This is a genomic window from Pseudomonas sp. BMS12, assembly GCF_001592875.1.
Taxonomy (GTDB): Bacteria; Pseudomonadota; Gammaproteobacteria; order Pseudomonadales; family Pseudomonadaceae; genus Aquipseudomonas.
Genome location: NZ_LSOF01000005.1, coordinates 497,239 through 553,003 on the forward strand (window position 1 = coordinate 497,239; position 55,765 = coordinate 553,003).

The following is a 55,765-nucleotide window of genomic DNA, read 5'->3' on the forward strand; positions in this document are numbered from 1 at the left end:
ACCTCAGAGGACGAAGAGAACGCTAATCAGCAGGCCGCCAGTGAAAACTTCTGGAACATCGCCCCGCCAGATGAAAGCAAAGACGAAGGGTTCAAACCTTGAGTCTTTCGGCCACTCAACAGGTGATTACAGGCTCATTAATGCCAGCGTGAGCTTATGGCACTATCAACACCAATTAAGCGAGACCACCATCCACGGACCAAGGCAGCCGGTCTCATCAGACTGCTTCAGGTAGATAGCTGAAAGACACTTACCGAGCTAACCCACTTCGGCACCCTTCGCCATATGCGGATCGATGCCTGGCCACTCTGATAGCGCTTTCGCCCCACGGATCGCTTTAGACGACCCGCGCCTGCGGAAACAGACGCTTGAAGTTGGCCGTAGTCTGCTCTGCCAGAGTCTCGAACGATTCGCCACGGACCATAGCCAGGAACTCGGCCACCTCGCGCACATACTGCGGCAGGTTGGGCTTGCCACGGTGCGGGATGGGCGCGAGATAAGGCGAATCGGTTTCCACCAGCAGTCGGTCGGCCGGCACCTTGCGCGCCACTTCGCGCAGGGCGTCGGCATTGCGGAAGGTGACGATGCCGGACAGCGAGATATAGAAACCGATATCCAGGGCCGCCTTGGCCATGTCCCAGTCTTCGGTGAAGCAGTGCAGCACCCCGGCCTGCGGCAGCGCCGCCTCACGCAGCAGTGCCAGGGTATCGGCACGCGCCTCACGGGTGTGCACGATCACCGGCTTGCCGGTGATCGTGGCCGCCTCCAGGTGCAGGCGGAAGGATTGCTGCTGCAACTCGGCCGCCTCGGGTTCGTAGTGGTAGTCCAGGCCGGTCTCGCCGATGGCTACTACATGGGGATGATTCAGTTCGCCGAGCAGCCAGTCCAGCGCCGGCGCCGTGCCCTGCTCCAGATCCAGCGGGTGCACCCCGACAGAGCAGTCGACATCGGTGTAGCGCTCGGCCAGCGCCTTGACCGCGCCGGCGTTATCGGCGCTGACGCCAATGCACAGGAAATGCTGCACGCCACGGGTTCGGGCAGCCTGCAGCGCCGCATCCAGGGAGCCGTCGTGGGCCGTCAGATCGAGGCGATCAAGGTGGCAGTGGGAATCAACCAGCATGGAATTTCTCTATCTCTGAAATGACGAAGCGCCCATTCCGGGCGCCTCTGCCTTGAAGCTTGTCCACGCGACTTACATGGTGTGGGTCGGGCGATCCGATTTGAGGGCGCCGGCCAGGTAGGTCTCGATCTTGTTGCGGGCGGTGTTGTCACCATCGTTGAACTGTACGCCGACACCCGCGGCGCGGTTGCCCTGGGCACCCTTGGGAGTGATCCAGACAACCTTGCCGGCGACCGGAATCTTCTCCGGCTCGTCCATCAGGTTGAGCAGCATGAACACCTCGTCGCCCAGCTTGTAGCTCTTGCTGGTGGGGATGAACAGACCGCCATTCCTGATGAAAGGCATATAGGCGGCGTACAGCACCGACTTGTCCTTGATGGTCAGGGACAGGATCCCGTTTCGCGGTCCGAGGTTAGGTGGCAAACTCATGCGGCTTTCCTGGCAATCATTCCAATCACCGATTCTAGCCCGGTCCGGGCAGGCTTGCCCACTGCACCAGCAGGGCTTCGAGAAGCAGTGCACCGTTGAGGTTGGCCTTGCCCAGGACTTTCTGCCGCTGCTGCAGCAACCAGTCCTGCATGGCCAGCAGTTTGGGCTGCGGCGTCTTGTCGGCCAGGTACTGCACGACCTTGCGCATATCGGCGAGGCCCAGCCCCTCCTCATCGCGGCTCAGTTGGTAGCGCAACATCAGCTGGGCCCAATCGCAGAACCAGTCGAACAGCATGGTCATCGGCAGTGCTTTCCAGGCCTCGGCCAGCTGGCTGGGGCTGGCCTGCTGCTTGAGCAGCTTCTTCACCCCCTCGACCACCAGAGCGCGCTGCTCCAGCACACCCTGACCATGCAGGCGGCGCGCGGCCAAGGGAGAACCGCCAGCCAGGGTCAGCAGCTCGCGACGCTGCTCCTCACCACACTCGGGCAGCGCCTGGGTCAACCAGGCCAGGCTGGCGGCCTCGCTCGGCAGCGGACAGGCCTGCTGCACGCAACGGCTCTTCACGGTCGGCAGCAAGCGGCTGGGTTGATGACTGACCAGCAGCAGCACGGTATTGCCTGCGGGCTCTTCCAGGCTTTTCAGCAGGGCGTTGGCGGCATTGATGTTCATCGCCTCCACCGGTTCCAGCAGCACGACCTTGCGTCCACCGAGCTGGGCGGTCTGTACGACGAAGCTGACCAACTCACGCACCTGATCGACGCGAATGGCCTTGCCTTCCTCCTCCGGCTCCAGCACAAAGGTGTCCGGATGAGTCCCTGCCGCCCGCAAATGGCAGCCCTTGCACTGTCCGCAAGCCCCTAGGGGCGTCGGGCTCTGGCAGAGCAAAAAAGCCATCAGGCGTTCGGCCAGATCGCGCTTGCCGATGCCGGCAGGGCCGTGCAGCAGGTAGGCATGAGCATGCTGGGGACGACTGGCGAACTGCTGCCAGAGCGACTCCTGCCAGGGATAGGCCTCAGCCACGGCAACGCTCCAGAATTTCCGGCAGTAGGCTATCGATCTCGCGCTGAACCTGCTCCAGCGTCTGTGCGGCGTCCAGCACGCGGTAGCGCTCCGGGGCTGCGTTGGCGCGCTGCAGGTAGGTCTGTCGAACCGCCTCGAAGAAGCCCTGCCCTTCCTGCTCGAAGCGATCCAGGCGCCCGCGGGCAGCGGCACGCGCCAGGCCGACTTGCACCGGCAGGTCGAACACCAGAGTAATATCGGGCCGCAGCGCCCCTTGAACGAAGCGTTCCAGCTCGGCGATGCGCGCCTCGCTCAGGCCACGACCGCCGCCCTGATAGGCATAGGTGGCATCGGTGAAACGATCACACAGGACCACAGCACCGCGCGCCAATGCCGGGCGGATGACTTCGGCCAGGTGCTGGGCACGCGCGGCGAATACCAGCAGCAGCTCGGTATCGCTACTCATCGCCTCGTCGCTGGGGGTGAGCAGCAACTCTCGAATACGCTCGGCCAGCGGCGTACCGCCCGGCTCGCGACTGAGCAGCACCTCGATACCACGCTCACGCAGACGCTCGGCGAGGTACTCGCGATTGGTGCTCTTGCCTGCCCCTTCCGGGCCTTCCAGGGTGATGAACAGACCGTTCACAGGGTTTCCTTATCTGGGCGCGGGACTGGAGCGATAGCCGGCGCGGCGCTTGAGCTGATACTCGCGCACCGCACGGTTGTGCTGCACCAGGGTTTCCGAGAATACATGGCTGCCGTCGCCACGGGCGACGAAGTACAGGCTGCGCCCCGCCACCGGGTGCAGGGCCGCGTGGATCGCCTCGCGACCGGCCAGGGCAATGGGGGTCGGCGGCATGCCGTCGATCACGTAGGTGTTGTACGGCGTCGGCATCTGCAAGTGAGACCGGGTCAGATTGCCCTTGTAGCGCTCGCCCAGGCCGAAGATCACGGTCGGGTCGGTCTGCAGGCGCATGCCAATGGCCAGGCGCCGGACAAAGACACCGGCAATCTGTCCGCGCTCCTCGGCCACGCCGGTTTCCTTCTCCACCATCGAGGCCATGATCAAGGCATCGTATGGCTTGCGGTACGGCAGGCCCGAGGCGCGTTTGTCCCACTCCTCGGCCAGAACCTGATCCAGACGCGTGCTGGCTTGTCTGAGCAGGTCAAGATCACTCATCCCTCGAACATAGCGATAGGTATCGGGGAAGAAGCGACCCTCCGGACTGACACCTGGCAGGCCCAGCTTCTCCATCAGCGCCTTGTCATTCAGCGCGGCGAGACTCTGCGTGAGAGCCTCCTGGCGCGCCAGCGCGGCGCGCACCTGGCGGAAATTCCAGCCCTCCACCAGGGTCAGGCTGTACTGCACGACTTCACCGCGCTGCCATAGACCGAGCAGATCGCGTGCGCGCTGCTCGGGCGTCAGCCGGTATTCACCGCTGTGTAGGGCCTGATGGGGCAGGTTGAAGCGCCAATAGAGGCGGAGCCAGAAAGCACCTTTCACTACGCCCTCGGCCTGCAGGCGATTGAGCAGGCCGCCCGGGGTATCACCAGGCACGACTTCCAGCAGGCGCTCGGCTTCCAGTTGCAAAGGTTGCTCGAGTGCGCGCTGCAGCTGCCAACCCGCCACTACCAGCGCCAACAGAATGGCCAGCAGGCCGGCAACCAGCAGCTGCATTAACTTGCGAATCACGAATCAGGAATCCAGAAGACTGCGGACAAGGCCCTGCAGTTTACGGGTGAGCGGGCCAACCGGCCAGACGCTTGCGGACAGTTGCCGCACCGGCCAGATGCCATAGAGGCTGTTGCACAGAAAGACTTCGTCGGCGGCGAGCAACTCGTCGTAGTCGATATCGCTCACCCGCTGCTCAATTCCCTGCGTCTCAGCCAGCGCCAGCACTTCGGCACGCATTACGCCAGCGACCCCGCAACGCGACAGATCCGGCGTCAGCAAAACACCTTCACGCACCAGAAACAGGTTGCTGAACACGCCTTCGATCACGCGCCCGGAAATATCGCGCAGCAAACCTTCGGCAAAGGCCGCATCCTGCCATTCGCCACGCGCCAGCACCTGTTCCAAGCGATTGAGATGCTTGAGCCCGGCCAGCAGCGGCTGCTCGGCCAGGCGCGTGGCGCAGGGAAACAGGCACACGCCTTGCTCGGCATTCACAGTGGGATAGCTCGGCGCCGGGCTGCCCAGCAGGATACGCCGTGCACTGGCCGGCTGCGGCGGCGCATAGCCGCGCAGGCCATCGCCACGGGTAACGATCAGCTTGGCCACGCCCTCGCCCAGCTCAGTACAGAAGGCCGACAGCTCGGCCTCCAGCGCAACCAGGTCGAGATTGATGGACAGCCGGCGCAACCCCTCACCCAGGCGAGCCAGATGACGCGGCAGCAGAACCGCGCGACCGCCGCGTACGGCGATGGTCTCGAACAGGCCATCGCCATAGGCCAGGCCGCGGTCGCTCAGTGGCAGCTCCGCGGCCGGGAGGCCGTCGACCCAGCTCAGCATCAGCCGTTGAAGCGACGGAACACCAGCGAACCGTTGGTGCCGCCGAAGCCGAAGGAGTTGGACAGCACCGCGTCGATCGCCAAAGGCTTGGCCTGATTCGCGACGAAGTCGAGGTCGCAACCCTCGTCCGGCTCATCCAGGTTGATGGTCGGCGGCGCCACCTGATCGCGCAGGGCCAGCACGCTGAAGATCGCCTCCACCGCACCCGCAGCACCCAGCAGGTGACCCGTCATGGACTTGGTCGAACTGACAGACAGCTTGTAAGCATGTTCGCCGAACACCGACTTCACGGCGCAGGCTTCGGCCTTGTCGCCCGCGGAAGTTGAGGTGCCGTGGGCGTTGATGTACTGCACCTGCTCGGCATTGAGGCCGGCATCCCGCAGGGCATTGGCCATGCAGCGGGCCGCGCCGGCACCGTCCTCGGGCGGCGACGTCATGTGATAGGCATCGCCACTCATGCCGAAACCGACCAGCTCGGCATAGATGGTCGCGCCCCGCGCCTTGGCGTGTTCCAGCTCCTCCAGCACCAATGCACCGGCACCGTCGGACAGCACGAAACCATCGCGATCCTTGTCCCACGGGCGGCTGGCCTTGGCCGGCTCATCATTGCGGGTGGACAGCGCACGGGCAGCACCGAAGCCGCCCATACCCAGGCCACAGGTCGCCATTTCGGCGCCACCGGCGACCATCACGTCCGCCTCGCCGTAGGCGATATTGCGCGCGGCCATGCCAATGCAATGGGTACCGGTGGTGCAGGCGGTAGCGATGGCGTAGTTCGGCCCCTGCAGACCCAGATGGATCGACAAGAAGCCGGAAATCATGTTGATGATCGAGCCAGGCACGAAGAACGGCGAAATACGCCGCGGCCCTTGCTCGAACAGGGATTTGCAGTTGGTCTCGATATTGGTCAGACCGCCGATACCGGAACCCATGGCCACACCAATGCGCTCGCGATTGGCGTCGGTAATCTCCAGACCGGAGTCACGCATCGCCTGGAAGCTGGCGGCCAAGCCGTACTGGATGAACAGATCGATCTTGCGGGCTTCTTTAGCCGACAGATAATCCTCGACATTGAACCCTTTCACCGACCCGCCGAAACGCGTGCCAAAGGCAGAAAGATCCATATGTTCGATCAGGCCGATACCACTACGGCCCGCCAGAATGCCCTGCCAGCTGCTGGCCACATCAGTACCCAGCGGCGACAGCATGCCCATACCGGTAACCACGACGCGTCTACGCGACACTGCACAACCCTCTTTCTTGTTGAACCAGGCCCAACAAAGAAAAACCGCACGCCTTTTCGGGCAGTGCGGCTTTTCCTGGGCCGAAAACCGGCGATTACTAGCGCTTAAGCGTGCGCGGTAACGTAATCGATGGCTTCCTGAACGGTGGTGATTTTCTCAGCCTGCTCGTCCGGGATCTCGGTCTCGAATTCCTCTTCCAGAGCCATTACCAGCTCAACGGTGTCAAGGGAGTCGGCACCGAGGTCTTCAACGAAGGAGGCGCTGTTGGTCACTTCGTCTTCTTTCACGCCCAGTTGCTCGGCGACGATTTTCTTGACGCGTTCTTCGATGGTGCTCATGTCTTGTTTTCACTCCTATGGAAAAAGATCCGTGCAGCTGGGCTGCAGTGTATAGAAAGGGTTTTCTAACTTTCAAGCTGAATGCCAGGCCCCTCGAACTGTTGCCTGCCGCCGGTTGCACTTTTGTAACGGACTTTAGACGGCTTTTATGACAGTTTCCTGCAGAGCCGAGTCACATTCAGCTCATATACATGCCGCCATTCACCGGCACCGTGGCGCCAGTAACGTAGGCAGCGCCCTCGGAAGCCAGGAAACCAACCACCTTGGCGATCTCCTCCGCCTGCCCCAGGCGCCCCAGCGGAATCTGGGTCAACAGCGCCTCGCGCTGCGCTTCCGGCAGTTCGCGGGTCATGTCGGTATCGATGAAACCGGGAGCGACCGAGTTGACGGTGATAGCACGAGAGCCGACTTCGCGCGCCAGAGCACGACTGAAACCCTCAAGCCCCGCCTTGGCTGCCGCATAGTTGACCTGCCCGGCATTACCCATGGCACCGACCACCGAACCGATGTTGACGATACGCCCGCAGCGAGCCTTGGTCATACCACGCAGCACTGCCTTGGACAGACGGAACAGACTGTTGAGGTTGGTGTTGATAACATCGAACCACTCCTCGTCCTTCATGCGCAGCATAAGATTGTCGCGGGTGATGCCGGCGTTGTTGACCAGAATGGTCACCGCGCCGAAGTCCTTCTGGATCTGCTCCAGCACAGCACTCACCGACTCATCGCTGGCCACGTCCAGCATCAGGCCGGCACCCTGGATACCCTCAGCTTTCAGGGTCTCGCCAATGCGGGCAGCACCCGCCTCGCTGGTAGCAGTGCCGATTACGACTGCGCCCTGACGACCCAGCTCGAACGCGATGGCCTGACCGATACCACGGCTAGCACCAGTAACCAGTGCGACCTTACCTTGTAGACTCATGATTCTCTCCTTGTGGCTCAGGCCAGCGCCGCGCGCACGGCAGCGAAGGCATCCGGGGTTTCCAGATTGTGAGTATTGATACCTTTGACGCAGCGCTTGTTGAGGCCTGCAAGCACTTTGCCCGGGCCGCACTCGACCAGCTCGGTGACACCCTGAGCCGCCAGGAAGACGACTGACTCAACCCAGCGTACGGGACTGTACAGTTGAGCCAGCAGATCCTGTTTGAGGCGATCCAGGTCCGCCGGAACGGCAGCACTGACGTTCTGCACCAGAGCAATCTGCGGGGCCTGCCAGGCCAGATCATTGATCGCCCCGGCAAATTTTTCCGCCGCTGGGCGCATCAACGCGCAATGCGACGGCACACTGACCGGCAGCGGCATGGCGCGCTTGGCACCACGCGCCTTGCAGGCCTCGATGGCACGCTCGACGGCCGCGGCGGCGCCAGCAATGACGACCTGACCTGGCGCGTTGAAATTGACAGCACTGACCACTTCACCATTGGCCACTTCAGCGCAGGCCGCCAGTACATCGGCATCTTCCAGGCCAAGAATCGCGGCCATACCACCCTGCCCTGCCGGCACAGCCTGCTGCATCAGCTGGCCGCGCAGCTCTACGAGCTTGATGGCATCGCGAAATTCGATAGCACCAGAAGCCACCAGCGCCGAATACTCGCCCAGGCTGTGGCCTGCAACAAACGCCGGACGCACGCCATCTTGAGCCAGCCACAGACGCCACAGGGCGATGGATGCAGCCAAAATGGCAGGCTGGGTCTTGTCGGTTTCATTGAGGCGCTCTTCCGGACCTGACTGAGTCAGCGCCCAGAGATCGTAACCAAGCGCGTCGGAAGCCTCACCAAAAGTGTCGCGTACCAGCGACTGCTGAGCACCGAGTTCGGCGAGCATGCCGAGCGATTGCGAACCTTGGCCAGGGAAAACGAAGGCGAGAGAGGCTGACATCAAACGTACCCTTTTATGATCGTGGGTCGAAGAGAACGGAACGACATGGCCGAACCGGCAATTGCAGATTGGATGAAGCACTCGCGGCAGCGGTCACACCCGCGGACGATTCAAGACCGACAACCCCCCTGAGTTCCAAGCGCAGAACGGCTGGACGAAGTAGTTGCCACTCAGAGAAGCAGGTCTTCCAGACGCCCGTACAAGCGCTGCGGAAGATTTTCACGCACCTCGATTACAGCCCGACGAATAGCGCTCTGGAAACCTTCAACACTGGCCCCACCATGGCTCTTCACCACAATACCCTGCAAGCCAAGAAAGCTGGCGCCATTATGCTGCGCCGGCGCCAGCTCACCCTGCAGGCGCTTGAGCAAGGGCATCGCCACCGCACCAGCCATGCGCGATACCAGACTTTCGTTGAACAGTGCCTCGATGCGCGCGGAAATCATCGATACCAGCCCCTCACTGGACTTGAGCAGGATGTTACCGACGAAACCGTCACACACCACCACATCCGCCTCACCGCGATACAGACCATCGCCCTCGACAAAACCAACGTAGTTGAGCCCTGCAGCCTGCTGCAGGAGGCTCGACGCCAATTTCACCTGCTGATTGCCCTTGATGCTTTCGGTGCCGACATTGAGCAATGCGATCCGCGGCTGATGAATGCCCTGCGCCTCGGCCACCACCGAGCCCATCACCGCAAACTGATAGAGCTGATCCGCACTGCAATCGACATTGGCGCCCAGATCGAGCAGATGACAGAAGCCCGTGGCCGTCGGCACTGCGGTGACCATCGCCGGCCGATCGATGCCGGGCAGAGGCTTGAGCACATAGAGGGACAGCGCCATCAGCGCACCGGTATTGCCCGCACTGACAGCCGCCTGAGCGCGACCACTGCGAACAAGTTCAAGCATGACGCGCATGGACGCATCTGGCTTGCCCCGCAAGGCATGCGTGGGGCGCTCATCCATACCGATCACTTCAGTGGCGTGCTCGACACGCAGGCGCGCGCGATCGACACCAGGGTGGCGAGAGATCAGTTCTTCAAGGACAGGAGCTTGGCCGACAAGGACCAGGTGTAACGAGGGGAATTCAACCAGACTGGCGACGCAGGCTGGAACAATGCAGTGGGGACCGAAGTCCCCACCCATTGCATCGATCGCGATCAGTGGAGCAGACAAGGATTACTCGTCGGCGCCCTTGTCGATCACTTTACGGCCACGGTAGAAACCTTCCGGGGACACGTGATGACGCAGGTGAACTTCACCGGTGCTCTTCTCGACGGACAGGGCATTAGCCTCGAGCGCGTCGTGGGAACGGCGCATGTCGCGGGCAGAGCGGGATTTTTTGTTCTGCTGAACAGCCATAACTCAATAACTCCTAAACGTTTGGGTCACGCTTTAACTGCGCCAAAACACTGAACGGGTTGGACCGCGGTACCTCGTCCTCGCTCGGCTCGGGCTCATTTGCACCGACCGGCTGCTGGCATTCCTCAGGGGCATGGGCCGGAACAATGGGCAGAGCGAGCAAAAGCTCATCTTCGACCAGCGCCATCAGATCCAGAGGATCCTCACCCACTTCCAGCACGTCATAGCCCTTGGGCAGCGACTGGGTATCCGCACCTTCCTTTACCACCGCGTAATGACACTCGCTGCGGATCGGCAGGGCGACCAGTTCCAGACAACGCTGGCAAACCATCTTGACCTCAACCTCGAGCTCGCTGTGAATAGTCACAGCACGACGCTCGCCACGTTCGAAGACCAGCTTCGCGTGAACCGAACCAGCCTTATCGGCCAGCGGGTCGCACAGACGCTCGAAACTGGCCAGCAGCATCTCCCCCTGGAGGGTGACACCGCGATCGGCGAGTTTACGCGGATCAACGTGAGGTGGAATCGGCCCATTCGACATAGGCGCGACATTCTAGGGATGCACCCTGCGACTGTCAAAGGAATTTCCACCCTGTCCGTCGGCAGCCGTGATCGTTAAAATCGCGCGCTCAGACAGGAGATTCCCATGCAACCTCTGGTGCTCGCCTCAAGCTCGCCTTACCGCCGCGAACTGCTGGCCCGCCTCCGGCACCCCTTCACCTGCGCAGCACCCGCCATCGACGAGACCCCACACGCCGGGGAAAGCGCCGAAGCCCTGGTCCGCCGCCTCGCCGAAGCCAAGGCCCGCGCACTGAGCAAGCAGCACCCGGCGCACCTGATCATAGGCTCGGATCAGGCAGCGATCCTCGGCAACCAGATTCTCGGCAAGCCCCACGACTTCAACCGCGCCCGCGACCAGCTATTGGCCGCAAGCGGCTCCAGCGTGACATTTATTACCGGCCTGGCCTTGCTCGACAGCAACAGCGGCCACTGCCAGGTGGACGCCATTCCCTTCACTGTGCACTTCCGCCAACTGAGTGAAGCGCAGGTCCGGCGCTACCTCGAAGCCGAGCAACCTTACGACTGTGCCGGCAGCTTCAAGGCCGAAGGCCTCGGCATCAGCCTGTTCCGTGCCACCGAAGGCGAAGACAATACCAGCCTGATCGGCCTACCCCTGATCCGCCTGGTGAGCATGCTCAGCAATGCCGGAGTCGCCATCCCCTGAGCACTCACGCCCTATAAATGAAAAAGCCCGGCACAAGACCGGGCTTTTTCATTCACAACAGATCAACGCAACGCAGGCCCCTGAAACCCCATCCACATGGCCAGACGCTCGGCCACGCTGGCCCCGAGCTTCTTGGTAAAGCGATCCAGAGGACTCTCCTCGCGGGTGTAATCGACGATCGTCTTGGCGCCAATCACCTCGCGCGCCACGTAGCTACTGCTGCCCAGCGCATCGACCAGCCCCAGCTGCAGCGCCTGCTCACCGGACCAGATCAATCCGGAAAACAACTCCGGATGACCATCCACCTTGAGCCGCTCGCCGCGCCCGCGCTTCACGCTATCGATGAACTGCTGGTGCGTGGTTTTCAGCACACCCTGCCAGAAGCGAGTCTCCTCCTCCTTGGGCGGCTGGAACGGATCGAGGAACGCCTTGTGCTCACCAGAGGTATAGACACGGCGATCCACGCCGACCTTCTCCATGACACCCACGAAACCGAAAGTCGCCGCCGTCACACCGATGGAACCTACCAGACTAGCCTTGTCGGCATAGATTTCGTCGGCCGCGCTGGCAATGTAGTAGGCGCCGGAAGCCCCCAGATCACTGATCACCGCATAGACCTTGGTGTCCGGATACTCGCCGCGCAGGCGCTTGATCTCGTCATAGATGTAGCCGGACTGCACCGGACTGCCGCCCGGACTGTTGATACGCAGGATGATGCCTTTGGTTTTCTCATCCTCGAATGCCGCGCGCAGACCACTGACGATATTGTCGGCACTGGCCTCCTCGTCCGCCATGATCATGCCGCGCACCTCGATCAGCGCCGTATGGCTTTCAGCCACGGAAGCCGACTTGCCCAGCTTCATCAGCGGACTGAACAGCGCAAGCGCACCAAACAGGTAAATGAACGCCAGCAACTTGAAGAAAATACCCCAGCGTCGCGCCCGACGCTGCTCGACCACGCCAGCCTGCAGGGTCTTCTCCAGCAACTTCCAGGCTTTATCATCGCCAGCCGACGCTTTCCATTCATCCGACATACGCACCCACCTCAACCGTTCCAACGGGAGCGCGCCCTTCCAGCCAGGCACGCAGTTCGCAAAATTCATTGATCGCCAAACGCGGCCGATGGGCAAGCAGACTCTCAAGCGGCTGCGCACCAAAGCCCACCGCAACCGAATCCACCGCCGCATTGCGCGCCATCAGCAGATCGAAGGAAGAATCGCCCACCATCAGCGCCCGCTCTGCCGGCACCGCACAGTGCGCCATGATCTCATGCAGCATACGCGGGTGCGGCTTGCTCGCCGTCTCGTCGGCACAACGAGTAACGTCGAAGAACTCGAGCCAGCCACGCCCCTCCAGCACTCGCTGCAAGCCGCGCCGAGTCTTGCCGGTAGCCACCGCCAACCTGTAACCCTGCTCGCGAAACGCGACCAACGACTCCTCGACACCCGGAAACAATGCCGACGGCTCACGCTCCAGCGCCAGATAGTGCTCACCATAGCCGTCACGAAGGCGTGCGATAAGCACCTCGTCGCTCAGGTCCGGGTAAAGCACCTGAATCGCTTCCGGCAACCCCAGACCAATGATGCCCTTGATCGCCTCATCGGTAAGCGGCGACAAACCGCAGGAGCCTGCAGCACGATGCATGGACTCGACGATCCGACCTATCGAGTCGACCAGCGTGCCGTCCCAATCGAAGATCAACAGCTGATAATCAGGCACCCATGCGCTCCAGAGTCTGCTCCCACATCGCATCGACGGGCGCCTGCAGCTCCAGGAACTGCCCATCAGGCAGCTCGATCTTCAGCGCGTACGCATGCAGGAATAGACGCTTACCCCCCAACTCACGCACCTCGCGACTGAATTCTTCATCGCCATACTTGCTGTCACCCGCGATGGAGTGCCCTGCATGCTTGGCATGCACGCGGATCTGGTGAGTACGCCCGGTGATGGGGCTGGCCTCGACCAAGGTGGCAAACTCACCGAAGCGGCGCAGCACGCGAAACTCGGTAAGCGCCTCCTTGCCCTCGGGGTTGACCTCGACCATCCGCTCGCCGGAGCGCAGATTGTTCTTCAGCAATGGCGCCGCCACCTTCTTCTTCGAGGTCGGCCAGCTACCACGCACCAGCGCCATGTAACGCTTGTCCACGCCATCGCCGCGCAGCGCCTCGTGCAGATGACGCAGCATGCTGCGCTTCTTGGCGATCATCAGCAGCCCCGAAGTATCGCGATCCAGACGATGCACCAACTCGATATCCTTGGCATCCGGACGCAGCTGGCGAAAAGCCTCGATCACGCCGTAATTGAGACCACTCCCCCCATGCACGGCGATACCGGCCGGCTTGTTCAGCACGATCAGCGCCTTGTCCTCATAGACAATAGCTGCCTCCAGGCGCTCCAGCAGGCTTGAGGCCAGCGGCGCAGGCTCGTCACGCTCGGCCAGACGCAGCGGCGGCACGCGCACGATGTCGCCAGCCTGCAGCTTGTATTCGGGCTTGATGCGCCCTTTATTCACCCGCACCTCGCCCTTGCGCAGAATGCGATAGATGAGGGTTTTCGGCACACCTTTGAGCTGGGTGCGGAGGAAGTTGTCGATGCGCTGGCCGGCAAGCTCAGGCGCGACCTCAAGCAGCTGAACGCCGGAGGTCGGGGAGGCAGGAGTAGTCATGGCGGCGATCATAACAATTTTTTATGGAATTGAAGCACTTAATCATTGCTGCTATAGTCGCGAACGCCGCCAAAAGCGGCCCGGTCAGCGGATGATCGACATCCATGCCATCCCTGCCGAGCGCAACCCATTCAGGACGTAAGGCCGTCCGACGGAACTCTCGCCGCACAGAGCGCGATGAATTCCGGAAACAAAGCCTTGAGCCAACGAGCCTGCCGCGAGATCGCCAACCAGGCTCGACAGACGCGCAGGCCTAGCCTGCGATAATGCAAACCCGCTGCAGATACTGCGAGCGGCACCCGATTTCAGCGATACGTGTAGGGTGGAGATGCACAACCGTCGAACTGCGTAGCTACAGGCATTACCAAGACGCTTCACATTCGTCCGCAGCGAACGGTTGATTCCTCCCCTGACTGAGTGCTTCTGTCACCACAGCAAACAGGAGCGTTGTCGCGGTACAGGCCCCACTGGCCAAACCGCTAGACACCAGAGTGATTTACGACCACTCCGGGCGCACCCTGACACCGACCGTGAGAGTCGTGTGTGCCAAACGCCGTTTCCGCAAGCCCCGGAAACCATTGGTACAACATGAAAAGAATGCTGATCAACGCAACTCAGCCCGAAGAGTTGCGTGTCGCCCTGGTAGACGGCCAGAAGCTCTATGACCTGGACATCGAGTCCGGCGCCCGCGAGCAGAAGAAGGCCAACATCTATAAAGGCCGCATCACCCGCGTCGAACCCAGCCTCGAAGCCGCCTTCGTCGACTTCGGCGCCGAGCGCCACGGCTTTCTGCCCCTGAAAGAAATCTCCCGCGAATACTTCAGCAAGTCGCCAGAAGGCGGCCGCGTCAACATCAAGGAAGTGCTCAAGGAAGGCCTGGAAGTCATCGTCCAGGTCGAGAAGGAAGAACGTGGCAACAAGGGCGCAGCCCTGACCACCTTCATCAGTCTCGCTGGTCGCTACCTGGTACTGATGCCGAACAACCCGCGTGCCGGTGGCATCTCCCGTCGCATCGAAGGCGAAGAGCGCAACGAACTGCGTGAAGCGCTGAACGGCCTCAATGCCCCGGGCGACATGGGCCTGATCGTGCGCACCGCCGGCCTCGGCCGCTCCAGTGAAGAACTGCAACTCGACCTGGATTACCTGGTACAGCTGTGGACCGCGATCAAGGATGCCTCCAAGGATCGCGCCGCGCCCTTCCTGATCTACCAGGAATCCAACGTCATCATCCGCGCCATTCGCGACTACCTGCGCCAGGACATCGGCGAAGTGCTGGTGGACAGCGTCGAAGCCCAGGAAGAAGCCCTGGCCTTCATCCAGCAGGTCATGCCGCAGTACGCCAGCAAGATCAAGCTGTACGAAGACAGCGTGCCGCTGTTCAACCGCTTCCAGATCGAAAGCCAGATCGAAACCGCCTTCCAGCGCGAAGTGAAGCTGCCGTCCGGCGGTTCCATCGTCATCGACCCGACCGAAGCCCTGGTGTCCATCGACATCAACTCGGCGCGCGCCACCAAAGGCGGCGACATCGAAGAAACCGCCCTGCAGACCAACCTGGAAGCGGCCGAGGAAATCGCCCGCCAGCTGCGCCTGCGCGACATCGGCGGCCTGATCGTCATCGACTTCATCGACATGACCCCGGCCAAGAACCAGCGCGCCGTGGAAGAAAAAGTCCGCGAAGCCCTGGAAGCCGACCGTGCCCGCGTTCAGGTCGGCCGCATCTCGCGCTTCGGCCTGCTGGAAATGTCCCGCCAGCGCCTGCGTCCGTCCCTCGGCGAGACCAGCGGCATCGTCTGCCCGCGCTGCAACGGCCAAGGCATCATCCGCGACGTCGAATCGCTGTCGCTGGCCATTCTGCGCCTGATCGAAGAAGAAGCCCTGAAGGACCGCACCGCCGAAGTCCGCGCCCAGGTGCCGATCCCGGTTGCCGCCTTCCTGCTCAACGAGAAGCGCAACAGCATCACCAAGATCGAGCTGCGCACCCGCGCTCGCATCATCATCCTGCCGAACGATCATCTGGAGACCCCGCACTTCGAAGTGCAGCGTCTGCGCGATGACAGCCCGGAAGTGATGACCGGCCAATCCAGCTATGAAATGGCCGCCACTGAAGTTGAAGATGCCCAGCCGGTCAGCGCCACCCGCACCCTGGTCCGCCAGGAAGCCGCACTGAAAACCACACCGCCGCGCCCGGCCGCACCGACTCCGGCTGCCCCGCTGGCGCCTGCCGCCCCCACGCCGCAACCGAGCCTGTTCAAGGGTCTGGTCAAGTCGCTGGTGAGCATCTTCGCCGGCAAGGAAGAAGAACAGCAGCAGCCGGTTGTCGAGGCCAAGCCTGCCGAGCGCAAGCCGCGCAATGATGAACGCCGTGGTGGCCGCCAGCAGAACCGCCGCGACGGTCGTGGCAACCGTGACCGCAGTGAGCGTGGCGAACGTGCCGAGCGCGAAGAGCGCAAACCTCGCGAGGAACGCCAGCCACGCGAAGCCCGCGAGCCGCGTGAAGAACGTCAACCGCGTGAAGCCCGTGAGCCGCGCGAAGAGCGCCAGCCGCGTGGCGAAGGCCAGGAAAACCGTCGCGAGCGCCAGCCGCGCGAAGGCCGCGAGCCGCGCGATGAGCGTCGCCGTGAACTGCGTGAACCGTTGGATGGTGCCACCACCGAAAGCCGTGAGCAGAACGCCGAGCGCAAACCGCGCGAAGAGCGCCAGCCGCGCCCGCCACGCGAGGAGCGCCAACCGCGCGCCGAGCTGAACGCCGAACCGGCCGAAGAAGCACTGGAAAACGTCGAACAGCAGGAAGATGGCCAGGAAACCAACGAAGGTGGCGATCGTCCACGTCGTCGCTCCCGTGGCCAGCGTCGTCGCAGCAACCGCCGCGAGCGCCTGCGCGATGCCGACGGCAACCCGATTGCCGAGGAAGGTGAAGAGGCCGCTGAAGAGGCGACCGAAGGCGCCACCACCACTTCGGCGGAAAGTGCTGCTGTCGCCGCTGTAGCCGCTCTGACTGCTGCCAGCGAAGAGCCTCAGGCCCAGCCAGAGCCGACCCCAGCTAGCCCTGCGCCCGAAGCTGAGACCGTGGAGGCAGCCGCCCCTGCCGAAGCTGTTGAACCCGCCGCCCCGGCCGTACAGGCCCCGGTAGAGCAAGCTCAGCAGGTGGAAGCGCCTGTGGTTGAAGCTGCAGTCGAGCAAGCGCCGGCAGCGCCCGTGGTCGTGGAAGAAGCCGCGCCAGCACCAGCTCCGGCCGCCGCCCCCGCAGTTGCAGCCACCAGCAGTGGCCGCGCGCCCAACGACCCACGCGAGGTGCGTCGCCGCAAGCAGGAAGCCGCACGCCTGGCCGCCGCAGCCGCGGCTCAGGCCGAGCAAGCAGCCGTAGCCGAGGTCGTCGAGCAGCCTGTCGTGCAGGAAGCCGCACCTGTTGAGGCAGCAGCCGAACCAACCCCTGCGCCTGAAGCCGAAGCAGTAGAAGCCGCAGCGACTAGCAGCGAGCCGGTGGCACAACCCGCCGCCGAGGCCGAGGCTGAACAGGCTTCGACTCCAGCCACCCAGCCGGTGGAAGAGGAAGAGGCCAAGCCGCAGGTCTGAGCCTGAGGCGACAAACCAAAAGGGGATGCTCAGGCATCCCCTTTTTCTTTGCCGCGGGAAACTTGAACTCCCCGCACGCCGCGCCTAGGTTTGTCCTGTCGGCCCGGCATGCGGGCCTCGAATGGAGCTCTCTGCATGAAGCATTTCCTTCTCGCCGCCTTTGCCCTGCTTGCCCTGGCCGGTTGCGCCACCGAGTACATCATCACCACCACCGACGGGCAGATGCTCACCACAGCCGACAAGCCCGAACTGGATGAAGACACCGGCATGATCGAGTTCGAAGACAGCGAGGGGCGCAAACAGCAGATTCCGCAGGCCAACGTGAAACAGATGCTGGAACGCTGAAAGCTGCAACCGCGAAGACCAAACCCCGCCAATGCGGGGTTTTGTTTTACTGGCACATCGCTTGCTTTACCGTCTGTAGCAGAACCCACTCCAACGGCGGAGCCGGTTCATAGACAATGGCGTCGTTTCCAGCTACCCGCTTAAGCGGTAGCCGGGGCGGCGCCTTTTTGTTCAACGGCGGAACAAGCACATGACCGACAGCAGCACCTCCAAACACGACGCCCTGGCCTGGGTCGCCGGCAGCGACGCACCAGAGAAGAGCGCACTCAACCTGGGCTTCATGGCCCTCACCGACTCCGCCTCACTGATAGTCGCCGCCACTCAGGGCTTCGCCCAGCCGTACGGCCTGAGCCTCAACCTGCAGCGGCAGACTTCCTGGGCAGGCCTGCGCGACCGCCTGCTGAGCGGCGAGCTGGACGCAGCGCAGACACTGTATGGCCAGGTCTACGGCATTCACCTGGGTATCGGCGGCCCCGCTACCGAGATGGCCATCCTCATGGGGCTGAACCAGAACGGCCAGGCCATCAACCTGTCGGAACCGCTCAAGCGAGTGGGCGTGACCACTGCCGAGGCACTCGCCGCACGCGTGCGCCAAGGCGGTGCAAAACTCACCTTCGCCCAGACCTTCCCCACCGGCACCCACGCCATGTGGCTGTATTACTGGCTGGCGGCCCAGGGCATTCACCCGCTGGAGGACGTCAACACCGTGGTGGTGCCACCGTCGCAGATGGTCACCCACCTGCGCGCCGGGCGCATCGATGGCTTCTGCGCCGGCGGCCCCTGGGGCGCCCTGGCGGTTGATGAGGAACAGGGCTTCACCCTGGCCACCAGCCAGATGATCTGGGCCGATCACCCGGAAAAGGTGCTGGGGGTCACTCGTGAGTTCGTCGAGCAATACCCCAATACCGCACGCGCCCTGACCATGGCCGTGCTGGAAGCCAGCCGCTTCATCGACGAAAGCGAGGAAAACCGCCGCAGCACTGCCCAGTTGATCAGCAGCAGCGAGTATGTCGATGCGCCGCTGTCGGCCATCCAGCCGCGCTTCCTCGGCCAGTACGAGGACGGCCTCGGCCACGCCTGGCTGGACGCCCATCCCCTGCGTTTCTTCGCCGGCGGCGAGGTGAACATGCCCTGGCTGTCGGACGGTATCTGGTTCATGACCCAGTTCCGCCGCTGGGGCCTGTTGCGCGATGACCCGGACTACCTCGCCGTCGCCCGCGACGTACACCAGCTGGAGCTCTATCGTCAGGCCGCAGAAGCCGTTGGTGTCGAGGTGCCGGAGCAACCGATGCGCCGCTCTACCCTGCTTGATGGCAGTGTCTGGGACGGCAGCGATCCGGCTGCCTATGCCAACAGCTTTGCCATCCACGCGCGCAGCGACCAAACCGCCATCGCCCTGTAACACACCGAGATCACAGCACGATGCTACGCATACTCCTGATCAACGATACCCCGAAGAAGGTCGGCCGCCTGAAGAGCGCGCTGATCGAAGCCGGTTTCGAGGTGATCGACGAATCCGGGCTGACCATCGACCTGCCCGAGCGAGTCGAGGCCATCCGCCCGGATGTGGTCCTGATCGATACCGAGTCCCCCGGCCGCGACGTGATGGAACAGGTGGTCCTGGTCAGCCGCGACCAGCCGCGCCCGATCGTCATGTTCACCGACGAACATGATCCACAGGTGATGCGCCAGGCCATCCAGTCCGGGGTCAGCGCCTACATTGTCGAGGGCATCCATGCCGAACGTCTGCAGCCGATCCTCGACGTGGCCATGGCCCGCTTCGAGAGCGACCAGGCTCTGCGCGCCCAGCTGCAGGCCCGTGACGCCCAGCTGGCCGAACGCAAACGCATCGAGCTGGCCAAGGGCCTGCTGATGAAGATGAAGAGCTGCAACGAAGAGGACGCCTACACCCTGATGCGCCGCCAGGCCATGAGCCGTCAGCAGAAACTGATCCAGGTCGCCGAGCAGATCATCGCCATGCACGACATGCTCGGTCCGTGAGCGCGGCGCACGGCCGGTGGTGCGCAACTGTACCGCCGGCCAACACAACTGTACCGGTCACTCTCGCACCACAACCAAGACTGTTCCGCTCACACACATCAGCGCCTGTATCTGCCGGCACCCTGCCGGCTCCGCTAGGGTAAAGCTCTCTTCCACCCTACCGAGCTCACTCCATGACCGCTGAACGTACGCTGCTGGCCGATGCCGACCGCCGCGCCCTCGCCTACCTGGATGGCAGCGCCAGCCGCCGGGTGTTCCCCGATGCCACCGCCATCGCCGCCCTGCAGGGTTTCCAACAGTCACTACCGGCCGGCGGACAGAACCCGGCCGAGGTGCTCAGGCAGCTGGACGAACTCGGCTCCCCCGCCACCGTCACCAGCAATGGGGCACGCTATTTCGGCTTTGTCATCGGCGCCACGCTACCCGCAGCCGCTGCTGCCGAGCGCCTGGTCCTGGCCTGGGACCAGTGCGCCTCCTCCTTCGACAACTCGCCCGTGGCCGACCACCTGGAGAATCTGGCCGGACGCTGGGTGTGCCAGGCACTCGGCCTGCCGGCGCAAAGCGCCGTCGGTTTCGGCACCAGCGCCACGGCCTGCACGTTGGCCTGCCTGTCTGCCGCCCGGCGCAGCCTGCTCGCCCGCCTCGGCTGGGATTTCGACAATGACGGGCTGATGGGCGCGCCGGAAATCCGCGTAGTGCTCTCGGAAACCGCGCATATCACGGTGAAGAAGGCCCTGCGCATACTCGGCTTCGGCATGAATCGGCTAATCTACGCCCCCGCTGATGAGCACGGCCGTATCGATCCGGCGCGTCTGCCGGCACTGGACAACCGCACCCTGCTGATCCTGCAGGCCGGCGAGGTCAATACCGGCGAGTTCGATCCCTTTGCCGAGCTGATGCCCACCGCACGCGCCGCCGGGGCCTGGGTGCATGTCGACGGCGCCTTCGGTCTGTGGGCCCGTGCCTCGTCCTCGGCGACGCTGGCCGCCGGCATCGAGCAAGCCGACAGCTGGACCACCGATGGACACAAGTGGCTCAACACCCCTTACGACAGCGCCATGGCCATCTGCCGCGATGCCGATGCCCTGGCCGCGGCGATGAACAGCGACGCGGCCTACGCCACGGCGAGCAAGGATGCACAGAAGAACCTGACCCTGGAATTCTCCCGGCGCGCGCGCGGTGTGGCGATTTGGGCCGCCCTGGCCAGCCTCGGGCAGGACGGTCTGCGCGAGATGATCGACCGCCATATCCGCCAGGCCGGCACGCTGGCCGACGCGCTGCGGGAGGGCGGCTATCAGGTGCTCAATCGCGTACGGCTCAACCAGGTATTGGTACGCGCCGACTCGGACGAGCAGACAGTGGCGATTCGCGAGGCCGCGCAGGCCAGCGGCGAGGTCTGGTTCGGCCCGACCATCTGGCAGGGTCGACCGGCCTTTCGCCTCAGCGTCTCGTCCTGGCGCACTTCGGATGCCGACATCCAGGCCCTGGCCGAACTGCTGTTGCGCCTGAAACGTCAGATCGCTGCGTGAGTTGCGCGCCGCGCGCTGTGCAGCGCCTCGCAACTGCTCCGCCCTTTCGCCGGCAAACTGCACTGGACAGGGCGACTCTGTCGCCCTTATCTTCGCCGCCAGGCCACATGCAGGTGGCCAGCGTCGCTCGGACGGTTCCGGGCGCTTACGTACTTCGAGGAAGCCATGGCTGATAACGCCAAGCGCCGCTTTGCGCGCATCGATCGTCTCCCCCCCTACGTTTTTAATATCACCGCCGAGCTGAAGATGGCCGCCCGCCGCCGTGGCGAGGACATCATCGACTTCAGCATGGGCAACCCGGACGGCGCCACCCCGCCGCATATCGTCGAGAAGCTGGTGCAGGTCGCCCAGCGCGACGACACCCACGGCTACTCCACTTCGCGCGGAATTCCGCGCCTGCGCCGTGCCATCTCGCGCTGGTACAAGGAGCGCTATGAGGTGGAGATCGACCCGGAAACCGAGGCCATTGTGACCATCGGCTCCAAGGAGGGCCTGGCCCACCTGATGCTGGCCACCCTGGACCACGGCGATACCGTGCTGGTGCCCAACCCCAGCTATCCGATCCATATCTACGGTGCGGTAATCGCCGGCGCCCAGGTGCGCTCGGTGCCGCTGGTCCCCGGTGTGGACTTCTTCGCCGAACTGGAGCGGGCCATTCGCGAGTCGATCCCCAAGCCGAAGATGATGATCCTCGGTTTCCCCTCCAACCCCACCGCGCAGTGCGTGGAACTGGATTTCTTCGAGCGTGTGGTGACTCTGGCCAAGCAGTACGACGTGCTGGTGGTACACGACCTGGCCTACGCCGATATCGTCTACGACGGCTGGAAAGCGCCGTCGATCATGCAGGTGGAAGGCGCCAAGGACATTGCCGTGGAGTTCTTCACCCTGTCCAAGAGCTACAACATGGCCGGCTGGCGCATCGGCTTCATGGTCGGCAACCCGGAGCTGGTCAGCGCCCTGGGACGGATCAAGAGCTACCACGACTACGGTACCTTCACCCCGCTACAAGTGGCGGCCATCGCCGCCCTGGAAGGCGACCAGCAGTGCGTGCGTGATATCGCCGAGCAGTACCGCCAGCGCCGCAACATGCTGGTCAAGGGCCTGCACGAGGCTGGCTGGATGGTCGAGAAGCCCAAGGCCTCGATGTACATCTGGGCCAAGATCCCCGAGCCTTACGCTCACCTGGGCTCGCTGGAGTTCGCCAAGAAGCTGCTGCTGGAGGCCAAGGTCTGCGTCTCGCCGGGCCTGGGTTTCGGTGACTACGGCGACGATCACGTGCGCTTCGCACTGATCGAGAACCAGGACCGCACCCGCCAGGCGATCCGTGGCATCAAGGCCATGTTCCGCGCCGACGGCCTGCTCAAGGAACCACCCGCCAAAACCCGCAAGACACCGGCCCAGTAATACCCAGAGGCCCCGACGGGAAACCGCCGGGGCCTCTTGCCATCAACCCGAATAGTCCAGCGCCGTCCACAACCGCCCCTGGCCGACCAGGCAGCCGGGGCGCTGCAAGGCTTCGCCGGGCACCGCCTGCAAACGTGCCCCCAGCCCCTGAGAGTCATCCTGGCGCTGGCTCAGCCATTGCACCCGCCCGCAATTGGGTGTCTCGATCAGATAGCTGGCCACCACGCCCGACTGCTGTTCTGGCAGGCGGATGATGTCCACCACCCAACCCGCCTCTTCCCGGCGCTCGCCGTTCGCCACCAGGACTGTCCAGGCCCGCCCTTCGTCGATTACCAGATAGGCACCGTTGGCCCGGGGTTGTTCGGTGTTGGACTGGGCACAACCGGCGAGCAGGGCCAGCAGCACAATTGTCATCAGCTTCTGTTGCATTGTCGGGAGCTCCTCTGGATGACGGCAGCTCCTAGCAGCAGGGTCTGCGCGCATGAATTCAGGATGTGGAGCGATCCTATCATCGAATACTGTTTATCTGTACAGTGTTTTTTATTAGGCTATCGCCCGACTTACCGATGCCCGCCAAAGCGGGCAGAGCCATCGCGACACAGGAGTCTTTGCCATGCTGGATATCGTGCAGCTGAAACACACGGTCAACCGGATGAGTCCGGAACGGGTGCGCAGCACAGTCGAGGAGCTGCTGCTGGAGGGCATAGTCACCGAGGGCCGCACCCCCTTCAACCGCTCGCATTTCAACGGCTGCTTCGCCGAGATCGAGGCCCTGCTGCAGCGCGCCGGCTATCACCGCCAACTGGATGTGGTGGGCTATCAGGGACAGGCATACGCCCTGTTCGACCCTGCACGCTGGGAGGCGGTACAGGTATTGCGCTGGCTGCGTGACTTCGCCGAGGAGGCTCGTGCCAGCGGCTGATGCTCTGCCCGCAAATGCACGAACCGCGCACACCGATGCACCGCCTTGGTTCGCTGTAATCACGCCATCACAGCGCCCTCGGGAGACTGATAGAAAGCTCTATCAGACTGATTTAAAAGAAATTCCCAGGCATTCCGCAACACGCCGTGAAAGCTGGCAAGGCCTTTGCAGAAGGACTTCCAGCAACAGCGTCTTCGGATCGCCAACGGCGGTGATCGGGACGAATAGACAAAGACGTCAAGACAATCAGCTCATCCGGGCCGGTTCGTCTCGACGTCTTTTTTCGTTTCTGACCACGAGGAATCTTCAATGCGCAAGACCCGCCGTACCCCACTGAAATCCCTGCTCGGCGCCGCCCTGCTGACCCTGTCCCCGCTCTGCGCACAAATGGCGTTGGCCACCGAACCGGAGAAGGAAGAGCTCAAGCTCGGCTTCATCAAACTCACCGACATGGCCCCGCTGGCCATCGCCTACGAGAAGGGTTATTTCGAGGATGAGGGTCTGTTCGTCACCCTGGAGGCCCAGGCCAACTGGAAAGTGCTGCTGGACCGGGTGATCGACGGTGAACTGGACGGCGCGCATATGCTGGCCGGCCAACCACTGGGCGCGACCATCGGCTTCGGCACCAAGGCCGAGGTAGTCACCGCCTTCTCCATGGACCTCAACGGCAACGGCATCACCGTCTCCAACGAAGTCTGGGAGGAGATGAAGAAGCATGTACCGATGCAGGACGGCAAGCCGGTCCATCCGATCAAGGCCGACGCGCTCAAGCCGGTGATCGAGCAGTACAAGGCCAAGGGCAAGCCATTCAACCTGGGCATGGTGTTCCCGGTCTCCACCCACAACTACGAGCTGCGCTACTGGCTGGCCGCCGGCGGTATCAATCCGGGCCTGTATGCGCCGGAGAAAGGCGACATCAGCGGCCAGATCAATGCCGACGCACTGCTCTCGGTCACCCCGCCGCCGCAGATGCCGGCGACCATGGAGGCCGGCACCATCAGCGGCTACTGCGTGGGCGAGCCGTGGAACCAGCAGGCCGTGTTCAAAGGCATCGGCGTGCCGGTGATCACCGACTACGAAATCTGGAAGAACAACCCGGAGAAGGTTTTCGGTGTGTCCAAGGCCTGGGCCGAGGCCAACCCGGAAACCCACAAGCGCCTGGTCAAGGCACTGATCCGCGCGGCCATGTGGCTGGACGAGAACAACAACGCCAACCGCGCCGAGGCCGTGGAAATCCTCTCTCGTCCGGAATACGTCGGCGCCGACGCCAAGGTGATCGCCAACTCCATGACCGGCACCTTCGAGTACGAGAAGGGCGACAAGCGTGAAGTGCCGGACTTCAACGTGTTCTTCCGCCACGACGCCACCTACCCCTTCTACTCGGACGCCATCTGGTACCTGACTCAGATGCGCCGCTGGGGGCAGATCAGCGAGGCCAAGCCGGACAGCTGGTATGCCGATGTGGCCAAGCAGGTCTACCGCCCGGACCTGTATCGCGAGGCGGCCAACGAGCTGGTCAGCGAAGGCAAAGCCAAAGCCGCTGACTTCCCGGCTGCCGACGAAGACGGCTACCGCGATCCGAGCAGCGACTTCATCGACGGCGTGACCTACGACGGCCACAAGCCCAACGCCTACCTGAACTCCTTCCAGATCGGCCTGAAAGGCACCGAGTAAACCCGTGCAGGCGGAGCCGTCCGGCTCCGCCCGTACCCACGAGAGGACCGGACGATGAGCAATCCGAACGTCGCCACCCCGATCAAGCAGACCGTCGACACGGCGCGCAGCCAGGCCCTGATCAAACGCTGGGCACCGGCGGTCATCCTGCCGCTGGCCGGCATCCTGTTCTTCCTGCTGTTCTGGCAGCTGGTCGCCAACAATATCCAGACCAGCCTCGGCCAGTTCCCCGGCCCGGTGCAGGTCTACGGCCAGCTCGGCTCGCTGGTCGACGCACATGTTGCCGAGCGCGCCAAGGCCGATGCCTTCTACCTGCGTCAGGAGCAACGCAACGCGGCGAAGCTGGCCAAGAACCCGGACGCCGAGGTGAAGATCCGCCCCTACACCGGCAAGCCGACCTTCTTCGACCAGATCGTCACTAGCCTCTATACCGTGCTGGCCGGCTTCGCCCTGGCCAGCCTGGTTGCCGTGCCGCTGGGCATCCTCTGCGGGCTGTCAAAGAGCATCCACGCCGCGGTCAATCCGCTGATCCAGGTGTTCAAGCCGGTCTCACCGCTGGCCTGGCTGCCACTGGTGACCATGCTGGTCAGCGCCATCTACACCAGCAGCGACCCGCTGTTCGCCAAGTCCTTCATTACCTCGGCGATCACTGTGGCGCTGTGCTGCCTGTGGCCCACCGTGCTCAACACCACCGTCGGCGTGGCCGGTCTGGACAAGGACCTGACCAACGTCAGCCGCGTGCTGCGCCTGTCGCCGCTCGACCATGTGCGGCGCATCGTGCTGCCCGCGGCGGTACCGGCCATCTTCACCGGCCTGCGCCTGTCGCTGGGCACCGGCTGGATGGTGCTGATCGCCGCCGAAATGCTGGCGCAGAACCCGGGCCTGGGTAAGTTCATCTGGGACGAATTCCAGAACGGCAGCTCCAACTCCCTCGGCCGCATCATGGTGGCGGTGATCGTCATCGGCCTGATCGGCTTCCTCCTCGACCGCCTCATGCTCCTGCTGCAGAAGTCCGTGAGCTGGGACAAGAACGCCGTGTTGCGCTAAGGAGCATCGCCATGAATCAAGCACACCTCGAACTGAGCGGCGTCGGTATCGACTTCCCCACCGACAAGGGCCTGTTCTGCGCCCTGCAGAACGTCAACCTGAAGATCGACAAGGGCGAGTTCGTCTCGCTGATCGGCCACTCCGGCTGCGGCAAATCCACCGTGCTCAACATCGTCGCGGGCCTCTACCAGGCCACCACCGGCGGGGTCATCCTCGACGGTCGCGAAGTCAACGAACCCGGCCCGGAGCGCGCCGTGGTGTTCCAGAACCACAGCCTGCTGCCCTGGCTGACCTGCTACCAGAACGTCGAACTGGCCGTACGCCAGGTGTTCAAGGGCAAGTCGCGCAAGGAAGTGCGCGAGTGGACCCTGCACAACCTGGAGCTGGTGCACATGCTGCACGCCAAGGACAAGCGCCCCGGCGAAATCTCCGGCGGCATGAAGCAGCGCATCGGCATCGCCCGCGCACTGGCCATGCAGCCCAAGGTGTTGCTGATGGACGAGCCGTTCGGCGCCCTCGACGCCCTCACCCGCGCTCACCTGCAGGACTCGCTGATGGAGATCCACCGCGATCTCGGCAACACGGTGATCATGATCACCCACGACGTCGACGAGGCCGTGCTGCTGTCCGATCGCATCGTGATGATGAGCAACGGCCCGGCCGCCACCGTCGGCGACATCCTCAGGGTCGACCTGCCCCGCCCACGCGATCGCCTGGCGCTGGCCAACGACGCGCAGTACCACCACTGCCGCGCCGCCGTGCTGGAGTTCCTCTACCAGCGCCAGCAGCGGCCGGCCGCCTGATTCACCGGCCTGCCCGGCTCCCTTGGCCCGGCCCTGTGCCGGGCTTTTTCATGGCTGCTGCAAAGTGGCCGAAGCGCCCCTTGTGCAGGCGCCATTGGGCCACCTAGGCTCAACGGCAGTCATGACAAGAACAAGGAATCCCTATGCCTTACAGCATCTATATCGCCGCCATCCTCTCGTTGCTGCTGATCACCCTGTCGCTCAACGTCTCGCGCCTGCGCATGCGCCATCAGGTGGCCTTCGGCGACGGCGGCAAAGCCGACCTGACCAAGGCGGTGCGCGCCCATGGCAACAGCCTGGAGCAGTCGGTGCTGTTCATCGTGCTGCTCTTTCTGGGCGAGACCACCGGCCAGCTCAGTCCGGCCCTGACCGCCGCCCTCGGCTTCGCCTTCATCATGCTGCGCCTGCTGTACTGCGTCGGCCTGTTCGCCCGCATCCTGCTGCTGCGCCAGGCCAGCCACGGCCTGACCATGCTGGTGCTGCTGGTACTCAGCCTGCTGTTGCTGATTCCGCACTGACAGCCAGCTCGCGCGCCAGCCAGACATCGATGCAGGCAACCACGCTCTGCGGCGCGCGCAACCAGGCGCTGTGCGGGTTCTCGCTCGGCGGCCGCGGCGAAGGCAAATGCACCAGCTGTGGCTCGGCTTGAATCAGTGCCGCCAGGCCACGGGTCGAGGCCGGCGGGGCGAAGTTGTCGCCCTCGAGCTGGATAAACAGCGAGCGCACCCGGTTCTGCTCCGCCGGCGTCAACGCCAGGCCCAGGTGACGGAAATGCCCGCTGAAGGCAACCCGCCCCCAGTCACGCATCAACTGCCGCGCCTCCTGACCACCGAAGCCGAGGCGGCGCCCCGGCAGGTAGCCCAGCACCGAGCTGATCAGGGTGAACAAGACGGCGACACTGGGCGTGAGCAACCTGCCCAAGCCCTGCCAGTGACGGTAGTGGATATTGCCGCAGGCCACACCGATCACCGGCACCGCGTCCTGCTGCGCCCGTGCCGCCGCATGCAGGGTCGCCATGTGTCCACCCAGGCTGTGGCCCAGCAGAATCGGGCTCGCCGCGGGGAACTGCTGCCGGGCCAGATCGAGCAGCTTGGGCAGGAACTCCTCGACCAACTGACGATAGCCATAGTTGAAGCGCCATCCCGGGCGCGGGAAGCTCTCGCCCTGCCCCGGCCAGTCGGCCACCAGCACGTTGTGCCCGGCCGCGACCAGGCAGCGGGCGAGGCTCTCGTACTTGCGTGCGGTCACCCCCAGCGCCGGCAATAGCACCAGGCTGTAACGGGCAGCGGGGGCTGAATAGAGGGTGACCGGACAGTGGAACTTGCCGTCGGCGAACGCCACAACATCGACCATGGAGGGACTCCTGCGGGACATGCAGCGAAGTTAGAGCAAAAGCTCTAGATATTCCATAGCCGCGCAGAGCTGGCAAGCAGACAAAAAAACGCCGCGAAACCGCGGCGAGAGAGTGAGTAGCACACACCAGATGCACTAGGAGTGATGCTGCAATTCTTGTGTGACCGTTTGATGACGATCCTGTGGCTCACCGGGCAACCAATGGGGCGCTTCCAGGCGTTGCTTGAGGCGCTCGACGAACTGGTCGGCGGCCTGCTGGGTACGGAAGGGCACGGCACAAAGCCCCAGTTTGACGATCCAACCGCGTTCGGCGGCTTCGCTCATGCTGATATCCATAAAATCCCCCTGTTGAGTGGATTGGCCCGGCAAGGCGAGCTTAGGCCAGGAAAGTTGCAGCTCAAAAGTCCAAAAAATACTAAGCAAGCGGTGGCCCGGTTATGAATCAAAACGACGCACCCACCGCTCTACCATGCACCTTCCATGGTCATGCACTGAGCCGCTCGCGCAACCGGCCGAGCATGCCCAGCAGGCTGCCGACCCGCTCCCGCTCGGGTGCCTCGCGTGGCGCCTCAGCCAGACGGCTGACCAGCTGACGCGGCTGGGCACGGAAGACCAGCGCCTGTTCGGCGGCGGCCTGCAGGGCCTTGTCGAACATGCCCTTGCGCACCGGTTTGGGCAGGTAGCGAAAGATCTGCGCCTCGTTGATCAGCGCCAGCAGCGCCTGGGTGTCGCGAAATGGCGTAACCACCAGGCTGAGCAGGCGCGGATGGGCCTGAGCCAGGCTCTTGAGCAGCGGTGCGGTGTCGGCACCCGCCAGGCGCAGGTCGCTGACCAGCAAGTCGACCGGCTCCTCGTTGAGCAGCTGCACGGCCTGCTGCAGGCTGGCCGCGCGCAGCAGGCGATGGCCCGTGTCGCGGCAGAAGGCGTCTACGCACTCCAGGGTCTGCTCAGCGTCATCCAGCAACAGCAGGTTCAGACGGGTATCGGCCAGGGCGCGGACCACGGGCGCGCTCGGCACATGGCGCCCATCCGCCGCCAGCTCCGCGGCCTGACGCAGGGTGTTGGCCAGCTCCTGCGGGTCCCAGGGCTTGGTCAGGTAGCGGAAGATACCGCCGCTGTTGAGCGCCTCGATGGCCGCATCCAGGTCGGAATAACCGGTCAGCAGGATGCGCATGGCCTGCGGCTGGATCTCGCTGGCCTGGGCCAGCAGCTCGGCGCCGCTCATCTGCGGCATGCGCTGATCGCTGACCAGGATCTGCACCGGTTCACTGTGCAGGCGCTCCAGGGCGCGGCGCGGGTCGCTCTCCACCAGCACCTCGTAGTCACGGCGAAACTGCAGGGCCAGGCTGCGCAGGATGCGCTCCTCATCGTCGACGAACATCACGCGAATCGGTTGGCTCATGTTCATGCGCTCCTTTTCATGTCGTCGGCCTGCATACGGGGCAGGCTGACGAGGAAGCGCGTACCGCGCCCCGGTTCGGAAGCCACGCGGATGTTGCCGCCGTGGTCCTGGATGATCTTGAAACTGATGGACAAGCCGAGCCCCGTGCCCTGCCCCACCGGCTTGGTGGTGAAGAACGGGTCGAAGATGCGCTTGAGCACTTCGGGCGGCATGCCGCGACCGCTGTCCTGCACCGAGACGAAGACCTGGCTGCCGTCGCTCCAGCTCTTCACCTGGATGCAGCCGTAGTCGTCCATGGCCTGGGCGGCATTGGTCAGCAGGTTGAGCAGCACCTGATTGATCTGCGAGGGCGCGCAGGCGATGCGCGGCAGCTCGTCGAGCTGCAGGCGCACTTCGGCCTTGTCCTTGATGCTGGTGCGGGCGATCAACAGGGAACTGCGGATGCACTCGTTGAGGTCGACTTCCTCGCTCATGGCGCGGTCCAGGCGGGCGAAGTCCTTAAGGCCGAGCACCAGTTCACCGATCTGCTGCAGACCGTACTGGGTGTCGCCGAACAGCTGTCCCAGGTCATCGGCCAGCAGCTCCGGCGCGGCCAGTTCGCGAGCGCGGGTCGCGGCCTGGAGCGCCTGGGCCAGGTCTTCTTCGGCACAGGCCGGGTTATGCAGACAGTCGCCCAGGGCGGCCTGGGCGTCGGCCAGCTCCAGCAGCGGCCGGGTCAGGTCCTGCAGCAGCTGCACATTGTTCTTCACGTAGCCCAGCGGGGTATTCAGCTCGTGGGCCACGCCGGCGACCATCTGCCCGAGCGACGCCATCTTCTCCGACTGCACCAGCTGAGTTTGGGACTCCTTCAGGTCGACCAGCGCCTTGCGCAGCACCCGGTTGCGCTGCGCCACGCGGCTTTCCATGGCCTTGAGCAGGTCGAGCACGGTGCCCAACCCGCAATAGAGCCCCTGCGGGTCGACCAGGATGAAGTCGTCACGGATCGGCGACTGCAGCTGCGCGGTAATCTGCCGCGCCGCCTCTTCCAGGCTGGTCGAGAGGCTGACCAGCAGTGGCGCCGGGTTCATCACCTCGACCACGGGCTTGCGTCCCCAGAGGTCGCGGCCGAAGCGCTGCATGAAGATGTCCTGCAGGGTCGCGCGGCTGACCAGCCCCAGAGGGCGCCCCGCTTCGTCCACCACCGGCAGGGAAAGAAAGGCCTTGTGCTCGGGCATCAGCAGGCGGTCGGCGACATCACTGATGCTGATCTGCGCCGGCAACGCGGCCACGGGCCGCAACAAGCGGTTCAGCGCGGGAACAACTTCCATGGAACGACTCCCGAACGATCGAATGGCCGGCATTCAAGCAGTCGCAGGTTGCCAGCGTGTGACAGCCGTCACCAATACGCCGCCGGCGACGACAGGAAATGCAACAGAAGGAGGAACTGACAGCCACCTCGCGGAGGTCTATGGTGAAGAACACACATCAAGGAGAATCCCATGCCCTGGTATGCCTGGCTGATCATCGTCCTGGCGCTCGGCTCCATCCTTGGCAGTTTGCTGTTGCTGCGCGACAGTGCCCGCAAGCTGCCCCTGAGCGACGAACAGCTCGCCCGCATCCATCAGCGCAATGCCGAACAGGATGCCAAGGACGCCGAGAACCGCTAGGAACTTGCTCACGATCTGATGCGCGTCGGAAAAACTGCGTTAAAAGTGACTTCGGAATGCTCATTTACCACCCGTAAACTGTTCCTCCTCAGCCACTTTTGCCTTGTTCTTCTCTAGCTCGCGAGATCGTGAACAGGTTCCAAGCCACCTGCCGCCCTCTGACCGGGGCGCGCAATTCCCTTCGACAAGGACGTGCATGCCTCCGCTCCACCTGCGCGCACTGCTGCCCCTGCTGGTCCTGGCCTGTGGCCTGGCGCTGGACTTCATACAAATACCTGGCTTGTTGCTCGGCAGCGTGTTCGTCGCCTGGATACTGCTCGGCCAGCAGCGTCTGCCCGACTGGCTGTGGTGGAGTGGCGGGCTGCTCGGTGGTATCGCCCTGGCGGCCCATCTGCTGCCCGGTTTTCAACCCATGCCGCTATGGTCACCGCGCCAGCTCAGTACGGACGCGCCTCCCTACGCCCTGCGCCTGTCCTGGGACAAGCTGCTGCTGGGCATGACACTGCTGGCCTGGTGGCTCGGCCAGGCCCGTCGCCCAGCGCCACGGACACCCCTGGCCTGGCTGGCAACCGGCCTGCCCCTGGTCACAGTGCCGCTGCTGGCGCTGGCGCTCGGACTGGTGGGTTGGCAACCGAAATGGCCGGACGGCCTCTGGGCGTGGCTGGCGGTAAACCTTGGGGTTGCGGTACTGGCGGAGGAGCTGCTGTTTCGCGCCTGGCTGCAGCCGGTGCTCTGCAGACGCCTGGGCGTGGCGGGCGGTATCGGACTGACCGCCTTGCTGTTCGGTGCCGCACACATTCCGTTCAGCCCGCTATTCGCCCTGGTGGCGACGCTGGCGGGACTCGGTTACGGGCTGGTGTTCTATGGCAGTGGGCGACTATGGCCGGCCGTGGCCTTGCACGGCGCGGTCAATCTTCTGCACGTACTGTTGTTGAGCTACCCGTTGCGTATGGCCTGACGACGATGCCGTAGGGCGCGAAGATGCGCTGCAGCTCGCCATTCTCGCGCAGCAGATCGAGGGCGTGACGGAAATCCTCGGCACTGATCGGCGCCTGCGGGCTGAGAATCGCATAGTGTCGATAACGCTGGTCCTCCCACTCGGAAATCAACAGCTGTGGCTTGAGCTGCGGCTGCTCGCGCAAACGTGCGCCGAGCCAGGAGCGGGTAATCGGCGCGACATCGGCCCGCCCGCGCAGCACCAGCTTGAGATTGCTTTCGTGGGAGTAGGTCAGGACCGCGTTGAAATTCTTCTCCAACCACTTGGGATCGTTGTTGAAGCCGGCAAAACCATAGTGGTAGCCATTGAACAGGGCCATGCGCTTGCCCTGCAGGTTGTCAAAGTAATGCTGGTCGCGGCCAGCCTGGGCGCGAGCGACCAGTACCTCGGCATCCTCCAGGCCCATATCGATGCGCGTACCGGGAATGCCCTGCCAGTTCCAGTCCGGATTTTCAAAGATGGCCACATGGGTGCGACCAGTGCGCAGATCATCGAAACGGCGGTTCAACGAGGTGGCGCGTAGACCAAAACGATGCTGGTTCTGCGCCTTGTTGAGCGCGGCCACCAGCTCGCCCAACAGACCGCTGTGCAGGTTTTCCTCGGGTTTGATCACATAGGGGGGAAAATGCACGGCCGCGATCAGCACCTCTTCCTCAGCTGCCACTCCCTGACTGCATAACGCCAGTAGTAATAGCAGCGCCCTCAGACATCCCTGTGGACACCGAAACATATTGACCCCTAGGACAAATTCGCTTGGCAGAGACTAGCCCAGGCGTCAGGCCAGGTAAACGTCGATCAATCGCGAATCGGATCGGCCAACTCGTCCCCCGTCTCGGCAACGCCCTGCAGATGGTAGCGGGCGAGAAGTTCCGGCAACTTGCCGCTATCACGCAGCATCTGCAGCAGACTGGCCAGCCGAGCGGAGTCCAGCGGGCTGGCGGGCCGCAACAGCGCATGGTGGTGATAGACCTGGTCGGCCCGCTGCGACACCAGCAGCTGCCCACTCTCCCTGGGGTGCTCGCGCTGGAAAATGCGCAGGTAGGAACGGGTCACCACACTGACATCGGCACGGTCATGCAGCAGCATCAGCAGGTTGCTGTCATGGGAGTAGGTCAGCGACGCCTGGAACTTGCGCACCAGAAACTCCTGGTCGGCGTTGAAGTCGGCGAAGCCATAGTGATAGCCGTTGTACAGGGCCATGCGCTTGCCCTTGAGACTATCGAAGAAGGACTGATCGCGGCCCGGCTTGCTATGGGCGACATACACCTCGGCGTCGGTGATCTGCAGATCGAGCTTGTCCAGAGGTATGCCCTGCCAGCCCCAGTCCGGTGACTCGAACAGGATCAGGTCATAGCGTGCCTGCGTGAAGTCACGGTAGCGCCGGGTTACCGAGGTGGGGATCAGACTGAAACGATAGTCGCCCTGAGCCCCATTGAGGGCCGCCAGCAGCTCGGGCAGCAGGCCTTCGGGCGACTCGCTCTCGGGTTTAACCACATAGGGCGGGAAGTGATAGGCGCCGACTCGCACGAGTTGTTCGGCGGCGAGCATGGGCGCCCAGCACGAAAAGACGATAAGCAACAGGCGCAAGGACAGGGGCAACGCAACTACCTCGGAACGGGAAAGACGCAATGTCCGACATGTCCCTGTCGTCCAGCCGGGTGGAGCCGGCTCAGGGAAAAGCTTAGCAGGCGCTCAGCCTATATCCTTGATGACCAGGCTCAGCGCCTGCTCGGCCAACTGATCAAGGCTGACCTTGCCGCCGGGGCGGAACCAGGTGGTGGTCCAGCTCAGCGCGCCAGTGAGGAAGCGCCGCAGGATGAAGGGGTCGGCCTGAAAATAACCGGCGCTGCGGGCCTCGCCCAGCACCTCGAGCCAGATCTGCTCGTAGGTATCGCGCAGGCTGAGGATATAGGCCTGGCTGTCGTCGGACAGCGAGCGCCACTCATACACCAGCACGCCCATGGCCTCGCCGGTGCCGCCCATGATCGATTGCAGTTCGCAGCGGATCAGCGCCAGCACCCGCTCGCGCGGAGTGTGCGCTTCGCTGAGGGCCGCACGCAGCAACGCGGTGTTGTAGAGCACGGTTTCCTCCATCACCGCCTTGAGGATCTCGTCCTTGCTCTTGAAGTGGTGAAAGATGCTACCGGACTGGATGCCCACCGCACTGGCCAGATCACGCACCGTGGTGCGCTCGTAACCTTTGCTGCGGAACAGATGCGCGGCGGTTTGCAGTAGCTTGCCGCGCGCGCTGTCCGGATCGGTCAGCTCGCCCTGGGCGACCATTTGCTGCATGACCTTACGGGCTTTTTTCTCGTCCAGACTCATTCTTCCCCCAACCTGAAGCCCACTACGCCACTGCGCAAGTGGCTGTCTTGACTGGCGAATTTAGGCGTTGCCGGACGCCCGAGCAAGCGCTTGGGGAAAAACGTGCGACAAAGGCTTTTCAACCAAGCGCTTGCTTGGTAGTGTTTTCCCACTGTCATTCCCTGCCCGTGGATACACCCATGACCACGAAAACCGTTCGCATCGGCTGCGCCTCCGCCTTCTGGGGCGACACCTCCACCGCCGCCGCCCAGTTGGTGCGCGGTGCCGAGCTGGACTACCTAGTGTTCGACTACCTGGCCGAGATCACCATGTCGATCATGGCCGGCGCAAAGATGAAAAAGCCCGACGAAGGCTATGCCAGCGACTTCGTTGAAGTGCTGGCGCCGCTGCTCGGCGAGATCGCTCAGAAGAAGATTCGCGTCATCAGCAACGCCGGCGGGGTCAATCCGGCCTCCTGCGCCACAGCCCTGGCGGCCGCTTGCGAGAAGGCCGGAGTGAACCTGAAGATCGCCGTACTGCATGGCGACAACCTGCAACCCAAGCTGGGCGAGCTGGCCAAGGCCGGCACCGTGGAAATGTTCAGCGGCATCCCGCTGCCGCGCATGTGCGTGTCGGTCAATGCCTACCTGGGCGCGCCGGGCATAGTCGCGGCGCTGGAAGCCGGCGCCGACATCGTCATCACCGGCCGCGTGGTCGACAGCGCGGTGGTCAGTGCCGCACTGGTGCATGAACACGGCTGGGCCTGGAACGATTACGACAAGCTGGCCCAGGCCGCGCTGGCCGGCCACATCATCGAATGCGGCGCGCAGTGCACCGGCGGCAACTTCACCGACTGGCGCGACGTGCCGGATTACGAGCACATCGGCTTCCCGGTCATCGAGGTGCAGGCCGACGCCAGTTTCGTGGTCACCAAGCCCGAGAACACCGGCGGCCTGGTCAGCGTGCTGTCGGTGGGCGAGCAGATGCTCTACGAGATCGGCGATCCGCGCGCCTATCTGCTGCCGGACGTGGTCTGTGATTTCACCCGAGTCGAGCTCCGGCAAGCCGGCAACAACCGCGTCGAGCTCAAGGGCGCGCGCGGACTGCCACCGACCACTCAATACAAGGTCAGCGCCACCTACCCCGACGGCTTCCGCTGCACAGCCAGCTGCCTGATCGCCGGCATCGACGCCGTGGCCAAGGCCGAGCGGGTCAGCCAGGCGATCATCGCCAAGACCGAGGAAATCTTCGCCGAGCGCGGCTGGGGCCCCTACCGCGAGGTGAATATCGAACTGCTGGGCGCCGAGGCGACCTACGGCCCGCATGGTCAACGCCAGGACACCCGCGAGGTGGTGATCAAGCTCGGCGTGCGCCATGCGAAGAAGGAGGCGCTGATCCTGTTCTCTCGTGAGATTGCCCAGGCCGCGACCGGCATGGCGCCGGGTCTGACCGGCATCGTCGGCGGTCGCCCCACCGTGTACCCGGTGATTCGCCTGTTCAGCTTCCTGGTGGACAAGAGCGCCTGCAGCCTGGAAGTGGAGCTCGATGGTGAGCGCAGCCCGCTCGCCCTGCCCCAGCTCGATGCCTTCAGCTCGGCACAGATCGCCGCCGAAATGGCCGTGCCGGTCGCCAGCGGCCAGGCCGACGCCAGCGTGCCGCTGGTCAAGCTGGCCGTGGCCCGCTCCGGCGACAAGGGCAACCACAGCAATATCGGCGTGATGGCCAGAAAGCCCGAATATCTGGCCTGGATCGCCGCTGCGCTTTCCGAAGGCGCCGTGGCCGAATGGATGCAGCATGTGCTCGATGGCCAGACCGGCAAGGTCAGCCGCTGGGTCCTGCCGGGCAGCCACAGCCTCAACTTCCTGCTGGAGAACGCCCTGGGCGGCGGCGGCGTGGCCAGCCTGCGCATCGACCCGCAGGGCAAGGCCTTCGCCCAGCAGTTGCTGGAGTTCCCTATTCCGGTGCCGCGCGCACTGGCTGACAGCCTGTAACAAGGACAATAACAATGGCATACGACTCAGTCTTCAAACCCGGCCTGTTCGCCGGCCAGACCATCCTGGTCACCGGTGGTGGCAGCGGCATCGGTCGCTGCGTGGCCCATGAGCTGGCCCACCTCGGCGCCCATGTGGTGCTGGTCGGGCGCAAGCTGGAGAAGCTCGAAACCACCTGTGACGAGATCCGCGAGGACGGCGGCAGTGCCAGCTTTGCCGTGTGCGATATCCGTGAAGAAGACGCGGTCAAGGCCATGGTCGCCGGCGTGCTGGCCGAGCGTGGGCATATCCACCACCTGGTCAACAATGCCGGCGGCCAGTTTCCCGCGCCGCTGATCGGCATCAACCAGAAAGGCTTCGAGACCGTGGTGCGCACCAATCTGGTCGGCGGCTTCCTGGTGGCCAAGGAAGTCTTCCTGCAGAGCATGAGCAAGACCGGCGGCAGCATCGTCAACATGCTCGCCGACATGTGGGGCGGCATGCCCGGCATGGGCCACTCCGGCGCCGCCCGCGCCGGCATGGAGAACTTCACCAAGACCGCCGCCTACGAATGGGGCCACGCCGGCGTGCGGGTCAACGCCGTGGCGCCGGGCTGGATCGCCTCCAGCGGCATGGACACCTACCCCGAGTCGATGAAGACCATGATCCGCAACCTCAAGGACCACGTGCCGCTGCAGCGCATCGGCAGCGAGTCGGAGGTGGCCGCCGCCATCGTCTTCCTGCTCAGCCCCGGTGCCAACTTCATCAGCGGCAACACCATCCGCATCGACGGCGCCGCCAGCCAGGGCACCCGCGCCTGGACGCTGGGCAAGGCGAAAACCAGCGAGACCTACAACGGCTTCCACCGGGCCTACCTGCCCGACGTGTTCAAGGAGTAAGGCGATGCCCGTCATCCAGAGCGACATCGATGTCCATGGCGAGGCCTTTGCGCAGAACCGCGAGGCGATGCTCGCCGCCCTCGCCAGCTTCCGCGAGGTGGAACAGAAGGTGCTCGACAAGGCGGCCGAGGCCAAAGCCAAGTTCGACAAGCGCGGCCAGCTGCTGCCGCGCGAGCGCCTCAACCTATTGCTCGATCCCGGCGCGCCGTTCCTCGAACTGTGCTCCCTGGCCGGCTACAAGCTGCACGACGACAAGGACGGCACCCAGGCCGGTGGCGGCATCATCGCCGGCATCGGTTACGTGGCCGGCGTGCGCTGCCTGGTCAGCGCCAGCAACAGCGCGATCAAGGGCGGCACCATCTCCCCCACCGGCCTGCGCAAATCGCTGCGCCTGCAGCAGATCGCCAGCGAGAACAAGCTGCCGATCATCACCCTGGCCGAGAGCGGCGGCGCCAACCTGACCTATGCGGCGGACATCTTCGTCGAAGGGGCACGCGCCTTCGCCAACCAGGCGCGCCTATCCGCCGCCGGCATCCCGCAGGTCACCGTGGTGCATGGTTCCTCCACCGCCGGCGGCGCCTATCAGCCGGGCCTGTCCGACTACGTGGTGGTGGTGCGCGGCAAGGCCAAGATGTTCCTCGCCGGCCCGCCGCTGCTCAAGGCGGCTACCGGTGAGATCGCCACCGACGAGGAGCTGGGCGGCGCCGAGATGCACGCCCAGGTCGCCGGCACCGCCGAGTACCTGGCCGAGAACGACGCCGATGGCGTGCGCCTGGCCCGCGAGATCGTCGCCATGCTGCCGTGGAATGCCCAGCTGCCGGTACGCCCAGTGAAAAGCTACCGCGAGCCGCTGTACCCGCCCCACGAGCTGCTCGGCGTTGTCCCGGCCGACGCCAAGAAGCCCTACGACGTGCGCGAGATCATCGCCCGCATCGCCGACGGCTCGGAGTTCCTCGACTTCAAGAACGAGTTCGACAGCCAGACCGTCTGCGGCCACCTGCAGATCGAGGGCCAGCCCTGCGGCCTGATCGGCAACAACGGGCCGATCACCCCACGCGGCGCGGCCAAAGCCGCCCAGTTCATCCAGCTGTGCGAGCAGAGCAACACGCCAATCCTGTTCTTCCACAACACCACCGGTTTCATGGTCGGCACCGAGTCCGAACAGCTCGGCGTGATCAAGCACGGCTCGAAGATGATCCAGGCGGTGGCCAACGCCACGGTGCCCAAGCTGACGATTGTCGTCGGCGGTTCCTACGGCGCCGGCAACTACGCCATGTGCGGTAGAGGTCTAGATCCGCGCTTTATCTTCGCCTGGCCCAACAGCCGCACCGCGGTAATGGGCGGCGCCCAGGCCGGCAAGGTGCTGCGTATCGTCACCGAGGAGAAGCACCGCAAGGAAGGCAAAGAAGCCGACCCGAAGATGCTCGACATGCTGGAGATGGCCACCGCGCAGAAGCTCGACAGCCAGTCCACCGCGCTGTACGGCACCGCCAGCCTGTGGGACGACGGCCTGATCGACCCGCGCGACACGCGCAAGCTGCTCGGCTTCCTGCTGGACATCTGTGCAGAAGCCGCTGTGCGCCCTCTCAAATCCAACTCGTTCGGCGTCGCCCGCCTGTAACCCTTCGGAGAACAAGAAAAATGATCTTCACCCAGGAACACGAAGAACTCCGCCGCACCGTCCGCAACTTCGTCGAGCACGAAATCAACCCGCACGTCGACGAGTGGGAAAAGGCCGGCAAATTCCCCATGCACGAGATCTTCAAGAAGGCCGGCGACCTCGGCCTGCTGGGCATTTCCAAGCCGGAGAAATTCGGCGGCATGGGCCTGGACTACAGCTACTCGGTGGTCGCCGCCGAAGAATTCGGCACCATCCACTGCGGCGGCATCCCCATGGCCATCGGCGTGCAGACCGACATGTGCACCCCGGCCCTGGCCCGCTTCGGCTCCGATGAACTGCGCGAAGAGTTCCTGCGTCCAGCCATCGCCGGCGAGATGGTCGGCTGCATCGGCGTCTCCGAGGTCGGCGCAGGCTCCGACGTGGCCGGGCTGAAGACCAGCGCGCGCAAGGATGGCGACGACTACGTGATCAACGGCAGCAAGATGTGGATCACCAACTCCCCGTCCGCCGACTTCATCTGCCTGCTGGCCAACACCAGCGACGACAAACCGCACGTCAACAAGTCGCTGATCGTGGTGCCGATGAACACCCCGGGCATCACCCTCAGCCCGCACCTGGACAAGCTCGGCATGCGCAGCTCGGAGACCGCCCAGGTGTTCTTCGACAACGTGCGCGTACCACAGCGCAACCGCATCGGCGCCGAAGGCACCGGCTTCATGATGCAGATGCTGCAATTCCAGGAGGAGCGCATGTTCGGCGCCGCCAACATGATCAAGGGCCTGGAGTACTGCGTGGACTCCACCATCGAGTACTGCAAGCAGCGCCACACCTTCGGCACTCCTTTGATCGACAACCAGGTCATCCACTTCCGCATGGCCGAGCTGCAGAGCGAGATCGAGGCCCTGCGTGCGCTGGTCTACCACGCCACCGAGCTGTACGTCGCCGGCAAGGACGTCACCAAGCTGGCCTCCATGGCCAAGCTCAAGGCCGGCCGCCTGGGCCGCGAAGTGACCGACAGCTGCCTGCAGTACTGGGGCGGCATGGGTTTCATGTGGGACAACCCGGTTTCCCGTGCGTATCGCGATGTGCGCCTGGTCAGCATCGGCGGCGGTGCCGACGAGATCATGCTCGGCATCATCTGCAAATTGATGGGCATCCTGCCCGGCAAAAAGAAGGGCTGAGGACGTGACCATGGCCGAACTGCCGAACACCGAAACCCTGCTGCTGGAACTGGTCGAGGGCGTGCTCTACGTCACCCTAAACCGCCCGGACAGCCGCAATGCCATGAGCCTGGCCATGGTCGAAGAACTGCGCGCCGTGCTGCGCGCGGTACGCGGTGACCAGAGCGTGCGCGCCCTGGTGCTGCGCGGCGCCGACGGCCACTTCTGCGCTGGCGGCGACATCAAGGACATGGCCGGTGCACGCGCCAAAGGTGGCGACGCCTACCGCGAACTGAACCGTGCCTTCGGCAGCCTGCTGGAGGAGGCCCAGTGCGCGCCGCAAGTGCTGGTCGCCGTGCTGGAGGGCGCGGTGCTCGGCGGTGGTTTCGGCCTGGCCTGTGTCTCCGACATTGCCATCGCCCACCAGAGCGCCAAGTTCGGTCTGCCGGAAACCAGCCTGGGCATTCTGCCGGCGCAGATCGCGCCGTTCGTGGTCAAGCGCATCGGCCTGACCCAGACCCGTCGCCTGGCCCTGACTGCCGCACGTTTCGACGGTGCCGAAGCCTTGCGCCTGGGCCTGGTGCACTTCAGCGAAGCCGACGACCAGGCCGTGGTCGATCGCCTCGCCACATGCCTGCAGCAGATTCGCCAGTGCGCCCCCGGCGCCAATGCAGCGACCAAGGCCCTGCTGCTGGCCACCGAGACGGAACACCTCGGCAATCTGCTCGACCACGCCGCCGGCCAGTTCGCCGAGGCCGTGCTGGGTAGCGAAGGCGCGGAAGGCACTCTGGCCTTCGTGCAGAAGCGCAAGCCCGCCTGGGCTCAATAACAACAGCAGGAGCACGACGATGCCCGCCTTCAACAAGATTCTGATCGCCAACCGAGGCGAGATCGCCTGCCGGGTGATGCGCACCGCCCAGGACCTCGGCTACCGCACGGTGGCGGTGTTTTCCGAGGCCGACGTCGGCGCCCGCCATGTGCAACTGGCCGACGAAGCCGTGTGCATCGGCCCGGCCCAGGTCAACCAGTCGTACCTGGTGATCGACAACATCATCAAGGCGGCGCAGAAGACTGGCGCCGACGCGATCCATCCCGGCTACGGCTTCCTCTCCGAGAACGCCGACTTCGCCCGCGCCTGCGAGGCGGCCGGTATCGTCTTCATCGGCCCGACCGTGGAAGCCATCCACCTGATGGGCAGCAAGCGCCTGTCGAAGATCGCCATGCTCGAAGCCGGCGTGCCTTGCATTCCCGGCTACGAAGGCGCCGCCCAGGACGACGAAACCCTGGCCCGCGAGGCCCAGCGCATCGGCTACCCGCTGATGATCAAGGCCAGCGCCGGCGGCGGTGGTCGCGGCATGCGGCAGGTAGCAGAGGCCGGCGAACTGGCCGCGCAGATCCGCACCGCCCGCTCTGAAGCGCAAAACGCCTTCGGCTCCGGCGAGCTAATTCTCGAGCGCGCGGTGATCCAGCCGCGCCATGTGGAAATTCAGGTATTCGGCGACCAGCACGGCAACATCGTCTACCTGGGCGAGCGCGACTGCTCGGTACAGCGCCGCCACCAGAAAGTGGTCGAGGAAGCGCCCTGCCCGGTGATGACGCCCGAGCTGCGTAAAGCCATGGGCGAGGCGGCGGTGAAGGCGGCGGCCTCGGTCAACTATGTCGGCGCCGGCACCGTGGAATTCCTTCTCGACCAGAGCGGCGAATTCTTCTTCCTGGAAATGAATACCCGCCTGCAGGTCGAGCACCCGGTCACCGAACTGATCACCGGCCAGGACCTGGTCGCCTGGCAGATCCGCGTGGCAGAGGGCCAACCGCTGCCGCTGAAACAGGAAGAGATCTGCCTGACCGGCCATGCCATGGAAGTGCGCCTGTACGCCGAGGACTCGGCGCACAACTTCCTGCCGCAGACCGGCCAGGTGCTGCGCTGGGAGCCGGCCCTGCGCGACGGCATCCGCATCGACCACGGCCTGGTCGAAGGCCAGCCGGTCACGCCGTTCTACGACCCGATGTTGGCCAAGGTCATCGCCTACGGCGCCACCCGTGACGAAGCCCGGCGCAAGCTGGCGCGCGCGGTCGAGGACTGCGTGCTGCTGGGCGTCAACGGCAACCAGCGCTTCCTCGCCAACCTGCTCAAGCACCCAGAATTCGCCGCAGGCAACGCGACGACCGCGTTTATCGGCGAACACTTCGCCAACGACCCCAGCCTGTCGCCGCAACTACCTAGCGCAGGCGAACTGGCCAGCGCCGCCGCCCTGCTCTATCAGGCCTCGGCCAACAGTCGCGCGCACCAGAGCGGCCTGGCCGGTTGGCGCAACGCCGGCGGCGCACCCTGGCGCTTCGTCCTCAAGCAGGGTGAGCAGCGCTATGCGGTCGAGCTGGAAGTGCTGGAGTCCGGTGCACAGCCGCTGCTGCGTGCCCAGGTCGGCGCAACCCAGGTCGAACTGCGCCTGCTGGCCTGCGACGGCCGCTGGGCCAACCTGGAACTGGACGGCATTCGCCAGCGCCACGCGTATCACCAGGACGGCGAACAGCTCTGGTTGTATGGCCACAGCGGCAACCTGGAATTCAGCGACGTCACCCACGAACCGGTCGGCGGGCAGAACGCCGCCAGCTCCGGCACGGTCAAGGCACCGATGGATGGGGCGATAGTCGAGGTGCTGGTCGGCGAAGGCGAGCAGGTCAGCAAGGGCCAGCTGCTGGTGGTGCTGGAAGCGATGAAGATGGAGCACCCGCTCAAGGCCGGCATCGACGGCGTGATCCGCCGCGTGCAGATCAGCCAGGGCGATCAGGTGAAGAATCGCCAGGTGCTGGTGGAGGTCGAGGCCACAGAGGCCTGACAGCCCTCACCCTGCGCGGGCCGCCCCAACCCTCTCCCGGAGGGAGAGGGAGTTATCCGTGCGCGACCTGAACACCGTACACAACCAACCTCACCAAACAGCCCCCTCTCCCTCCGGGAGAGGGCCGGGGTGAGGGAATACCAGGCCCGACCAGATCAAGAAGAGGTGCAAGCATGTCCCTGCAAGGCAAGACCCTGTTCATCACCGGCGCCAGCCGTGGCATCGGCCGTGAAATCGCCCTCAAGGCCGCCGCCGATGGCGCCAATATCGTCATCGCCGCGAAGAGCGCCGAGTCCCACGCCAAGCTGCCGGGCACCATCCACAGCGTAGCGGCGGAAGTCGAGGCCGCCGGCGGCAGGGCCCTGGCGCTGCAGCTAGACGTGCGCGACGAAGAGGCGGTAAAGGCCGCCATGGCCCGGGCGGCCGAGCACTTCGGCAGTATCGATGCGCTGATCAACAACGCCGGCGCGATCAAGCTGGTGGGCGTCGAACACCTGCCGGCCAAGCGCTATGACCTGATGTTCCAGATCAACACCCGCGCGGTGATGGTCTGCAGCCAGGCCGCCCTGCCCTACCTCAAACAAAGCAAGGGCCATATCCTCAGCCTGTCGCCCCCCATCAACCTCGACCCCAAGTGGTTCGCCAACTACGGCCCCTACACCACCACCAAGTACGGCATGAGCATGCTGACCTTAGGCATGCACGAGGAATTCAAGAAGTACGGCATCAGCGTCAACTCGCTGTGGCCCAAGACGGTGATCGCCACCGCAGCCATCGAGTTCGAGGCCGGCGGCCCGGCGGTGATGAAAGCCGCGCGCCTGCCGGCGATCATGGCCGACGCCGCCTGCGCCATCCTGTCCAGCAGCGAGCGCACCATCAGCGGCCGCCTGCTGATCGACGAGGAAATCCTCCGCGAGCAGGGCCAGGAAGACTTCGAGCAGTACCGCTACGACCCGGCCGGCAAGCTGATGACCGACCTGTTCGTCGACTGATCCCTGCGACCGGAGGCGGTCGCGCTTCAGTTACGGAACTTGAACTGCAGCTCGGCCCCCTCGACCGAATCCCAATAGTTGTCGCTCTTCTCACGATCATGGGTGATCAAGCGACCGTTGAGTTCGAAGGGACCGGGCTCCTTGGGCTTCTCGACGAACATCTCGGGCAACAACGCGGGCTGGGCAATCTCGCCGCTGGCGGGCTCGTCGGGCTGTAGCTGCTCGACCAGCTCTCGCGGCAGTTGCAGATCCAGCTCGGCCGCAGGCAATGGCTTCTGGCTGGCGACCTTGGCCGCCGGCTTGGCTTGACGCTCTGCCGGCTTGGGCAGGCTGGTGTCTTCCACCGCCTTGCTGCCGAGTGCGGGCAGTTTCTTGGGCGTCTGAGCTGGCTCGGGCTCGCCAGGCGGCGGGACGGCTTGAGCGGGGGTTGGCGCAGACACAGTCTGCTTCTGTGCAGGAGGCGCGCTGGGCTCGGGCGGGTTGTCACAGGCCGCCAGCAGGCTCAGCGAGAGCAGAACAATCAGGGAACGAAAACGGGACATGGCAGGCAGGTGCAGCAAAGAGATGCCCCATATGCTCCCCCCTACCCCGCGTTCTGGCAAGCCAGACGCTCTGCTCTGCGCTCTGCACGAGCGCCGAGCAGAGTCTTCAGTGCACTAGTCCTGCGCCGACTCCAAACGTTCGAGCTCGGCCTGCACATCCTGCTGCGGGTACTCCTGGGCCAGGTGCTGCAACAGCTGATCGGCCAGCGCCGGTTGCCCCTCGTGACGCAAGCGCAGCACCTCACGCAGGCGCTCCTGCAGCGGGGTTACCTCCTCGGCCAACGAGCCGGCAAGCCCTGCTGGAGCTCGTCTGGCCTGAGCCTGCGCCATCTGAGCCCTCGCCCTGGCTTGCGCGGCCGCCTGCGCCTTGGCCTTGGCCGCCGCGCGGGCCTCTGCCTGAGCTTCGGGCGACAGCGCAATCGACTCACCCGCCATATCGCTCAATGCCTGCACAGGCGGTGCCGCAGCGGGTTTGCTTGGCTCGGCCTGACGCGGCATCGCGGCCACCGGTGGCGAAGCCGAGTAGGCCGCCGCTGCATCTGCCGCCATTTTCTTGCGCTCTACCTCGGCCTTGTTCTGTTCCATTTCCCGGGCCAGCTTCGGCGCCATCTCACGCAATAGCGGCGCCTGGGCAGCAGCAGGACTCGGCAGGTCGTAGGCGCTGGGCACCTGCTCCTGGGTGCGCAGGGTCAGGCTCAGGCCGATGCCCAGGGTGGCCAGGCTGGCGAAGGCCACCGACCAGCGAGTGCGGCTGCCGGCGCCGAACAGCCAGGTATGCAGGCGCTGGGCGAAGCTCGGGCGTGTTGCCGGCGTGCTCGCGGCCTGGCGCGCTGCGTCGAGGATCAGGGCGTCCAGCGCCGCCGAGGGCTCGCCCTGGCTGTGCCGACGGTAATGTTCCAGCAGCTCGCGCTCCTGCGGCAGTTGGTTGTCATGCGGGCTCATGCGGATACCTCCTCGGCCGCAGCCGGATCGGCCAGCAGCCGACGTAACTTGTTCAGCGCGTAACGCAGACGGCTCTTCACCGTCTCCGCTGGAGTACGGGTCAGCTCGGCGATCTCCGCCAGCTCCAGATCGCCATGGGCGCGCAGCAGGAACACCTCGCGCTGTTCTTCGGGCAGGTCGGCCAACGCCGCCTGCAGCCGCTCCTGGTCGCGACTGAGCAGCAGCTGTTGCTCGGGACCCGGGCCCGGATCGGCGCTGGCGTGCTGCGCCTCATCGTACTCATCGAGCTTTCCCTGGTGACGACCGCTCTTGCGCCAATGATCGATCAGACGATTACGGGCAATTTGATACAGCCAGGTCTTGAACAGCACCGCCTCGCGTTGTTCGCTGGCGCTGCGGATCAAGCTCATCCAGGTGTCCTGAAACACCTCCTCGGCCAGCGCGTGATCGCCGCACAGACCGAGGAGGAAACGGAACAGGCCGAGACGGTGGCGCTCGTAGAGCATGGCGAAAGCCGCCGCGTCGCCCTGGCGATAGCGCCGCAGCAGCGCGGCGTCATCGTCTTGCAGTGGTAGGTTCAAGCAGGTTTGCTCATTCATTTGAATGGAGGGCCAGGCAGAAAGCGAAGCGCCCCTGACCAGGCGCTTCGCCGCAGATAACGACAAGGCGGCGCAAAAGCCTCAGGGCTGCTTTGCATGGTCCTCCGGAGTTTGCAGGCTTTGCGCCAGCTCTACCAGCTGCACGAACTCGCCGCGCAGGCCGAACGGGTCCTCGCCCTTGGCCCCTCGCGCCAGCTTGGCACTGTCGGCCAGGCCGAAGTTGCCGGTGTACTTGGCATCCTTTAGCTGCTGAGCGAAAGCGGCCACGGCGGCGGCGAAGCGCAGATCCTCGCTGGCCTGGGCAATTGGTGTGGCTTCCTCTCGGTTGATCGGACGTTCGATCAGCTTGCTCGCCCCGCCCTCCGGCGCCTTGTAGCGCAGACGCAACCAGGCGATCTCGCCAGGCTTGCCCTGCTCCTTGGTTTGGGCATAACGCAGCGGCTCCAGCCAGCCCTTGGCGCCCACCGGAACCACTTCGTACAGGGCGGTGACGGTATGCCCGGCGCCGATCTCGCCGGCGTCAACCTTGTCGTTGCTGAAGTCCTCGCGCTTCAGGGCGCGGTTCTCGTAGCCGAGCAGACGGTATTCGCTGACCTCGGCCGGATTGAACTCGACCTGGATCTTCACATCCTTGGCCACGGTCGCCAGGGTCGAGCTCATCTGCTCCACCAGCACCTTGCGCGCTTCGCGCAGGTTATCGATGTAGGCGTAGTTGCCGTCGCCGGCGTCGGCCAACTGCTCCATCAGTTGCTCGTTGTAGTTGTCCGTGCCGAAGCCCAGGGTGGTCAGTGATACGCCGGTCTTGCGCTTGTCGGCGGCCAGCTGCTTGAGGGTCTCGAAGTCACTGATGCCGACATTGAAGTCGCCATCGGTGGCCAGCAGGATGCGATTGATACCGCCCTTGAGCAGGCCCTTCTGCGCCTCCTGATAGGCCAGCTGGATACCGGACTCGCCAGCGGTCGAACCGCCCGCGCTGAGCTGCTCGATGGCCGCGCGAATCTTTACCTTCTCGCTGCCGGAGGTGGACTCCAGCACCACGCTGGAGGTACCGGCGTAGGTCACCAGGGCCACCTGATCCTGCGGGCGCAACTGATCGACCAGCAGCTTGAGGGTGGCCTGCACCATCGGCAGGCCCTCGCGGCGGTTCATGGAGCCGGACACGTCGACCAGGAACACCAGATTGGCTGGCGGCAACTCGACGGCATCCATCTCCACGGCCTTGATCGCTACCCGCAGCAGGCGGGTTTCGGGGTTCCACGGCGTGGTCGCCAGCTCGGTGGCAACGCTGAACGGCACGTCACCCTCGGGTTTGGGATAGGCGTAAGGGAAGTAGTTGACCAGTTCCTCCAGGCGCACCGCGTCCTTGGGCGGCAGGCTGCCGCCGTTGAGGAAGCGGCGCACGTTGGCGTAGGCGCCGGTATCGACATCAATGCTGAAGGTCGACACCGGTTGCTGGGCCACGGCCTGCACCGGATTGCTCTCGATCTGCTGATACTGTTCGCGGTAGACGTCCTGGTAACCGAAGCCGGCGCTGTCGGCCAGCGGCGCAGCCGGAGCAATCATCGGCATGCCCTGGGGTCTGGCCCTGTGCGCCTCCATAGCATGCACCGAGCGCTTCGCGGCGTAGGCGGCATCGGTAGCGGCCCGCTCGTGCAGCGCCTCCTGCTTGACCTCGGGCGCGGCCGGCTCTGCAGCCGCGCCGGGATCTTCCTGGGAGGCACTGCAAGCAGCCAAAGTCAGCGCCAGGGTGGCGCCGAAACCGGCAAGCAGAGGTTGGGTGGTGATGTGGTTCATGGCGGCGCTCCTCGGACGAAAAAACCATTCGCCTGGGTAGACGGTGCCGCCGCCGGATTCGGGTTAAGGGTTTTCCTGGCAGAGCTGCTTGGCCAGCATGCCGAGGGTCATGATCGCCCGCTCGGACTCACGATTCCACGGCACGCCACAGGTCAGACGCAGGCAGTTGTTGAACTGCTCGGTGTTGCTGAAGATCAGTCCCGGCGCGATGCTGATGCCCTGCTGCAGCGCACGCACATGCAGCTCCTGGGCACTTACCTTGCCGGGCAGGCTGACCCACAGGATGAAGCCACCATGCGGCCGCGTCATCTGCGTACCCTCCGGGAAGTGCTGCTGTACGGCCAACTGGTAGGCCGTCATGTTCTTGCGATATTCCAGGCGGATATGCCGCAGGTGGCGATCATAACCACCGTTCTCCAGGTAGGCGGCCACGCCCATTTGCGTCACGCTGCAGGCCGAGTGAGTGCTGAAGGTCTGCAGACGCTCCACCTCCTCCTGGTAGCGCCCGGCGATGATCCAGCCAATGCGCACACCCGGCGACAGGGTCTTGGAAAAACTCGAGCAGTAGATCACCTGATCCTCGCGGTCGTGAGCCTTGAGCGCCTTGCTACGGCCCGGCTCGAACAGCAGCTCGCCATAGATATCGTCCTCGATCACGCGGATATCGTGGTCGGCGGTCAGGCGCAGCAACTGCTTCTGCCGCTCCTCGGGAATGCTGCCACCCAGCGGGTTGGACAGGCGCGCGGTCAGCACCAGAGCCTTGATCGGCCACTGGTTGGCGGCCAACTGCAAGGCCTCCAGACTCAGCCCGGTGGTGGGGTCGCTAGGAATCTCGATGACTTTCAGCCCCAGCACCTCGGCCAGCTGCAGCAGGCCGTAATAGGTTGGCGACTCGGCGGCGATCAGGTCACCCGGCTTGGTCACCACCCGCAGCGCCATGTGAATGGCGTCCACGCAGCCGTGAGTGATCACCACTTCGGAGGGGTCCACCACCACACCGGCATCACGCATGCGGATCGCCACCTGGCGGCGCAGCGGCTCGTAGCCCGGGCTGAACATGTAGCTGAAGGCGCGTGGGCTCTGGAAGCGGGTAACCTTGGCCAACTGCTGATGCAGCGAGCGCACCGGCAGGTAATCGACATGCGGCACGGCGGCGCCGAGGGGAAATACCCCTTCCTGGCGTGATTCGGTGAGTACCTGACTGATGATGCTGCTGCGGGTGACCAGCGCCGGACGCTCGACCCGGGCGATATCAGGGGTCGGCGCAGTGAGCCCGGCGGTCTGATGCACGTAGAAGCCGGACTGCGGCCGGGCGCGGATCAGGCCCATGTCCTCCAGGTTGGCGTAGGCCTGCAGCACGGTGGCATGGCTGACGCTGAGCTGCGAACTCATCTTGCGCACCGAGGGCACCCGCTCGCCCGGCTGGTAGACACCACGACGAATATCCTCGGCCAGTTGCTGGGCGATACGCTGATAAAGCAACAAACTGGTCATTTCGAGGTTTCCTCCGCAACTGGACCGTTACAGTAGCCAAATACAGTTCACGCTTGGCGATACAGTCAGGTTATTTGCCGGCAGTACAGTTTTGACTGTTTTAGCTTAGTCCCTCTTCTGATCACCTTGCAGTCAACCTTGGTCGAACAAAAAACCCCGGGCCTGGGCACCGGGGTTTCTGTCTTGCAGCAAGGCCTCAGCGATCTGCGCTGAGATGCCCTTGCTCGTCGGAAATCAGGATTTCCACACGGCGGTTCTGCGCCCGGCCCTTGGCCGAGGCATTCTCGGCCAGCGGGTGTGCTTCGCCGTAGCCCTTCACGTCCAGACGTTTGCCATCGATACCGAGATCTTTGAGTACGTCAGCCACGGCCTGGGCGCGGGCACGAGACAGTTCGAGGTTTTCCGTGGCATCACCGCGGTTGTCGGTATAACCCTCGATACGCACAGTGCGACGCGGGTTGATTTGCAGAAACTGCACCAGCTTGAGGATGGTTCGGCTGGCAGAGGCCTTGAGCTCGCTGCGGCCGGCATCGAACAGCACATCCCCGAGGGTCATCACCAGGCCACGGTCGGTTTCGCTGGCGGCCAGACTGACCATCTGCTCTTCCATCCACTGGCCCTGCTGCTGGGCGCCGAGCAACTTGGCCTCGCGCAGTGCCAGCTGCAGGCGCTCGCGCTGCAGATCGAGCCTGGCCAGACGCTCCTGATTGAGATTGAGCTCGCTGTGCTGACGGGCAATCTGGCTATAGCGCTGACTGAGGTAGGCGTAGTGAATCACATCATCTTCGCTGCCCCAGTAGCTGGACAGCCGTTCGGCGCGGGCCAGCGATTCGCCGGCGCGAATCACGTCCTTGGGTGCGCTGCGCAATACATCCGTATCTTCCTTGACCTGCTGGAAGCTGGCTGTAGCCTCATCAAGCGCCAGCCGCCCCTGTTGGCTGGCGCAGCCGGTGAGCAGAACACAGAACAGCAGCAGAGCATGGCTCGGGGTCATCCTCATGCTCACGGCAACTCCCCCAACTGCGTGCGCAGACGCGTGATCTGGGTATTCAGCTCGTCCAGCTGACGCTGGCTCTTCTGGTTGAGCAGCATGGCCTCGGCCAGGCGCGCATCCAGCTCGGCCTGCTCGGCGAATACACGGGCACGCTTGTAATCGGCCTCACCCATGTTCTTCTCGGCGCGGGCCAGTTTCTTCTCGGCCAACTGCATTTCTTGCAGCTGTGGGCCGGCGCCGACCGCACGGGCCTGCTCGACCGCCTGTTGGGTCAGACGCATCTGTTCCTGCGGAGCAGGGTCATTGGCGCAGCCGGCCAAAGCCAGCAGCGCCAGGGCAAGGATGTGGAGTCGGTGATTCACTGCGGATCGTCCTGCTTTTGCGGGGGTACGGCGGTTTGCAACTGCTGGGCTTTCCAGCGCTCCAGGTTGCGCTGCAGGAGGGTTTCCGGCAGGCCTGCGGAGGTCAATTCTGTCATTTTTTTCGCCAGCTGTCCGCGCAGCCAGGCGTCGTTGCAGGCCGAGTTGTGCGACAGGGTCAGGAACAGGCCCTCACTGGAAATCGGCGGTTCCAGAGTCTCCAGGCTGTCCAGCATGCCCAGCGTATCGGCCAGGGCCATGCCGGGGTAGCGCTCATAGAGCACATAGTCGGTACGCCCCAATAGCAGCTTCTGGAACGCCTGGGTCAGGCTCGGCACCTCTTCAAGGTTGAGGTTGGCCTTGGCATAGCTGTCGAACTGCTGGCCGAAGCTGTTGTTGACCAGCGTACCGCCGGTGCGTTCGCGCAAGTCTTCCCAGCCGCTGTAGGGGAAGACCTTGTCCTTGTTCACCCAGACCACGCTGGGCGTATTGAAGAAGGCCGGATGCACGTAATCCATGGTTTCCAGGCGCGGCAGCGTGAGGAAGGCACCCGCCAGCAAATCGACGCGGCCGGTACGCACTTCGTCCTGAGCCCTGGACCAGGGGCCGGTGTGAATGATTTCTACCTTCACCCCCAACTGCTCGCCGATCAGGGTCAGCAGATCGGCGTTGGCCCCGATCAGATGCTGGGGGCTCTGCGGGTCCCGCCACAGATAAGGCGGGTACTCCGGATTGCCGGTAGCCACCAGACGCTCACATTTGCCGACTGCTCCGGCCAGGCCGGAGACAGAAAGGAAGGTCAGTAGGGAAATGACTTTCAGCGACACAAGCTCACGCATCTAGAGTACCGGTTGCTGGTTCATGTAACGAGTCGCACCCACCGACTCAAACCTGTTCATGCTAGCGTAACAGGCGGGCTCAAGAATTATTAGCGATAAGGATTCGCCATGAAAAAACTGCTACTTGGACTGATTCTGCTACTGGCCGCAACGGCGGGCACACTGTACCTCTCTCCGCCCTTGCTGATCGGCAGCATGCGCTTCGTAGAACGCCAACTGGCAGGGCTTTCGCCACGAGAAGTCCAGGTCGACGGACTGACCATACACTACTATGAGGGCGGTCCCGCAACAGGCGAAACCCTGTTGATGATCCACGGATTCGGCGCCAACCGCGATAACTGGCTGCGTTTCGCTCGCCCCTTCACCTCCCGTTACCATGTGATCGCCCTCGACCTGCCCGGCTTTGGCGAAAGCAGCAAGCCGGATGCCCTGTACGACGTGGCGACCCAGTCCGAACGCCTGCATGCTTTCGTAAAGGCCTTGAAGGTCGACAAACTGCACCTGATCGGCAACTCGATGGGCGGTCATATCGCCGCACTGTATGCGGCGCGCTACCCCGAACAGGTACTGAGCGTCGCTCTGTTCGACAACGCCGGCGTCACCTCGCCACACAAGAGTGAGATGTTCGCGATGATCGAACGCGGCGAACCCAACCCGCTTGTCGTACGCCAGGCCGAAGACTTCGGCAAATTGATGGAGTTCGTCTTCGTCACCCCGCCGCCGCTGCCCGACGCCCTCAAACAGCACTTCGCCGAACAGTCCATGGCCAACCAGGCCCACTACGATGCGATCTTCACCCAGCTGCGCGAACGCTATGTGCCACTGGAACCCGAACTGCCGAAAATCCAGGCGCCGACACTGCTGCTGTGGGGCGACCAGGATCGCGTGCTGGACGTCTCCAGCATCGACGTAATGAAGCCGCTGCTGCGCAAACCCAGCGTGGTGATCATGAAGGACTGCGGGCATGCCCCCATGCTCGAACGCCCGGAAGAAGCCGCCCAGCACTATCAGGACTTCCTCGACGGCAAGCTGTAGCCATTGCCCAAACAAAAAACCCGCTCGATGAGCGGGTTTTTTATTGTCTGCTAAAAATCAGCAATCTCCGCCACAACCTAGATTTTACGGGGTATAGAGCCTAATATCTCTCCATTAGCTTCCGCTAATAATCGCCTCAATCCACCGTCATAGTGTGGGTTAAGGTGTGGGTAGATTTGGAGGGCACATGGGGAAACTCACCAGCAAGACCGTCGAAGCCCTTGCCCGGGCAGGCGTTACAGGCAAAACGAATGACGGAGATGGCCTTTACCTGCAGGTAAGCAAAGCCGGCGCATCGAGCTGGATATTTCGCTACAAGCTTGATCGCAAGAGTCGGGAGATGGGGCTAGGACCGTATCCAGCCGTGACGCTTGCCGAGGCCCGTCAGTTGGCAGCAGACCAACGCAAAGTGCTCGCCACAGGCTCTGACCCTCTCGCCGCCCGTGATGCCGCCCGTGAATCGAAGCGAGAGGCCGAGCGCCAAGCACAAGCACGCCGCATTACATTCGAGACGCTTGCGACAGAACACCACCAGGCCCACGGCGCTGCCTGGTCGGATCGATGGAGTAAAGGCTGGATCCGCAAGATGGAGCTGTATGCCTTCCCCGTGATCGGCAAGATGTCGGCCGCAGATATTCAGACGGAACACGTCCTCGGGGCATTACGCCCGGTGTGGAACACCAAGCCGCGGACGGCTGATGAAGTACGCGCGCAGATTGAGGCAGTCCTAGATGCCGCCAAGGCGCGTGGCCTGCGAAATGGAGACAACCCAGCGCGCTGGCGCGGCCACTTGGAGAACCTTCTTAGTAAGGCTGATAAGAAGCGAGCCAGGCAGTACCAGCATCACCCAGCGATGCACTGGAGGGACGTGCCGGCGCTCATGGAACGTCTATCGATGCTGGAGGATCAGGACATTTACGCCTTGCGCCTCCTGATACTGACAGGCGCACGATCGCACATGGTAATTGGCGCCTCATGGGATGAGTTCGATATGGAAGCCGGCACTTGGTCGCTGTCTGCTGAGCGCATGAAAATGCGCAAATCGTTCATCGTTCCGCTGCCCGCCCAGGTACTCGAGTTGCTGGAAGCCATCCCGCGCATACAGGGCAGCCCGTATCTCTTCCCTGGCCGCAGCAAGGCCGGGCACATGTACGAGAAAGCATTCTTTCACACGCTGCGCCGCCTGGATCTGGGAGGCATTACAGCCCATGGCTTTCGCTCGACCTTCCGGGACTGGTGCAATGAATGCGCGCACTTCCCTCGCCAGATCTGCGAACTGGCGTTGGCGCACGATGAGAGAGGTCAGACAGAAGCTGCCTATTCCCGCTCTGATTTTCTGGAGAAGCGCCGCGCCCTAATGACTGACTGGGCTACGTACTGCACCAACGCCCCGACCGAGAATGTTGTGCCCATACATTCGAAGAACCGCGCCTGACGGATTCAGGCAAACGGGCCTGCAGGTATTAGTGGTACCGGCAGGCCCTGACCACAATCAGACCGCAGGAGGTCTAAATCATGGCTAAGCAAATTGTAATCGAGCCCCGCTTCGAGCAGTCCGCAACCTTCATGACGTTCTACGCCATTCAACGTAGCGACGCCATGCGCGGGCCGTTTGGCTTCCTTGGTCCTTTTCCTGGGAAGGATGAAGCTCAGTCGGTATGCGACTTCTTCAACGCCAACAGCAGCAAGCACACGTTTGCCGTTGCCCAGTGCGGGTTGGCCGACGACATGACCAGCCAGGAAGAATTGGCTGACGAGTACGCGAAAGCGATGGCAAAGCTGACTGCTTGGAAGCAGCACTAAGATGCAGACCCCGGCCTCGTCGACGAGGCCGGCCCTCGCATTACAGAGGTAGCGTTGATGAGCAGGAAGAAGGCCCAGGCCGCCTCATTGAAGTTCAAATTCGAGCATGACGACGCACTGACTCCGGCGATAAACATAGCGTTTCAGGAAATTGTCCAGTGGGCACAGCTTTACCGCACGGGCGACGCCATTAGCCGGGAGAATTGCCGCAAGAGGCTCATGGAAGTCTCCGAAGCGTGGCTAGCCTGGAAATTTGAGGAGGCGCAGAACACCCACAACGGTTTCGCCGGTGCCGAGCAACGTCGCGAGGAGCGAAAGCCAGAATGGGATAGATGGCAGATGCTCGCTGACGCTCAGTGGGCTGCAAACCCTCGCTTGAGCATACGCGACGTTGCTGGACGGATTGCTGGGCCAGGAGAGAAGGCAGAGACCATTCGGAGGCACATCAGCAAGCCATCAAATAATTAGTGGGTAAGCAGCGCCCGCATACCCAAAACGCCGTGCGTAATTTCCATAACCGTCCACTAAGCACCGAGGAAGACGGTTATGAATCAATCCCGCCGCATCATGCGCCTGCCGGAAGTTATCGCCACCACCGGCTACAAGCGCAGCCGCATCTACGAGCTCATGGATCAGGGGGCATTTCCCAAATCCCGCCGCATCGGCCAGCGCGCCGTTGGCTGGGATAGCCTGGAGATTGAGGCCTGGATTAACGCCAAGTTGGGAGGTCAGCACTAATGACCAACCAACAAAAAGCCCCCGTGCTGGTTGCCGCCAGCGCCGAGGGCCATATCGAAACGTTGCCCAACAACTCTACCCGCCTCCCCCCCCGCCTGCAAAGGCTGCTGCGCGCACTTGTCGCCAACCCTTTCGGCTTGAGCCGCGAGGAATGCGACCGTGTAACGCCGTGCAGCAACAGCCCTCAATACATCGCCATCCTGCGTCAGCGCTTCAACCTCACTATCTCCTGCCACCGGCATAAATTCGTGACCATCGACGGCCTTCGTGGCGCCTACGGGGTTTACCAGCTGACTGCAGACGACATGACCAAGCTGGCAGCCGAGGGCTTGGTATGAGCCAGATCGATACCATCCTGAGCAAGCTCAA

The 55,765-nt window shown here is 63.8% G+C and carries 60 protein-coding genes (1 of these 60 cut by a window edge); 28 read left to right on the top strand and 32 right to left on the bottom strand.

Translation table 11 applies throughout. The annotated features are described in order from the left end of the window. Positions 1–337 precede the first annotated feature (337 nt). The 13 genes from AYB31_RS05710 to AYB31_RS05770 form a co-directional block, all read right to left on the bottom strand. Positions 338–1,120 (bottom strand): TatD family hydrolase, encoded by a 783-nt coding sequence (locus AYB31_RS05710; protein WP_068826634.1) that lies wholly within the window; start codon positions 1,118–1,120, stop codon positions 338–340. A gap of 72 nt (positions 1,121–1,192) precedes the next feature. Next, entirely contained in the window at positions 1,193–1,549 is a 357-nt protein-coding gene (locus tag AYB31_RS05715; RefSeq protein ID WP_068826636.1) for a PilZ domain-containing protein, read from the bottom strand. Between the two features lie 34 nt (positions 1,550–1,583). Further along, entirely contained in the window at positions 1,584–2,570 is a 987-nt protein-coding gene (locus tag AYB31_RS05720) for a DNA polymerase III subunit delta' (protein ID WP_068826638.1), read from the bottom strand. Further along, positions 2,563–3,195, bottom strand: a complete 633-nt coding sequence (gene tmk, locus AYB31_RS05725) for a dTMP kinase (RefSeq protein ID WP_068826640.1) — start codon at positions 3,193–3,195, stop codon at positions 2,563–2,565. Before tmk ends, AYB31_RS05720 begins: the two co-directional genes overlap by 8 nt. A gap of 9 nt (positions 3,196–3,204) precedes the next feature. Beyond that, on the bottom strand, positions 3,205–4,242 hold the full coding sequence (gene mltG, locus AYB31_RS05730) for an endolytic transglycosylase MltG (protein ID WP_068826642.1): 1,038 nt from the start codon (positions 4,240–4,242) through the stop codon (positions 3,205–3,207). 3 nt (positions 4,243–4,245) lie between these two features. Further along, complete coding sequence (gene pabC, locus AYB31_RS05735) at positions 4,246–5,061, bottom strand: aminodeoxychorismate lyase (RefSeq protein WP_068826644.1); 816 nt, start codon at positions 5,059–5,061, stop codon at positions 4,246–4,248. Further along, a complete protein-coding gene (gene fabF / locus AYB31_RS05740; protein WP_068826646.1) occupies positions 5,061–6,305 on the bottom strand; it encodes a beta-ketoacyl-ACP synthase II in 1,245 nt (414 codons plus the stop codon). Before fabF ends, pabC begins: the two co-directional genes overlap by 1 nt. A 104-nt stretch (positions 6,306–6,409) precedes the next feature. After that, a complete protein-coding gene (gene acpP / locus AYB31_RS05745) occupies positions 6,410–6,643 on the bottom strand; it encodes an acyl carrier protein (protein ID WP_068826648.1) in 234 nt (77 codons plus the stop codon). 178 nt (positions 6,644–6,821) lie between these two features. Next, on the bottom strand, positions 6,822–7,565 hold the full coding sequence (gene fabG / locus AYB31_RS05750; RefSeq protein WP_068826650.1) for a 3-oxoacyl-ACP reductase FabG: 744 nt from the start codon (positions 7,563–7,565) through the stop codon (positions 6,822–6,824). 17 nt (positions 7,566–7,582) lie between these two features. Further along, the gene (gene fabD, locus AYB31_RS05755) at positions 7,583–8,521 is read right to left on the bottom strand and encodes an ACP S-malonyltransferase (RefSeq protein ID WP_068826653.1); all 939 of its coding nucleotides are present in this window, start codon (positions 8,519–8,521) and stop codon (positions 7,583–7,585) included. Positions 8,522–8,691: 170 nt separating this feature from the next. Continuing rightward, positions 8,692–9,702 carry a phosphate acyltransferase PlsX gene (gene plsX, locus AYB31_RS05760; protein ID WP_177332274.1) on the bottom strand — a complete coding sequence of 337 codons (1,011 nt, stop codon included), beginning with the start codon at positions 9,700–9,702 and terminating at the stop codon, positions 8,692–8,694. A 3-nt stretch (positions 9,703–9,705) separates the two neighbouring features. Next, positions 9,706–9,888, bottom strand: a complete 183-nt coding sequence (gene rpmF / locus AYB31_RS05765) for a 50S ribosomal protein L32 (protein ID WP_021700475.1) — start codon at positions 9,886–9,888, stop codon at positions 9,706–9,708. Positions 9,889–9,901: 13 nt separating this feature from the next. After that, the gene (locus AYB31_RS05770; RefSeq protein WP_068826656.1) at positions 9,902–10,429 is read right to left on the bottom strand and encodes a YceD family protein; all 528 of its coding nucleotides are present in this window, start codon (positions 10,427–10,429) and stop codon (positions 9,902–9,904) included. A 105-nt stretch (positions 10,430–10,534) separates the two neighbouring features. Here AYB31_RS05770 and AYB31_RS05775 point away from each other — a divergent pair, with 105 nt between their 5' ends. Continuing rightward, complete coding sequence (locus AYB31_RS05775; RefSeq protein ID WP_068826658.1) at positions 10,535–11,113, top strand: Maf family protein; 579 nt, start codon at positions 10,535–10,537, stop codon at positions 11,111–11,113. A gap of 62 nt (positions 11,114–11,175) precedes the next feature. Here the strand turns inward: AYB31_RS05775 and sppA are convergent, their stop codons facing one another. From sppA to rluC, 3 genes are read right to left on the bottom strand one after another with little or no spacing between them, the layout of a single operon-like run. After that, complete coding sequence (gene sppA, locus AYB31_RS05780; RefSeq protein ID WP_068826659.1) at positions 11,176–12,147, bottom strand: signal peptide peptidase SppA; 972 nt, start codon at positions 12,145–12,147, stop codon at positions 11,176–11,178. Continuing rightward, on the bottom strand, positions 12,137–12,832 hold the full coding sequence (locus AYB31_RS05785; protein WP_177332275.1) for an HAD-IA family hydrolase: 696 nt from the start codon (positions 12,830–12,832) through the stop codon (positions 12,137–12,139). The genes sppA and AYB31_RS05785 overlap by 11 nt, the downstream gene beginning before the upstream one ends. Then, positions 12,825–13,778, bottom strand: a complete 954-nt coding sequence (gene rluC / locus AYB31_RS05790; protein ID WP_068826829.1) for a 23S rRNA pseudouridine(955/2504/2580) synthase RluC — start codon at positions 13,776–13,778, stop codon at positions 12,825–12,827. The genes AYB31_RS05785 and rluC overlap by 8 nt, the downstream gene beginning before the upstream one ends. Positions 13,779–14,366: 588 nt before the next feature. Here rluC and rne point away from each other — a divergent pair. The 6 genes from rne to alaC all read left to right on the top strand — a co-directional run bounded on the left by rne (position 14,367) and on the right by alaC (position 22,630). Next, positions 14,367–17,351, top strand: a complete 2,985-nt coding sequence (gene rne / locus AYB31_RS05795) for a ribonuclease E (RefSeq protein ID WP_068826661.1) — start codon at positions 14,367–14,369, stop codon at positions 17,349–17,351. A 135-nt stretch (positions 17,352–17,486) separates the two neighbouring features. Further along, positions 17,487–17,696: a YgdI/YgdR family lipoprotein gene (locus AYB31_RS05800; protein WP_068826663.1), complete on the top strand. Its 210-nt coding sequence runs from the start codon at positions 17,487–17,489 to the stop codon at positions 17,694–17,696. Between the two features lie 190 nt (positions 17,697–17,886). Beyond that, positions 17,887–19,098, top strand: a complete 1,212-nt coding sequence (locus tag AYB31_RS05805) for a CmpA/NrtA family ABC transporter substrate-binding protein (protein ID WP_068826664.1) — start codon at positions 17,887–17,889, stop codon at positions 19,096–19,098. 20 nt (positions 19,099–19,118) lie between these two features. Further along, positions 19,119–19,697 carry an ANTAR domain-containing response regulator gene (locus tag AYB31_RS05810; protein WP_068826666.1) on the top strand — a complete coding sequence of 193 codons (579 nt, stop codon included), beginning with the start codon at positions 19,119–19,121 and terminating at the stop codon, positions 19,695–19,697. 173 nt (positions 19,698–19,870) lie between these two features. Then, the gene (locus tag AYB31_RS05815; RefSeq protein WP_068826668.1) at positions 19,871–21,226 is read left to right on the top strand and encodes a pyridoxal phosphate-dependent decarboxylase family protein; all 1,356 of its coding nucleotides are present in this window, start codon (positions 19,871–19,873) and stop codon (positions 21,224–21,226) included. A 165-nt stretch (positions 21,227–21,391) separates the two neighbouring features. Then, a complete protein-coding gene (alaC, locus tag AYB31_RS05820; protein WP_068826669.1) occupies positions 21,392–22,630 on the top strand; it encodes an alanine transaminase in 1,239 nt (412 codons plus the stop codon). A 42-nt stretch (positions 22,631–22,672) separates the two neighbouring features. Here alaC and AYB31_RS05825 read toward each other — a convergent pair whose 3' ends face one another. After that, on the bottom strand, positions 22,673–23,059 hold the full coding sequence (locus AYB31_RS05825; protein WP_068826671.1) for a hypothetical protein: 387 nt from the start codon (positions 23,057–23,059) through the stop codon (positions 22,673–22,675). 184 nt (positions 23,060–23,243) lie between these two features. Here AYB31_RS05825 and AYB31_RS05830 point away from each other — a divergent pair, with 184 nt between their 5' ends. The 5 genes from AYB31_RS05830 (at position 23,244) to AYB31_RS05850 (ending at position 27,594) form a co-directional block, all read left to right on the top strand. Then, positions 23,244–23,552, top strand: a complete 309-nt coding sequence (locus AYB31_RS05830) for a transcriptional regulator (RefSeq protein WP_068826673.1) — start codon at positions 23,244–23,246, stop codon at positions 23,550–23,552. A 309-nt stretch (positions 23,553–23,861) separates the two neighbouring features. Then, positions 23,862–25,226, top strand: a complete 1,365-nt coding sequence (locus tag AYB31_RS05835; protein WP_068826675.1) for a CmpA/NrtA family ABC transporter substrate-binding protein — start codon at positions 23,862–23,864, stop codon at positions 25,224–25,226. A gap of 54 nt (positions 25,227–25,280) precedes the next feature. After that, complete coding sequence (locus tag AYB31_RS05840) at positions 25,281–26,273, top strand: ABC transporter permease (RefSeq protein ID WP_082805207.1); 993 nt, start codon at positions 25,281–25,283, stop codon at positions 26,271–26,273. 11 nt (positions 26,274–26,284) lie between these two features. After that, positions 26,285–27,076, top strand: a complete 792-nt coding sequence (locus AYB31_RS05845; protein ID WP_068826677.1) for an ABC transporter ATP-binding protein — start codon at positions 26,285–26,287, stop codon at positions 27,074–27,076. 143 nt (positions 27,077–27,219) lie between these two features. Then, entirely contained in the window at positions 27,220–27,594 is a 375-nt protein-coding gene (locus AYB31_RS05850; protein ID WP_068826679.1) for an MAPEG family protein, read from the top strand. On the opposite strand, the gene AYB31_RS05855 is transcribed toward AYB31_RS05850, so the two are convergent. From AYB31_RS05855 to AYB31_RS05870, 4 genes are all read right to left on the bottom strand, one after another. After that, positions 27,566–28,429, bottom strand: coding sequence for an alpha/beta fold hydrolase (locus AYB31_RS05855; RefSeq protein ID WP_068826681.1), 864 nt, complete (start codon positions 28,427–28,429; stop codon positions 27,566–27,568). The genes AYB31_RS05850 and AYB31_RS05855 overlap by 29 nt on opposite strands. Positions 28,430–28,564: 135 nt before the next feature. Beyond that, positions 28,565–28,753, bottom strand: coding sequence for a hypothetical protein (locus AYB31_RS21345; RefSeq protein WP_236715505.1), 189 nt, complete (start codon positions 28,751–28,753; stop codon positions 28,565–28,567). A gap of 160 nt (positions 28,754–28,913) precedes the next feature. Next, positions 28,914–29,831: a response regulator gene (locus AYB31_RS05865; RefSeq protein WP_068826685.1), complete on the bottom strand. Its 918-nt coding sequence runs from the start codon at positions 29,829–29,831 to the stop codon at positions 28,914–28,916. Between the two features lie 2 nt (positions 29,832–29,833). Beyond that, positions 29,834–31,138 (bottom strand): ATP-binding protein, encoded by a 1,305-nt coding sequence (locus AYB31_RS05870; protein ID WP_068826687.1) that lies wholly within the window; start codon positions 31,136–31,138, stop codon positions 29,834–29,836. A gap of 171 nt (positions 31,139–31,309) precedes the next feature. Here AYB31_RS05870 and AYB31_RS05875 point away from each other — a divergent pair, with 171 nt between their 5' ends. Both AYB31_RS05875 and AYB31_RS05880 read left to right on the top strand, forming a co-directional pair. Then, positions 31,310–31,477, top strand: a complete 168-nt coding sequence (locus AYB31_RS05875; RefSeq protein ID WP_068826689.1) for a DUF2897 family protein — start codon at positions 31,310–31,312, stop codon at positions 31,475–31,477. Positions 31,478–31,673: 196 nt separating this feature from the next. Further along, on the top strand, positions 31,674–32,435 hold the full coding sequence (locus AYB31_RS05880) for a CPBP family intramembrane glutamic endopeptidase (RefSeq protein ID WP_068826691.1): 762 nt from the start codon (positions 31,674–31,676) through the stop codon (positions 32,433–32,435). Here the strand turns inward: AYB31_RS05880 and AYB31_RS05885 are convergent. The 3 genes from AYB31_RS05885 to AYB31_RS05895 form a co-directional block, all read right to left on the bottom strand. Continuing rightward, positions 32,386–33,204, bottom strand: coding sequence for a transporter substrate-binding domain-containing protein (locus AYB31_RS05885; protein WP_068826693.1), 819 nt, complete (start codon positions 33,202–33,204; stop codon positions 32,386–32,388). The two genes, AYB31_RS05880 and AYB31_RS05885, sit on opposite strands and share 50 nt — an antisense overlap. Before the next feature lie 65 nt (positions 33,205–33,269). Further along, complete coding sequence (locus AYB31_RS05890; protein ID WP_068826695.1) at positions 33,270–34,022, bottom strand: amino acid ABC transporter substrate-binding protein; 753 nt, start codon at positions 34,020–34,022, stop codon at positions 33,270–33,272. Between the two features lie 144 nt (positions 34,023–34,166). Next, positions 34,167–34,793: a TetR/AcrR family transcriptional regulator gene (locus AYB31_RS05895; protein ID WP_068826838.1), complete on the bottom strand. Its 627-nt coding sequence runs from the start codon at positions 34,791–34,793 to the stop codon at positions 34,167–34,169. Between the two features lie 185 nt (positions 34,794–34,978). On the opposite strand from AYB31_RS05895, the gene AYB31_RS05900 reads away from it, so the two are divergent. The 7 genes from AYB31_RS05900 (at position 34,979) to AYB31_RS05930 (ending at position 44,257) form a co-directional block, all read left to right on the top strand. Further along, positions 34,979–36,769 (top strand): acyclic terpene utilization AtuA family protein, encoded by a 1,791-nt coding sequence (locus AYB31_RS05900; protein WP_068826697.1) that lies wholly within the window; start codon positions 34,979–34,981, stop codon positions 36,767–36,769. A 14-nt stretch (positions 36,770–36,783) separates the two neighbouring features. After that, positions 36,784–37,647 (top strand): SDR family oxidoreductase, encoded by an 864-nt coding sequence (locus AYB31_RS05905; protein ID WP_068826700.1) that lies wholly within the window; start codon positions 36,784–36,786, stop codon positions 37,645–37,647. Positions 37,648–37,651: 4 nt separating this feature from the next. Next, the gene (gene atuC / locus AYB31_RS05910) at positions 37,652–39,268 is read left to right on the top strand and encodes a geranyl-CoA carboxylase subunit beta (protein ID WP_068826701.1); all 1,617 of its coding nucleotides are present in this window, start codon (positions 37,652–37,654) and stop codon (positions 39,266–39,268) included. Between the two features lie 20 nt (positions 39,269–39,288). Then, entirely contained in the window at positions 39,289–40,449 is a 1,161-nt protein-coding gene (gene atuD, locus AYB31_RS05915; RefSeq protein WP_068826703.1) for a citronellyl-CoA dehydrogenase, read from the top strand. A gap of 10 nt (positions 40,450–40,459) precedes the next feature. After that, a complete protein-coding gene (gene atuE / locus AYB31_RS05920; RefSeq protein ID WP_068826705.1) occupies positions 40,460–41,257 on the top strand; it encodes an isohexenylglutaconyl-CoA hydratase in 798 nt (265 codons plus the stop codon). 19 nt (positions 41,258–41,276) lie between these two features. Further along, a complete protein-coding gene (locus AYB31_RS05925) occupies positions 41,277–43,265 on the top strand; it encodes an acetyl/propionyl/methylcrotonyl-CoA carboxylase subunit alpha (protein WP_068826707.1) in 1,989 nt (662 codons plus the stop codon). Between the two features lie 173 nt (positions 43,266–43,438). Next, on the top strand, positions 43,439–44,257 hold the full coding sequence (locus AYB31_RS05930; protein ID WP_068826709.1) for an SDR family oxidoreductase: 819 nt from the start codon (positions 43,439–43,441) through the stop codon (positions 44,255–44,257). 26 nt (positions 44,258–44,283) lie between these two features. On the opposite strand, the gene AYB31_RS05935 is transcribed toward AYB31_RS05930, so the two are convergent. The 8 genes from AYB31_RS05935 to AYB31_RS05970 form a co-directional block, all read right to left on the bottom strand. Continuing rightward, entirely contained in the window at positions 44,284–44,799 is a 516-nt protein-coding gene (locus AYB31_RS05935; RefSeq protein ID WP_068826840.1) for a hypothetical protein, read from the bottom strand. 114 nt (positions 44,800–44,913) lie between these two features. Continuing rightward, a complete protein-coding gene (locus AYB31_RS21805; protein ID WP_068826711.1) occupies positions 44,914–45,741 on the bottom strand; it encodes a hypothetical protein in 828 nt (275 codons plus the stop codon). Then, a complete protein-coding gene (locus tag AYB31_RS05945) occupies positions 45,738–46,322 on the bottom strand; it encodes an RNA polymerase sigma factor (RefSeq protein ID WP_068826713.1) in 585 nt (194 codons plus the stop codon). The genes AYB31_RS21805 and AYB31_RS05945 overlap by 4 nt, the downstream gene beginning before the upstream one ends. 99 nt (positions 46,323–46,421) lie before the next feature. Continuing rightward, positions 46,422–48,134 (bottom strand): vWA domain-containing protein, encoded by a 1,713-nt coding sequence (locus AYB31_RS05950; RefSeq protein ID WP_068826715.1) that lies wholly within the window; start codon positions 48,132–48,134, stop codon positions 46,422–46,424. A gap of 63 nt (positions 48,135–48,197) precedes the next feature. Further along, a complete protein-coding gene (locus AYB31_RS05955) occupies positions 48,198–49,628 on the bottom strand; it encodes an aminotransferase-like domain-containing protein (protein ID WP_068826717.1) in 1,431 nt (476 codons plus the stop codon). A gap of 196 nt (positions 49,629–49,824) precedes the next feature. Next, positions 49,825–50,628: an OmpA family protein gene (locus AYB31_RS05960; RefSeq protein WP_177332280.1), complete on the bottom strand. Its 804-nt coding sequence runs from the start codon at positions 50,626–50,628 to the stop codon at positions 49,825–49,827. Between the two features lie 2 nt (positions 50,629–50,630). Beyond that, on the bottom strand, positions 50,631–50,957 hold the full coding sequence (locus tag AYB31_RS05965; RefSeq protein WP_068826842.1) for a DUF4398 domain-containing protein: 327 nt from the start codon (positions 50,955–50,957) through the stop codon (positions 50,631–50,633). Between the two features lie 23 nt (positions 50,958–50,980). Next, on the bottom strand, positions 50,981–51,820 hold the full coding sequence (locus AYB31_RS05970) for a substrate-binding periplasmic protein (protein WP_068826722.1): 840 nt from the start codon (positions 51,818–51,820) through the stop codon (positions 50,981–50,983). A 108-nt stretch (positions 51,821–51,928) separates the two neighbouring features. Between AYB31_RS05970 and AYB31_RS05975 the strand changes: the two genes are divergently transcribed. The 7 genes from AYB31_RS05975 to AYB31_RS06005 form a co-directional block, all read left to right on the top strand. Beyond that, positions 51,929–52,855, top strand: coding sequence for an alpha/beta fold hydrolase (locus tag AYB31_RS05975; protein ID WP_068826724.1), 927 nt, complete (start codon positions 51,929–51,931; stop codon positions 52,853–52,855). A 187-nt stretch (positions 52,856–53,042) separates the two neighbouring features. Beyond that, positions 53,043–54,290: a tyrosine-type recombinase/integrase gene (locus AYB31_RS05980; protein ID WP_068826726.1), complete on the top strand. Its 1,248-nt coding sequence runs from the start codon at positions 53,043–53,045 to the stop codon at positions 54,288–54,290. Between the two features lie 80 nt (positions 54,291–54,370). Beyond that, positions 54,371–54,658: a hypothetical protein gene (locus AYB31_RS05985; protein WP_068826728.1), complete on the top strand. Its 288-nt coding sequence runs from the start codon at positions 54,371–54,373 to the stop codon at positions 54,656–54,658. Positions 54,659–54,715: 57 nt separating this feature from the next. Next, positions 54,716–55,126, top strand: a complete 411-nt coding sequence (locus AYB31_RS05990; RefSeq protein ID WP_068826730.1) for a hypothetical protein — start codon at positions 54,716–54,718, stop codon at positions 55,124–55,126. A 78-nt stretch (positions 55,127–55,204) separates the two neighbouring features. Continuing rightward, on the top strand, positions 55,205–55,396 hold the full coding sequence (locus tag AYB31_RS05995) for an AlpA family phage regulatory protein (RefSeq protein ID WP_068826732.1): 192 nt from the start codon (positions 55,205–55,207) through the stop codon (positions 55,394–55,396). Further along, positions 55,396–55,734, top strand: a complete 339-nt coding sequence (locus AYB31_RS06000; protein ID WP_068826734.1) for a hypothetical protein — start codon at positions 55,396–55,398, stop codon at positions 55,732–55,734. Before AYB31_RS05995 ends, AYB31_RS06000 begins: the two co-directional genes overlap by 1 nt. Beyond that, positions 55,731–55,765, top strand: partial view of an AAA family ATPase gene (locus AYB31_RS06005; protein ID WP_068826736.1) — the beginning only. The gene runs 1,570 nt beyond the window's last position; the window shows 35 of its 1,605 coding nt (coding positions 1–35); its start codon is at positions 55,731–55,733; the stop codon falls past the right edge of the window. The genes AYB31_RS06000 and AYB31_RS06005 overlap by 4 nt, the downstream gene beginning before the upstream one ends.

Coding starts and splice junctions, on each gene's coding strand:
- AYB31_RS05710 (WP_068826634.1), bottom strand. CDS start 1,120: ATGCTGGTTGATTCCCACTGCCACCTTGATCGCCTCGATCTGACGGCC.
- AYB31_RS05715 (WP_068826636.1), bottom strand. CDS start 1,549: ATGAGTTTGCCACCTAACCTCGGACCGCGAAACGGGATCCTGTCCCTG.
- pabC (WP_068826644.1), bottom strand. CDS start 5,061: ATGCTGAGCTGGGTCGACGGCCTCCCGGCCGCGGAGCTGCCACTGAGC.
- acpP (WP_068826648.1), bottom strand. CDS start 6,643: ATGAGCACCATCGAAGAACGCGTCAAGAAAATCGTCGCCGAGCAACTG.
- fabG (WP_068826650.1), bottom strand. CDS start 7,565: ATGAGTCTACAAGGTAAGGTCGCACTGGTTACTGGTGCTAGCCGTGGT.
- fabD (WP_068826653.1), bottom strand. CDS start 8,521: ATGTCAGCCTCTCTCGCCTTCGTTTTCCCTGGCCAAGGTTCGCAATCG.
- rpmF (WP_021700475.1), bottom strand. CDS start 9,888: ATGGCTGTTCAGCAGAACAAAAAATCCCGCTCTGCCCGCGACATGCGC.
- AYB31_RS05770 (WP_068826656.1), bottom strand. CDS start 10,429: ATGTCGAATGGGCCGATTCCACCTCACGTTGATCCGCGTAAACTCGCC.
- AYB31_RS05775 (WP_068826658.1), top strand. CDS start 10,535: ATGCAACCTCTGGTGCTCGCCTCAAGCTCGCCTTACCGCCGCGAACTG.
- sppA (WP_068826659.1), bottom strand. CDS start 12,147: ATGTCGGATGAATGGAAAGCGTCGGCTGGCGATGATAAAGCCTGGAAG.
- rluC (WP_068826829.1), bottom strand. CDS start 13,778: ATGACTACTCCTGCCTCCCCGACCTCCGGCGTTCAGCTGCTTGAGGTC.
- rne (WP_068826661.1), top strand. CDS start 14,367: ATGAAAAGAATGCTGATCAACGCAACTCAGCCCGAAGAGTTGCGTGTC.
- AYB31_RS05800 (WP_068826663.1), top strand. CDS start 17,487: ATGAAGCATTTCCTTCTCGCCGCCTTTGCCCTGCTTGCCCTGGCCGGT.
- AYB31_RS05805 (WP_068826664.1), top strand. CDS start 17,887: ATGACCGACAGCAGCACCTCCAAACACGACGCCCTGGCCTGGGTCGCC.
- AYB31_RS05810 (WP_068826666.1), top strand. CDS start 19,119: ATGCTACGCATACTCCTGATCAACGATACCCCGAAGAAGGTCGGCCGC.
- AYB31_RS05815 (WP_068826668.1), top strand. CDS start 19,871: ATGACCGCTGAACGTACGCTGCTGGCCGATGCCGACCGCCGCGCCCTC.
- alaC (WP_068826669.1), top strand. CDS start 21,392: ATGGCTGATAACGCCAAGCGCCGCTTTGCGCGCATCGATCGTCTCCCC.
- AYB31_RS05825 (WP_068826671.1), bottom strand. CDS start 23,059: ATGCAACAGAAGCTGATGACAATTGTGCTGCTGGCCCTGCTCGCCGGT.
- AYB31_RS05830 (WP_068826673.1), top strand. CDS start 23,244: ATGCTGGATATCGTGCAGCTGAAACACACGGTCAACCGGATGAGTCCG.
- AYB31_RS05835 (WP_068826675.1), top strand. CDS start 23,862: ATGCGCAAGACCCGCCGTACCCCACTGAAATCCCTGCTCGGCGCCGCC.
- AYB31_RS05840 (WP_082805207.1), top strand. CDS start 25,281: ATGAGCAATCCGAACGTCGCCACCCCGATCAAGCAGACCGTCGACACG.
- AYB31_RS05845 (WP_068826677.1), top strand. CDS start 26,285: ATGAATCAAGCACACCTCGAACTGAGCGGCGTCGGTATCGACTTCCCC.
- AYB31_RS05850 (WP_068826679.1), top strand. CDS start 27,220: ATGCCTTACAGCATCTATATCGCCGCCATCCTCTCGTTGCTGCTGATC.
- AYB31_RS05855 (WP_068826681.1), bottom strand. CDS start 28,429: ATGGTCGATGTTGTGGCGTTCGCCGACGGCAAGTTCCACTGTCCGGTC.
- AYB31_RS21345 (WP_236715505.1), bottom strand. CDS start 28,753: ATGAGCGAAGCCGCCGAACGCGGTTGGATCGTCAAACTGGGGCTTTGT.
- AYB31_RS05865 (WP_068826685.1), bottom strand. CDS start 29,831: ATGAGCCAACCGATTCGCGTGATGTTCGTCGACGATGAGGAGCGCATC.
- AYB31_RS05870 (WP_068826687.1), bottom strand. CDS start 31,138: ATGGAAGTTGTTCCCGCGCTGAACCGCTTGTTGCGGCCCGTGGCCGCG.
- AYB31_RS05875 (WP_068826689.1), top strand. CDS start 31,310: ATGCCCTGGTATGCCTGGCTGATCATCGTCCTGGCGCTCGGCTCCATC.
- AYB31_RS05880 (WP_068826691.1), top strand. CDS start 31,674: ATGCCTCCGCTCCACCTGCGCGCACTGCTGCCCCTGCTGGTCCTGGCC.
- AYB31_RS05885 (WP_068826693.1), bottom strand. CDS start 33,204: ATGTTTCGGTGTCCACAGGGATGTCTGAGGGCGCTGCTATTACTACTG.
- AYB31_RS05890 (WP_068826695.1), bottom strand. CDS start 34,022: ATGCTCGCCGCCGAACAACTCGTGCGAGTCGGCGCCTATCACTTCCCG.
- AYB31_RS05900 (WP_068826697.1), top strand. CDS start 34,979: ATGACCACGAAAACCGTTCGCATCGGCTGCGCCTCCGCCTTCTGGGGC.
- AYB31_RS05905 (WP_068826700.1), top strand. CDS start 36,784: ATGGCATACGACTCAGTCTTCAAACCCGGCCTGTTCGCCGGCCAGACC.
- atuC (WP_068826701.1), top strand. CDS start 37,652: ATGCCCGTCATCCAGAGCGACATCGATGTCCATGGCGAGGCCTTTGCG.
- atuD (WP_068826703.1), top strand. CDS start 39,289: ATGATCTTCACCCAGGAACACGAAGAACTCCGCCGCACCGTCCGCAAC.
- atuE (WP_068826705.1), top strand. CDS start 40,460: ATGGCCGAACTGCCGAACACCGAAACCCTGCTGCTGGAACTGGTCGAG.
- AYB31_RS05925 (WP_068826707.1), top strand. CDS start 41,277: ATGCCCGCCTTCAACAAGATTCTGATCGCCAACCGAGGCGAGATCGCC.
- AYB31_RS05930 (WP_068826709.1), top strand. CDS start 43,439: ATGTCCCTGCAAGGCAAGACCCTGTTCATCACCGGCGCCAGCCGTGGC.
- AYB31_RS05935 (WP_068826840.1), bottom strand. CDS start 44,799: ATGTCCCGTTTTCGTTCCCTGATTGTTCTGCTCTCGCTGAGCCTGCTG.
- AYB31_RS21805 (WP_068826711.1), bottom strand. CDS start 45,741: ATGAGCCCGCATGACAACCAACTGCCGCAGGAGCGCGAGCTGCTGGAA.
- AYB31_RS05950 (WP_068826715.1), bottom strand. CDS start 48,134: ATGAACCACATCACCACCCAACCTCTGCTTGCCGGTTTCGGCGCCACC.
- AYB31_RS05955 (WP_068826717.1), bottom strand. CDS start 49,628: ATGACCAGTTTGTTGCTTTATCAGCGTATCGCCCAGCAACTGGCCGAG.
- AYB31_RS05960 (WP_177332280.1), bottom strand. CDS start 50,628: ATGAGGATGACCCCGAGCCATGCTCTGCTGCTGTTCTGTGTTCTGCTC.
- AYB31_RS05970 (WP_068826722.1), bottom strand. CDS start 51,820: ATGCGTGAGCTTGTGTCGCTGAAAGTCATTTCCCTACTGACCTTCCTT.
- AYB31_RS05975 (WP_068826724.1), top strand. CDS start 51,929: ATGAAAAAACTGCTACTTGGACTGATTCTGCTACTGGCCGCAACGGCG.
- AYB31_RS05980 (WP_068826726.1), top strand. CDS start 53,043: ATGGGGAAACTCACCAGCAAGACCGTCGAAGCCCTTGCCCGGGCAGGC.
- AYB31_RS05985 (WP_068826728.1), top strand. CDS start 54,371: ATGGCTAAGCAAATTGTAATCGAGCCCCGCTTCGAGCAGTCCGCAACC.
- AYB31_RS05990 (WP_068826730.1), top strand. CDS start 54,716: ATGAGCAGGAAGAAGGCCCAGGCCGCCTCATTGAAGTTCAAATTCGAG.
- AYB31_RS05995 (WP_068826732.1), top strand. CDS start 55,205: ATGAATCAATCCCGCCGCATCATGCGCCTGCCGGAAGTTATCGCCACC.
- AYB31_RS06000 (WP_068826734.1), top strand. CDS start 55,396: ATGACCAACCAACAAAAAGCCCCCGTGCTGGTTGCCGCCAGCGCCGAG.